Source organism: Kitasatospora sp. NPDC015120 (assembly GCF_043080305.1).
GTDB lineage: Bacteria > Actinomycetota > Actinomycetes > Streptomycetales > Streptomycetaceae > Kitasatospora.
In genome coordinates this window covers 1-56,878 of record NZ_JBIBVJ010000028.1, presented here as the reverse complement: position 1 = coordinate 56,878, position 56,878 = coordinate 1, and the positions used below count along the sequence as shown (strand labels likewise).

Below are 56,878 nucleotides of genomic sequence, written 5' to 3'. Positions count from 1 at the left end.
CTGGGAAAGAGGTAGCCATGCTCATTGCATCCTTCAAGACCTCCGGCCTCGTCGCTCGTTTCGATCCCACGACCGGTGCAACGGACCATGTGAGAAGTGTCAAGCCCTCAGAGACAGCACATGGTCACTACGGCAAGCTGGCCGCCACCGACATCGTGTTCTACCGCGAGGCGGACGGGCTCCGACTCAGGGTGGGCGAGGAAGTGGTCCGGCTCGACGGTTCCATCGACGTCCAGCACCATGTCGTCGGAGCCGATTGTTGCCTGACCGTCGGACAGAGCATCGAACTGCGCTATCTGGCCCCGCCTGAGTGGTCCGGCCTGCAGGACGACTTGACGCCGTTCGTCGAAGCCGAGGACTTCGATCTGGGGCTCTTCGTGGCGAACGTGGCTGGAGATCCAGAACGGTCAGCACGGATCTACCATTGAGCCATGCGGTAAAACACCAGGCTGCTGGCTCGGGTCGTCCTCCCCGCAAGCACCGGGGCAGCCGAGGTGCAGCACTGGTGCGCTGCCGCGACGCTGTCCTCCTCGCGCAGGCGAGGGTCAGCCGAACGACGAGGAGGCCGCCCGCCGGTAATCACGTCCTTCCCGCGCAGGCGGGGGTCAGCCGGTGTCGGCGGTGGCGACGGCCTGTGCGTCGAGGCCCCCCGCAGGCGGAGGTTAGGCGGCCAAGGGTGGTCATGACTCGGACGCTACCGGGTCTCCCCGCACCCGCGGGGTCAGCCGACTTCGCCGTCGAGCTGGTCGAGGTGCACAACGTCCTCCCCGCACCCGCGGGGGTCAGCCGCGTTCTTCTGAGTGATGATGGCTCCGCGTGTCGTCCTCCCCGCACCCGCGGGGGTCAGCCGGCGTACGTCACACGGCAGCGGCAGGACCCCGCGTCCTCCCCGCACCCGCGGGGGTCAGCCGAAGCAGGCGATCGGGTACCCGCTCGCGGTGCTGTCCTCCCCGCACCCGCGGGGGTCAGCCGCCCCCGGCCGGGACGGCACGGGGGCGGTGTGGGTCCTCCCCGCACCCGCGGGGGTCAGCCACGGTGCACCATGAGCCCCCTTTTCCACAGGACGTCCTCCCCGCGCAGGCGGGGGTCAGCTGGGCATGGTGCGTGACGCCGTCGCCGAGCGGTAGTCTCCCCGCGCTGGCGGGGGGTCAGCCGGCCGTGGTGGTGCTCGTCGGCGCCCTGCTGGTCTCCTCCCCGCAGGCGCGGGGGTCAGCCGGACCGGACAGCCCGGCCCGACCCCCGAAAGGAGTCCTCCCCGCAGGCGCGAGGGTCAGCCGTTGCGGGGGCGAACAACTCCGGTGTCCATGCTGTCCTCCCGCAGGCGCGGGGGTCAGCCGGAGTCAGCTGCCGCATCGGGCGTAGGCGGAGGGTTCTCCCCGCAGGCGCGAGGGTCAGCCGATCGGCTCCTCGGGGGTCGGTACCGCGATCAAGTTCTCCCCGCAGGCGCGGGGGTCAGCCGCGTATCCGCCGCCGTGCTCGGGTCGTAGTTCAGTCCTCCCCGCAGGCGCGGGGGTCAGCTGGCGTGCTGGAGCTCGGTGAGCTCGCCGTGCGCGTCTTCCTCGCGCAAGCGGGGGCATTCGGACCCGCTCGAACACCAGCGGGCCTTCACGCTGTTCTCCCCGCGAGCGCGGGGGCCAGCCCGCCCGGCACCACGTCGTGGGGTCCTCCAGGCGTCCTCCCCGCGCCGACAGAGGTCCGCGACGGGTGGCACGGCGCCTTGTGTATGGGACCTCGCAACCACCGGCCATGATCACTGGTTACGGAAGGGAACCAGTCGACGCAGTCGCGCTTGGGTTTCCGGGTCGGTGGAATACAGGAGGGTTCCGGACATGCCACGAGTGAGGAGGACCTTGTAGGTGTTGCGAACCAGGCGGAAGAAGGTGTCGGGCGTGGTCCTGCTGAGCGCGGGGTCCCTGCTGGCCCGAGGGTTGGGGACCCAGCGGTCCTGACGCCAGACGAGGTCGTCTCCGAGGATGACACCGTTCCAGTCGTACTCGAAGCCCTGGGCGGTGTAGATACAGCCGACCTGGCCGAAGCCATCGGGATCGGTGGCCCATAACCAGGACGGCGGGACACCGTCCAGACGGGACTCACCACGCAGGTTCCACGGCTTGCGCCAGGAGCCGATCGCAATGTCGTCGACCAGACGGCCCCGGCGCGGGTCACTCCAACGCCAGCAGAAGCCGGCCGTGATGCGAGCGGTGAGGTGCTGCGCCTCCTTGGCTTGCAGGAGGTCTTCCATCTGCTGGGGAGAGTCGACCACTCGGACCTGGAAGGTCCGCTCGTCGGTCCACTCGGTCACGGGCTCGTTGGTGAACTGCAGCAGGCGCAGGACCCACTGTTCGTAGGCGCGGCTGCCGCCGTTGCGGAACTGGCCGTTGAGGTCGATGTGGCGTGGGCGCAGGCCTCGCGCAGCAGCGGCCTGGTCGATCGCGCTGCGGCTGCCCATCTCGCCGGGGCGTACGACTTGGTGGTCGTCCAGGAGGAAGACGGGGACGCGGGCGGCGTCGAGGAGTTCGTCGATCTGGCGTACGCCGCGGTGGCGGACGGAATGGGCGCGGATGCGGTGGGCCTCGTCGCAGATCAGCGCGTCCAGACCGTTCTTGGGGGCGTCGGCGAAGTTCATGAAGTAGCTGAACAGCTTGCGGACGCGCGGGTTGTCCGTGCCGACGGCGTGGTGGAGGGTGCGGGTGAAGGACTTGGATCCAGTGGCGTGGACCACGGTGTGGCGGTCGTGGGCGAGGTGGCGCATCAGATGGAGGGCGATGACGCTTTTGCCGGAGCCTGGACCGCCGGTGACAATGAGAACTTCTTTGCTGTCCGCTTCGCGGGCCTTCTTCACCGCGCGGCGGACCAAGGAGACAGCGACCTGCTGTTCGTCGAGCAGGACGAACCGTTCGGCGTGCAGGATCTCTTCCGCAGTCGCACGCAGTAGAGGACGGCTGGGTGCCAGGGGGCTGTCGACGAGTTCGTCGGCGGCTCTGGTGCCGTGAGCGGGTGAGAGACGCGACTGCAGATAGGTGATCAACTGATCGCGGGTGCTGTGCGTGAACAGGCGCCCGTAGTGGTCGGCTTCAAGGGCGAGCAGGTCGGCCACCCCGGTGGTAGCGGCGTTGTGGAGGTAGGCCACGCCGGCCACAGCGTCGGGTTCCGCGTCCAGCACGGTGGTGAAGTCCTGCAGGTACTGGCAGTAGCGCCGCACCTGGGCGACCGGATGCAAGAAGGCCCGGTTGTTGTTGCCGATCCCCGGCAGGCAGAGGTCCTCGGTGTCGGGCAGAGACCGGGCGTGGGTCCACTGCTTGAGCTCGACGATGACGTAGGACGGCTGGGATGTGTGCGGGTGCCAGCCGGCCAGTACCACGTCGGCCCGCAGACTGGACAGGGCCAGCTGGTATTCGATCAATACCTCAACATGCTGCAAGCCGGCTTCGTCCAGCACGCGGGCCAGAGCGGGCAGGCTATTACGCCAGGACCGAATCTCCCCGTCCTCCAGCCGGCCCAGTCGCGCTTCCCGGTGGCACTCGGCCAGATCATCGGCGAGCGTTTCCTGTTGACAGCGGGCGACGAACTCGTGCCCGGGCATCCGCAGTAGCGGCATCGTCGTCTCCTCGGTCAAAGGCGTTACATGAGGCACCCCGGCAGTCCCCCGCGCTGGGCAAGTACGGCCCGACGGTCGGCCGGCGTTGCCTGGGCACGCGGATCCGGCCCGCAGGGGGCCGTTCGCACTCACGCATGCCGCGTGTGAATGCCGAACGCCGCGTTCCCTGGGTGCAGGAGGCCAGATCGGACGAGCCAGGGCTGCGGCTATGGTTGGGCGGCGGCGGGCGGCTGGGGAACGAGGTACTGGTAGCGCGTGGGGCGCAGGTCTTCCTCGGCCGGCTGCCAGTCCTCCAGCAGAAGGACGTCGCCGCCGCTGCAGTGGTACACGCCGTCCGTCTTGGTGACCTTGATGTCGCTGACGATGAACAGGTCAACAGTGTGGCGAGTATCGCGGGCGTGGAAGACCTCGTTCACGGTCAGCTCCACGCTGGTGGGGGCGCCGGTGGTTCCCTTGACCTCCACTCGCCGCTCCAGCCCTTCCCGCTCAAGGCGCAGGTCGTAGGGCTTGCCGACCCTGTGGGCTGTCCAACCTCGCTCGGGATCCTGGTAGTGGGTGACGGCCTTCTCCTCGGCATACAACTCGACTGCCCTGCGCTTCTCCGGATCCATCTGCCGGCCCGCGCCCCGCCGCCCACGTCGGGGGCTGTTGGGCCCCTCCAACTGTTCGAGTGTCACCCCCGGCGTCGCGGCGAGCGGGACGTCATGATCCGCAGCCCAATCGGCCTCGATGCCGGCCGCGTCGAACAACGGCTGCGGGTCCATCGCCACCAGGTACCCCACTCCCTGCTGGGTCCCCGACCGACGCGCCGCCTGCGACGCCTCCGCGCTGAGCGGACCGTCCGGGCCCAGCGGCACATCATCGAGCACGGCAAGCGGCTCCAGGCCCAGCCGGAAAGGGTAGATGACCCGCTCCTCGGCCACCTCGTCCGGCCAGTGCGGTGCCATGCCCTCGTACAGGCCGACCTGCACCTTGCACAGCACCATCCGCACAGACCTTGCTTCCCACGACTCCGGCTGTACCCGCGGAGCCGCCCCGGTCACCAGCACCGCGAACTCCGGTTCCAGCTGGCCGTACCAGTATGGCTTTTTCGGAAAGCCCCAGGAGCGCGTCACCATCCCGTGCTCCAGGTTCCGCTGGTGCCCGACCTTCTGGCCCACATGAATCATCACGAACAACGCCTCAGAAGCCACCAGGGCACGCTAGGGGCAGCGCTAAGGACAGGTCAACAGGGTGCGCCCTGCTGATCCCCGACAGCTCGACGAAGCCCCACTGCCGCAGTTCCACACAGTCGCTCCCCCGCGCAGGCCAAGATCAGCCAAACCCCGAGCTCACCGAGACGAGACCAGGTCCTCCCTGCGGATCACCTTCCTTCGCGGCAAGAGAGATGAAGCCAGCCGCCGCAGCAGCCGGTCCGTCGTCGACGTCGGCCTTCCTCGGCCTCGGCCATCCCTCCACCGGAGGAGTCACCTCTATGAACCCGCGATACGCATCAGCTCGCGCGAGCCCGCCCCCCGCCGATGGACGCCTTCCGCCCGCGGCGGGGAGCGGCAGGTGCCCTCGCGCATTCGCCTACGGTTTGGTCAATCGCAGGTGCCACCACGGCCGGCTCAGAGGGTCGAACCACACACTGCACAGCAGCTCAGACGCGAAGGGGTCCGGCAACGTGCGCCGCTCGAACTCCGCATCGAGCCGGGTCACGATCTGACTGAGTTCACGGCGCGCGGCCGGCGGCAGCGCATCGAGCATGGCCTGCAGATTGTCCCGGCCTCCGACCACGTCGTGGCACGGGCAGTCCGCCAAGGGCACATAGAGCCACCGACCAGGCTGGCGCAAGAACCGCTCGTACTGGCTCAGCGCCTCACTCAAATACCCAGGCCAGAACCTGCGAGCTTCAAGACGCCAGACCGCAGCTTGGGCATTTCGTCGCAAGCCTCGGACCTGACTGAACTGTCGGGACTGACCCCGAATCAACCGCGTCTGGGCGCGCATGGCGCCGGGCGACTTACGCGGCATCGCCCCTTCGGATCAACGTCATGGCGCCATCCTGCCACGCCACGGGCAGATCGCCCGCCGAATTTCCTCCAGAACGGACGCCCTACCAGATGACCACACCACCCCTGACGCTCTGCGCACGCTCGGCAGCGTCCTCGATGTTCACCAGTCGCTCAGAGATCTGCCGAACGTACTCAGCATGCGACTTCGCCGGGTCGGCGCTGGGCGCGACAACTTCGAGGTTGCTACGGAGCAGGGCGCATTCACCCAGGAAGTCCGCCACCTGGTCCGGGGCCACCTTGAGCCAGTCACCGCTGGCCAAGATTGGGAAGAACCTCGCCCCCAACGAGCGCACAGCGTCGGACCCCCACACGGTGGTACGCCAGCGCTCGAAGCCCGCGAGGTCGGAACTGCCCTCCGGGACGTCCAGCAGGTCCATCTTGTCGTCTTCGCCGACGACGAACACATCCACGGACAAGCTCATGGCCTCAGTGGATCACGGCGGTGGAGGGCGGATCCACAGGGTTACATGCTCGGCCGTGCACCAGGCCCCGGCGGCTCCGATCGCCCAATCGGGCGAAGTGCAGAGAAGTCCCGGGGGCTACAACACGGCCGCTGGACCTTCTGCCCGGCGATCTCGAACACGTCATCGGCGAGGACAGCACCCTCGACGACACCGTCACGCGGATCCTGACCGACACTTCGCTCACCCCGTTGGGCTGGACACCGCACCCCTGAACCGGGCGGTCAGCAGCGTCCAGCCGCTGGCCTGTGGGCATCGGTGCCGTGGGAAGGGACCGGTGCCTGCACGCCGGGCCGAACCGGCAACCGCGACCGGGCTGGTGACCTGATCGTGGCCGCCTTCTGCGCGCCCAGGCCGGACCGGTAGCCGATCGTGCTGCCTCGATGCCTTCGCCGTGCGAACACGGCTACTCGCGGATGATGCCGTCCACGGGGTCCAGGCGGATCGTCCGGCCATCCGGAGCTCGCCATCCTCCGGTCGTCCTGTCGTGGGGGATCAGGGCGATGTCGCGTAGGGCGGGGATGTCCTGCCACGGGCTGGGCGGGAGGGTTTCGGGTCCGGCGCCGGCGAGCCAGGTCGAGCGGACCTGGACGGTGGAGAGGATGATCGTGCGGATGTCGTCCTTGCTCGGCTTGTCAGGCAGTTCGGCGGGGCCGTCGGCGGTAACGAAGGTCCAGCCGGTGTCGGCGGGCCACACGGGCAGGATGCGCCGGGATTCTCCGCCCAGGCGGGTGACGGCGAGGTCCGGGTCCAGGGCCGACGTCAGCGGGTACAGGTCCTTCACCCGGGCCGGTGCCGGGATCATCGCCATGTCGGCGGCCGCGGCCTGAGCCTGCTCCCTCGCCAGGCGCTGAGCGTCGTCGCCGTTCATCCGGGCCGGATCCCAGGCCGCGTCGTACACGTCGGCGATCAGGCCGGGCACGGCGCCCGGAATCGCGATCGGCCCCTCCAGCCGACGGAGCGCCTCGCAGGTCCGGCGGAGCAGGGAGGTGTCGTAGACGTCGCCCCAGGTGGGTGCGGGCAGACCGCCCGGCGGGGACAGCACGACGAGCCGCGGCAGCGGCGCCCAGGCGGGCCTGGGGTGGTCGTGGCGGTGGCAGCGGCCGGCGCGCTGGAGGAGCAGGCTCATGGGGGCGAGGTCGGAGATCACCAGGTCGAAGTCCCAGTCGAGGGACTGCTCGACGACCTGGGTGGCGACGACCACCAGCGGCCTGGCGGGGCGGGTGCCCTTCGATCCGACCATCCCCTCGATCAGGGCGGTGCGCTCGATCCGCTGCCACAACGGGAGCCGGGCGTGCAGGAGCACGACCTGGGGGCCGTCCTCGCCCCACCGCTGGGCGAGCATTCGGCGGGTGGCCTGCGCGTCCGCGACCACGTTGCACACGACCAGCGCGCAGCCCGTTCCGCCGGCAGCGGGCTCGAGCTCGGCCAGGACGCGGGCGGCGCGGCCGCCGGGCACGGCCGGGTCGTGGGTGTGGCGGGTGGTGTGGTGGTCGACGGTCACTTCGCGTTCGCGGGTGGTGGGCAGCGGCCCGTGTGGGGTGACCCTCCCGGTCCTGGCGGAGACATGGACCCAGCCCGGGTAGGGGGCGGTGATCGGCTCCGGGTCGGTGTGGCCGGCGCCGGTCCGCCGGGTGCCAGTCCGGTAGGCGCCGACGAGGTCGGTGGCGGTGCGGCCGGTCAGGGTCGCCGACAGCAGGACCACCGGGATGCCCAGGTGTCCGCACCATTCCAGCAGCCGCTGGGTCAGCCGGTGCCCATAGGCGTCGTAGCTGTGGGCCTCGTCGATGACCAGCGTCTTGCCCGACAGCCCGAGCCACCGCAGCACGTTGAACCGCACCGGCAGCGCCGCGAGCGCCGCCTGGTCCCAGGTGCCGACCGCGACCCCGGCGAGCAGCCCCCGGTGCGGGCCGTGCAGCCACTGCGCGGCCTGCGTCGACACACAGCCGTCCGCCACCACCTCGTCCCGCCGCGGATCGTAGTCCTCGTTCAGCCACGCCATCGAGTGCAGCAGCGTCACCGGTGTCCCGACCCCGGCGGCCCGGGCCGTGAACTTCTTCACCCGGCGCCACATCGCGTCGGTCGTCGCCATCGTCGGCAACAGCACCGCCAAGCCCCCGGCCCCGGCCGCCGCGCCGAGGACCCGGGCGGCGAACAGGGCCGTCTCGGTCTTCCCGTCGCCGGTAGGCGCGGTGACAAGGACCAGCCCCGGACCGTCCACCAGGTCCGCGAGCCGCTTCGCGACGTCGGCCTGCAGCGGGTACGGGTCCTTGATGTCGGGGAACAGGTCAGTGAAGGTCGTGACCGGCTTCCACGCCGGCGCCGCCACCTGGGCGTGCGCGATCACCCATGGTGCCCGTTGCCGGATTCTCGCGGTGTGCGCGGCGAGATCGCCGTTCCACCTGTCCAGGCGGCCCTGCACCTGCTGGGTGTTGGAGGCCAGCCAGTCCGCCAGCACCACCAGCCCGCTCACCACCACCGCCGCCCCGGCGGGCAGCAGGTGCTGCGGCGCCTGCGGGGACCCGCAGACCCCGAGCACCGCCCGCACGTGCTCCTCGCGCTGCTCGGCCCAGCCGTCCACTCCCAGCCCGCGCAGCGCCCTCAGTGGATCGGCCGTGGCCGCGGGCGACAGCGCCTCGCCGAACACGCCGTGGTGGCCGCCAAGGATCTGGGCGAACTGGTGCGCCACGGACCTCCACGGCCGTTCGACCGGCGGCCATCCCAGACCCGTAAGGATCTGCGGCAGCGTCCAGTGGCTCGCCACCTGGTGCGGGATCCACTCGTCGTTCACCCAGCCCGCCGGCGCCGGGAACCGCGGATCGGCCAGCAGGCCGCCGGTCTCCTTGATTCCCCGCAGGAAACAGAAGGTGATCTTCCCGATGTCATGCAGGCCCGCTGCCAGCATCACCAGCCTCCGTGCCCGCACGAGGTCCACCTTCCATCCGCCGGCGATCAGCTCTCGCTGGGAGGACGTCAGATAGGAGTCCCACAGCGCACCCGCGATCACCGCGGTGTCGACCAGGTGGCACACCAGGGGGTACGGGCCGGTCAGGCCGCGGCGCTTACCGGCAACTCTGGTATCGATCACGGAACACCTCCAAGGAGCCGCCACACGGGCGGAAGGTACGACGGGACACCGCCCTCGGACCCGGCGGGTGGCTCCGTCGCGGCGGAGCGGTGCGACGTACAGTCGCTGTGGGCACTACCAGCAGCAGGTCACCTCCGCGCGGGCAGAGGGGATCGCTCGTGGCGGTCGACGGACGCCAGGAACTTCCAGGTCGCCTCCGCGCGGGCGGAGCCGACCCGCACAGCCTCGACCAGAAGTACGCCGTCGCGGGGCCATCCCCGCACGTGCGGGGCCGACCGGTCGAGGATGACGATGTCCCCCGGCGCCCACGGGTCTCCCCCCGCGCAGGCGGAGCGGGCAGCGAGCGGAAGGCCGCCGATCTCGTTCGCGCCGGGTCACCTCCGCCCTGGCGGAGCGGGCCCGTTGCGACCTGCGGTGGGCTGGGGGCTCTGCGAGTTCCCTACTCGCGGTGGGGGGCGAGGCTGAGAAGGCCTGCGCCGTAGGCGAGGCCGCGGCCGATGCCGTCGGTGACGGCGGTGCGGAGCGCCTGGTGGTCGGTGATGGTGGCGAGGCCTTCGAAGCGGGTGAGGGTGTGGCGGATCGGCCCGGTGGCGCGGTGGCCGGTGGCGGGTTCCTGCGGGATATCGAGGATGTCGTGGAGGTCGAGGCCGGCGGTGTGGGCCTTGCGTTCCCACCAGGCGATCGCGTCCTTGCCGTGAAGGGGCACGGGCTTGCCCCGGTTGAGGCGGCCGCCCGCGTCACGGGTGCCGTCGCGGGCGGAGCGGGTGGGTGAGCCGTCGATGCGGTACCGGACTTTGCGGCCGTCGGCGAGCCAGTCCAGCAGCGGCGTCAGGTCACGCTGCTGGCAGGTGGCGTAGTGCTCGGGGAGAGTGGTGGGCTCGGCGGCCAGGGTCGACTGGACGAGGACCGTGGTCGCCTGGGGGGCTCGTTCGATGCGGTAGAGGACGCCGAGACTGCGGCGGGCCGCGTCCCCGCTGGTGAGCGCGTCGGGGTACATGCCCATGATCCGCTGGTGCATGTGGCTGGTGTTGCGCAGGTCGGCTGCGGCGTCCCTGGAACGGGGGTTCAGCCGCAGGAGGGTGAGGCGGGTCACGTGGTTCTCCGGGTCGGTGGTCGGTTCCCCCGCGAGGGGCGGGGCCGGTGGCGTCTGGGCGGTCAGGCCCGGGTGTAGGCGGTGAGGGCGGTGATCCAGGCGGTGCCGGTGCCGGCGTGCTGGTCGTGGGTGAAGGTGTGGCGGGTCTCCCACAGGGGGCGGTCGGCGAAGCGGCGCCCACCGGCGGCGGGGAGCTGGTCGCGGACCTGGGTGACGGGCGGGTGGCCGGTGCCCGGGTCGGTGTCGTGGACGAAGACCACCTCCACCGCCCGCCCCTCGTCGCCCGACCGCGAGCCGGCGAAACCCCCGGCTGGGTCGGACCTGTCGGGTTCCCGGTGCAGCGGCAGCCGGCGCAGCTCCGCCCCGGGATCGTCGACGACGGCCACGAGAATCGGACTGCTGGGAGGGCAGGAGCGGCGCCCCAGGTAGGGATGCCACACCGGTCGGCGCAGACCCTCCGCCACCCGTTCGGTGACGGCGGGCGGGCCGGTGACGGCGACAGTGAACGCCGCGTCGGCCAGATACCAGCGCTCCGACTGCAGGGTCGCCTCATCGACGGGACGCCGGCCGCCGGCCGCCGTGATCACGGTCTTCTCCCGCGGAAACCCACCCCCGACGGTCTGGTAGTCCCGCAGGAGCCGGCCCGGCCGGTCGATACGCACCGTGTACCGCAGCGCGGCCAACTCCCCCACGTCGCAGCCGCGCGGCAGACCGAGCACGCACGCGAACAGCCCCGTCAGACCGGACCTCGTCGGATACGGGTAGGTCAACCGGGTCCCGAACTGCGAAGGGCTGCCCCAGGACTGCATCGGCGCGGCCAGGTGCAGCAGCAGACCGCCGCTCACAGACGCTCACCGATCGCCGTACCGATGCCGGACAGGAGCTTCTCGAGAGACCCGGCGTTGTCGCCGAGGTCGTCGACCGCGTCGCCGGTCAGCACCGTGTGCGCGGAGGCGAGGACGCCGGCCTTCCCGAGGAAGGCGTTCACCGCGCCGGCGTGCGCGGCCAGCCGCTCGATCGACGGCTCCACGAACCCGCTCCCGCGCTCCGCGGTGACCGGCTTCTCGAACGCCCCGCCCAGGTTCACCGGCTGGTCCCCGCGCAGCACCGCGTGCACCAGCGACGGCGGCGTGAACGGCGCCGTCGAGCCCTTGCGCGCGGACGGCACCACGACCGCGAACGCCCGCGCGAACTCCACCGCCAGCTCACGCGCCGCCACCGGATCATCACCCAGATTCCCGGCCAACTCCGGCAGGTTCACCGAGCTGTACCGGTAGTACGTCCCCGACGTGTGATACGCCGTCCCCAGGTGCGCCGACCCCGACTCGTCCTCCTGACCATGCGTGACGTCGTCCACCGCCGTGAAGTAGTCCGGCTGGACCGCCAGCGCGTGGGTCGTCAGCTGGTGCGCGACCTGCACCGCACCGGCCACCGCCGACCCCGGCTCGTTCGCCAGCATCCGCCCGAACGCCGCAATGCTCGACGTCCGCCCCCGCAGGACCTCCAACACCCGCTTCCCCGCGGCCTTCACCAGCTTCGCCTGCGCCGCAGCCTCCGCCTTCTTGTCGACACCGGCCTCGACCAGCTCCCGATACTCGACCGCGACCCCGGCCAGCTCCACGATCCCGCCCTTCGGCAGCAACAGCATGCTGTTCGTGTCGTTGTCCCCGTCCACAGCCACGCCCTTCACGTCCGCCGCCAGGACCACCATCCGCCCGGCCCGCTGCGCCAGCTCCTCCTCCCAGCCCCCGGCCCGCACCAGCTCGCCGGCGATGCACTCCGGCAACCGCTTGGTGCGCACCGCCCACTCCCCCAGCCGGTCCTCCACCTCCACCCGCACGTGCCGCTTCCCGGACTGGGAGGAGATCCGGCCGCGCTGCTCACCGCCGTAGAAGGCGGTCTTGGGGATGTTGAGGTCGTCGCGGTTGAGGCAGGACAGCGGGTAGGAGTGGATGACATGCAGGTCGAGGTACAGGCGGCGCTTCATCAGGAGGTCTCCTCGGTGGTCGCGGTGGCGGTTTTGGTGGTGTGGTCGTACTGGTAGTAGGCCCGGGTCCAGGCGCGGGCGGTGTCGGTCGGGTGGTCGACCCAGCGGGTCAGGTCGCGCAGCAGCAGCGGCCACACGACGGGGACGTCGCCGGCCCGCAGGCGGGCGACGAGGGGCGGCAGGTCGCGGGTGAGGGCGTCGGCGTCCTGGCGGGACATCAGCAGCAGCCTGTCCTTCACCGTGTCCTCGCTCAGAACCTTCCCGTGGACGGCGCGGGCGAGCGACCAGCCGACGTTGCGCCAGCGGTCACCCTCGACGGGGGCGGTCAGGCCGGCGGGGGGCTTCGGCTTCCGGTCGAGGCGCGGGTTGGGGGCCTGCTCGGCGTACATGCCCGCGGTCAGGACGTAGGCGCGCTCGGTGGCGCGGTTCGTCCACCGCGGGATCCGGTTCAGCAGGTACTCGTAGGCGCGGAACGGCTGGTGGGGGTCGATCAGCGCGGAGCGGACCGCGGCGCGGCCGCCGGGCGTGGAGCACTGCTGGTGGACGTGCAGCATGAACGCGCGCTGGTGCTCGAGCGGATCCTGCTCCGCGGCGTTCGGCGATTCGACGGACATGGGCTCCTCGATGAGGGTTGAGAGGTAGGACTCCCGCCGGCGGCGGGACAGAGATCACGAACGAGGGCCGTCTCGCACCACCCGGCCGACTGGCTGGGCCGGCGGGCGGGCGGGGCCAGGGCGAGGGCACGGAAGCGGACCCGCGCCGCACGGACGGAACACCGGCCCGGCCCCCTAACCGCAGGGCACCGGGCGGGTCCGACAGGCACCGGACTCGCGGCCCGGTCAGCCGGGCCGCTGACCACCGTCCGACGGGGCCGCCGACTTCTTCTTTCGCGGCCCCCTCGGCGGCCTGAGCATCGCCGCACGGGCCTCCTCTACCGCCTGCATCCCGCGCGGCGTGAGCGCGGCCGCCTCCGTCACGGCGTCGAACACCCGCGTCGAGACCTTCTGGAACCCGGGCTGCGGCCGCTCCCCCGACCCGTCCGGAACGACCGCCTTCCAGAACTCGGCCTCGGCCTGCGACCAGTACACCGGCAGCGCCGAATCCACCCACGGACACACCTTCGTGTCACCGGTGAACCCCTGCCACGCCGCCCGCAGCGCCTTCGCGAGGCCCCCGGCGACGCCCTCGGCCCGTGACCGGGCCGCCGAGACCGCGGCCGCACCGTCCTCGTCCAGCTCCTCCAGGAAGCCCAGGACCGGCGGCGTGACAGCCGTGAACCAGGCGGTCTCCGGGTCCCGGCGCTCCTGGTGCAGACCGTACGCGCGCAGCCGCAGCCCGGCCGCGGTCTCCCGCGGCAGACGCGAGACCGACGCCAGGACGGCCGGCCGGTGGCGAGGCGTCTTGCCCGGCACCGTCTTCAGCAGCAGCGCGTCCAGGTCCCGCCACGCCACCCGCGCCGAGTTCGCCCGCACCCGACCGCCCTCGTCCCGCCGGATCACGTACGGGTCGTCGGCCTCCGGAAGCTCGTTCTCCCACGCCCACGTGATCCACGTGTCCGTCACGTGCCCGCCGTCGGCGTCGGGCTTCAGCAGCAGCGCATGGGAGGCGCGCGCCGTCAGCAGCGACACCGGCCCGGCCGGGGCCGCGGGCAGTCGCGGGTCCGGCAGCCGCTTGGCCTCCCACGGGGCCTCGTCCCGGCCGGGGTTCGTCGGCCAGGTGTCCGGCGACGGCACCCCCAGGACCAGCGTCTCCGCGAGGCTGCGGCCCGCCGGGAACCACGACACCAGCGCCCGGATCGGGCCGGCCACCGTGTAGTGGCTGTTCTTCCCGTCCGACCGGCGCCGGTTCGCCGCCGTCCCCGATGGCCCCGAGAACAGCCACGTCAACAGCCCGAGCGCGGCCTCCTCGGTGGGCACCGGGCCGCCGAGCCCGCCTTTCTCCAGCGGCCACCACACATGGTTCCTGCCCGACGGACGCGTCATCATCAGCCGCCCGGTCCCGCTGCTGCCCGTGCACTCCTCGGCCAGCCGCGGCTCCTGCAACCACGGCCGCCGCTCGTCGAACAGGTCGAACCGGTCGGCGTGCTGGTCGAGGTAAGCGGCGACGCGGCCCGGGTCCAGACGGCCGGCCTCCAGGACGTCCCACCGGGTGTCGTCCCAATCCTCCGCCACGTCCAGGCCCGTCACCCGGGCCGTGATCGCGACCAGGACCCGCAGCAGCGCGGACTCCGACGCCGGATCCGGGCAGTCGACGTGCTCCAGCAGATGAGCCCATGTCAAGACCTCCGCCAGACCCAGGGCCACGCCCTCCCCCGGCCGGCACCGGACCGGCAGCTCAGCGACCTCCTCAGGGGTCAGGTCGGTACGAACGCGGGCCGTGATCCACGGCCTCACCACCACATCGAACGACGGTCGCGTCACAGAGCGGTCCCCACTACTCGGGCACGGATAGTAGCCACTCGGTGACGCTAGACCCAGGGTCTGACAATCGGGACCTGAACCCTCATCAGAACCCGCGCCCAGCACCCCGGCGGTAGGATCAGCTCCCCGCTCCTTGACACCAAAACAGCCCAACCCCGCCCATGCGAAGGTGCCCCCCACGAGGCTGCGGGGGTGACGGCCCCTTGAGCGCCTGCTGCGGTCGGCCCCTCCTGCGCGGGGGTGGCCCCCGTCACCATCCGCCGCAGACCCCGCGACACCGGTCGGCCCCGCCTGCGCGGGGGTGACCCCTGGGCCGTCGCGAGCCGCGGATGACCCTCTCCGTCGGCCCCGCCTGCGCGGGGGTGACCCCTCGCCGCCCATCACGCTGCCTGGGTGCGGACCGTCGGCCCTGCCTGCGCGGGGGTGACCCCTTCACACCCCCGGAGTTCTACTGGTGCTACCAGTCGGCCCCGCCCGTGCGGGGGTGACCCCTCGTCGAGGGTGATGTCGGGGCGGTGCTGACGATCGGCCCCGCCCATGCGGGGGTGGCCCCTCCAGTTGCAGGCCCGTGAGGCCGGTCTCCTGGTCGGCCCCGCCCGTGCGGGGGCGGCCCCGGGGCGTGATCGGGGGCGCCGGCGATGCGCTGGTCGGCCCCGCCTGCGCGGGGGCCCCCTGACCGCCCGTTCGGCGGGGAGGGGGTCCTCGTCGGCCCCGCCTGCGCGGGGGTGGCCCCCCCTCCGCGCGGGCGACCACGACCCCGACGACGTCGGCCCCGCCCGTGCGGGGGTGGCCCACCAAGGCCCGCACGCGAGCCTTCCAGATCCTGGTCGCCCCGCCCGTGCGGGGGTGGCCCCGCCAAGATCGACTCCTGGCCCGCGGCCAACCTGTCGGCCCCGCCCGTGCGGGGGTGGCCCGCGCTGGGAAGCGGGTGAGGTGTCCCCTACCAAGTCGGCCCCGCCCGTGCGGGGGTGGCCCCGGGCTCGGGACGGTAGGGGCGACATCGAGGACGTCGGCCCCGCCCGCGCGGGGGTGGCCCCGACGCGGAGCTGGAGGCCAAGCGCCGGGCCGCGTCGGCCCCGCCCGTGCGGGGGTGGCCCTCCGGGACCCCCACGTGCGCGCACGGTGCGCGCGTCGGCCCCGCCCGTGCGGGGGTGGCCCCTCACGGCCGCCTCCGCCTCCGCCTTCTCCAGCATCGGCCTCGCCTGCGCGGGGGTGGCCCTCGTCCTCCGGCTCCCGATTACTTTTCTCGGGAATCGGCCCCGCCTGCGCGGGGGTGGCCCGGCGCTGTGGTGGCTGCACTCCCTCTGGGAGCGATCGGCCCCGCCTGCGCGGGGGTGGCCCCCACACGGGGAGGCCGGAGCCGGTCTTCACCTCATCGGCCCCGCCTGCGCGGGGGTGGCCCATGGAAAGGCGAATAAGTGGTGAATGCGGTGCTATCGGCTCCGCCTGCGCGGGGGTGGCCCCGTGGTCTGGGACGTGTCCGACCCGGACGGCGAATCGGCCCCGCCTGCGGTGGCCCGGCGGGCGTCGGGGTTCCGGCGGCACCGCGCGTAATCGGCCCCGCCTGCGCGGGGGTGGCCCCAGTTGCACCCGGGCCTCGAAACCCCAGGGCGTATCGGCCCCGCCTGCGCGGGGGTGGCCCGCTCATGTCGGCCGAGCGCGAGCGCCTGGAGAAATCGGCCCCGCCTGCGCGGGGGTGGCCCCGTACGGCGACAAATGGCCACGCTCACGCCCGGATCGGCCCCGCCTGCGCGGGGGTGGCCCCTCTTCGAGATCGGCTACTCGATCGGTCGGCGCGTCGGCCCCGCCCGTGCGGGGGTGGCCCCGCGATCGGATCAGCCATTGCTACTTCCCTTCGGTCGGCCCCGCCCGTGCGGGGGTGGCCCCGTCCGACTCGACACCCTGGGCCCCTACCCCTGGTCGGCCCCGCCCGTGCGGGGGTGGCCCTCCCGCGCCGATCACGGCGGCGAGGTAGGGCGTGTCGGCCCCGCCCGTGCGGGGGTGGCCCCACTCGGCTGACGGACGGGGCTCTCGACCAGCGGGTCGGCCCCGCCCGTGCGGGGGTGGCCCCGGAGCAGACCGGAGAAGGACGTTCGCCGGTCGGTCGGCCCCGCCCGTGCGGGGGTGGCCCCTCGGGGATGAACTCCTCGAACTCCATCCCCGGGTCGGCCCCGCCCGTGCGGGGGTGGCCCGTACCGGAAGCAGTGCGTCACGCAGCCCACCTGGTCGGCCCCGCCCGTGCGGGGGTGGCCCCCACACCATCGTCGAGGCCTCGGGCTACCTCACGTCGGCCCCGCCCGTGCGGGGGTGGCCCCCGCCACACCCCGCGCGACGCCACCGCGCCCAGGTCGGCCCGCCCGTGCGGGGGTGACCCCGTTTGTCCGGGCTGGCTCGGGTATTCCCACCCATCGGCCCCGCCTGCGCGGGGGTGGCCCCAACGGTTTCCGCCGCACGGGATGGGTCGAGTCATTGGCCCCGCCCGTGCAGGGGTGGCCCGGGACAGCGGTCCATGATCACCCGCGGCAACAAGTCGACCCCGCCCGTGCGGGGGTGGCCCCGCCGCGCACTACGCGATCGTCGGCTCGTCGGATCGGCCCCGCCTGCGCGGGGGTGGCCCCGTGAAGCCGCTCCCGTAGGCCAAGCACGTCACGTCGGCCCCGTCTGCGCGGGGGTGACCGCCGTGCCTGGGCGTTCGGGTCGGGGCTCGGCGCGTCGGCCCCGCCTGCGCGGGGGTGACCCCCAGCCGAACAGGCTGCCGTCACCCTGCTGGACATCGGCCCCGTCTGCGCGGGGGTGGCCCCTGACGGTCGGCCCCGCCTGCGCGGGGGTGGCCCCGGCGGCCTACAAGCAGGCCGTCCGGACAGCGCATCGGCCCCGCCTGCGCGGGGGTGGCCCCAGCTTCGTCACGTGAGGCAGGGGCATCGGTCAATCGGCCCCGCCTGCGCGGGGGTGGCCCCCTGGCGGTGTCGAGGCGCTAGGTCGGGGCTTGATCGGCCCCGCCTGCGCGGGGGTGGCCCTGCGGCCGCGGCACCCATCCCGGCCGGTGCCCCATCGGCCCCGCCTGCGCGGGGGTGGCCCGCCGGGGTCGGCCGCGCTGCGGCAGGCCCGGATATCGGCCCCGCCTGCGCGGGGGTGGCCCGTTCGACGAGGACTTCGAACGGATCGAGGGCCGATCGGCCCCGCCTGCGCGGGGGTGGCCCCGAGATGGTGGCCCCGTTGACGTTGGTGGACGCATCGGCCCCGCCTGCGCGGGGGTGATCCCGCGAGGACGGACATGCCCTCGCGGTCCAGCAGATCGGCCCCGCCTGCGCGGGGGTGACCCAGTGGAGCAGGGCGTGAAGCCCGCGACCCCGGCATCGGCCCAGCCCGTGCGGGGGTGACCCCAAAATCCAGTCCTCGGCCGGGGCACGCTCGGATCGGCCCCGCCAGTGCAGGGCGTGACCTGGGGCTTGGGACAGTGCATCACGGCGGTGATCGGTCGACCCCGCCCGGTGCGGGGGTGGCCCCCTGGTGTACGGGCCCGACCGGCGCCCGTGCGGTCGATCCCGCTCGTGCGGGGGTGGCCCAGACCCGGTCACCGGCCTGATGAACGGTGTATCGTCGGCCCCGCCTGCGCGGGGGTGGCCCCGCGGACGGCCTCTACCTGAAGTGCGCGCAGGTGTCGGCCCCGCCTGCGCGGGGGTGGCCCGGACGGGCGGTGGCTGGCCCCGAGTTCCAGCCCGTCGGCCCCGCCTGCGCGGGGGTGGCCCCAGGGGCTTGCCGTAGGTGTTCTTGCCGTAGGGATCGGCCCCGCCTGCGCGGGGGTGGCCCCGGGCGGACGGCGGCGGTGGGGTTCGCCAGGGTGATCGGCCCCGCCTGCGCGGGGGTTACCCCCTGAGGTCCATGCTCCGGGACCAGGTCCACCTCGTCGGCCCCGCCTGCGCGGGGGTGGCCCCCGCCAGATGTCCTCGGTGCGCCAGTCGTAGATGTCGGCCCCGCCTGCGCGGGGGTGGCCCCCGCCGGCGGACCGACACCCCGATCCCGATGTGGTCGGCCCCGCCCGTGCGGGGGTGCCCCCACGAGGTCCCCGGGCTGGACGCCGGCGATGCCGTCGGCCCCGCCCGTGTGGGGGTGGCCCCGGCTACTTCCAGCGCGTCGACGGCTGGGAGGAGTCGGCCCCGCCCGTGCGGGGGTGACCCGGCAGAGACCGCCGACACGATCGCCTGTGCCCGATCGACCCCGCCCGTGCGGGGGTGACCCCGCGTCGAGGGTCGGCCCGTGCCGGACAGCGCGGTCGGCCCCGCCTGTGCGGGGGTGACCCCGCCGCGGCGCTGGGTGTGTTGCCGCCCGGACCGTCGGTTCCGCCTGCGCGGGGGTGACCCCCGGCCGTAGCCGTGCTTGACCAGGGCCTGGCCATCGGCCCCGCCTGCGCGGGGTGGCCCCGAGTTGCTGTTCGCCCAGCAGGATGCCCAGGCATCGGCCCCGCCTGCGCGGGGGTGGCCCTCCGGTCTCCATCGTGCCGCGGATCTGCTCCAGATCGGCCCCGCCCGTGCGGGGGTGGCCCGGGCGACACGTGCCCTCTGGTCGGCGAGGACGCGTCGGCCCCGCCTGCGCGGGGGTGGCCCCGTGCTCGGACATCGTCTGGTAGCCGTCGCGGGGTCGGCCCCGCCTGCGCGGGGGTGGGTGGCCCCCTTTTTGCTGGAGTTCGGGGTGGCCGTTCTCCGCGTCGGCCCCGCCTGCGCGGGGGTAGCCCCCGCGCTGATCGACGGCCAGCGCTCGGCCCGCAATCGGCCCCGCCTGCGCAGGGGTGGCCCCCGGCGGATGGCTTCCTCGCGGAGCTGGATCGCGTCGACCCCGCCGGTTCGGGGGTGGCCCCCGGGTGGTGGTGCGGATCGGGAACATCGGGATGTTGACCCCGCCCGTGTGGGGGCGGCCGGCCCCTCCTCGCCCGCGCCGACCAGATCACCGGCCAGAGTCGACCCCGCTTGCGCGGGGGTGACCCCCCGTCGGTGTCCAGCTCGTACGTGTCGAGCCGATCGGCCCCGCCCATGCGGGTGATCGGGGGGCGCCGGCGATGCGCTGGTCGGCCCCGCCCGTGCGGGGGTGGCCCCGTGCAGGTCGAGAGCCTGCCGAACGACAAGCTGTCAGCCCCGCCCGCGTGGGGGTGGCCCCGCGACGGCGTACTTCTGGTCGAGGCTGTGCGGCTCGGCCCTGCCCGCGGGGGCCCTTCCTGGCCTTGTCCGCGCCCGAGGTGAAGCCAGTCGGTCCTGCCCCGTGCGGGGTCGACCCCGGTGGCGTGCATTTCGGCGTGAGCGGTGTACAGTCGGCCCCGCCTGTGCGGGGGGTGACCCTACGGCATCAGGGCCTGACGGCTCAGTTTGTCAGCGGGCTTCGAGCTCTTCGGCCTCCTGCGTGAGTTCCGCCGCGATGTTGTCCCAGTCCGGGCCATGCAGCCACAGGTTCTGCGCGGCCTCCCGCAGAAGAGCGGGCTGGCCCGGCCATTGCAGCAGCACGAGCCGATAGGCAAGATTGCGAATCCGCACCGGGAGTTGACCGTCAACCACATGCGGGCAGAGCTCTCGCAGCATCGCGAGGATTGCATCCGCATCGGCGAAGGTCAGCTCTTCAATGAAGTAGTGCTCGTCGTGCTCTCGATCGCACGCCGGTGTCGGATGGTACTCATCTCCCCATAGACACCGGGCGTGCTCGGTCAGCGTACTGTGCATACGCCGAAGCCTACGACGTCATGATCCGCTGGACGGGGCCCTAGCTAGTCGGCCCCCGCCTGTGGCTCACGGCCGGCGAGGGTGAACCGGAGTAGCGTCCGCCCCGCCTGCGCAGGAGTGGCCCCGGGGCGGCCACCACTACCGCGCCAGCGAAGACGTCGGTCCCGCCCTCGCGGGGTACCCCCTCGTGTAGGGCGGGGCTGTCAGCGAGGATCGGCCCCGGCCGCGCAGAGACGTTTCCAGCGAGTGTGAATCGGACCGAATGAATCGGCGTACTCTGCCGTGAAGGACTGCAGGTCAGGAAGTGTCGGCCCCGCCCGTGCGGGGGTGGCCCCCCGTTCTCCAGGTGGAGGCGGCGGGTGAGGAGGTCGGCCCCGCCCGTGCGGGGGTGGCCCCCCGTCCTGCACGCCCAGGCCGCCACGCTTCCAGTCGGCCCCGCCCGTGCGGGGGTGGCCCCGTCGGTGTCCACCAGGTGGCCGTGCTCGCCGAGGTCGGCCCCGCCCGTGCGGGGGTGGCCCGCCGAACGCGACGCCTGCGAGGCCGGCTGGGCCGTCGGCCCCGCCCGTGCGGGGGTGGCCCCCCGAGGAGACCCCATGGACCCCGACCTCGACCGTCGGCCCCGCCCGTGCGGGGGTGGCCCCCGGGCGCTGGCTCCCGCGAGGGCGGCCAGCAGGTCGGCCCCGCCCGTGCGGGGGTGGCCCCAGCAGCATGGCCCCGCCCCTGGAGGCCCTCACGTCGGCCCCGCCCGTGCGGGGGTGGCCCCGCGCCGAAGGCCCGGTGCCCCTCCGGCCGTGGGTCGGCCCCGCCCGTGCGGGTGTGGCCCCTGAGAGCACCTGCCCCACCAAGAACTCCGCCCGTCGGCCCCGCCCGTGCGGGGGTGGCCCCGGCTCGACGTGCGTGAGCGTGCCGGCCCAGCAGTCGGCCCCGCCCGTGCGGGGGTGGCCCCACGGGGGTCCTCCCTGAGGAACGGGTGGGCGTGTCGGCCCCGCCCGTGCGGGGGTGGCCCCGCCGCGCACTACGCGATCGTCGGCCTCGTCGGATCGGCCCCGCCTGCGCGGGGGTGGCCCCTCAGCCTTGCGGATCACCACGACCCCGGTCTCATCGGCCCCGCCTGCGCGGGGATGGCCGCGGGGATGTACAGCACCGTCGATTTGCCGCGACGTCGGCCCCGCCTGCGCGGGGGTGGCCCCGTCCACACGGTCCCGACCCGGGCCCGCCGACGGTCGGCCCCGCCTGCGCGGGGGTGGCCCCCCGGACGTCGGTAGATCATGACCCGGTCACCTGTCGGTCCCGCCTGCGCGGGGGTGGCCCCGTGAAGCCGCTCCCGTAGGCCAAGCACGTCACGTCGGCCCCGTCTGCGCGGGGGTGACCGCCGTGCCTGGGCGTTCGGGTCGGGGCTCGGCGCGTCGGCCCCGCCTGCGCGGGGGTGGCCCCGCGAAGTACTTGGACTGGTCGACGACGAGCGTATCGGCCCCGCCTGCGCGGGGGTGGCCCCTGCGGGGTCCTGCACACCACCGAGGGCGCGTCATCGGCCCCGCCTGCGCGGGGGTGGCCCCTCGGCCGCCTGGGAGGGCGTCCGGCTGACCCCATCGGCCCCGCTCCGCCGGGCACCGGGATACCGAGCCGCGGCAACACCGCCAGGCGCTTGAGGAGCTTCTCGACCGTGTCCAGCTCGCTGGGCCACAGCCCGGCAAGGGCCTGGCTGGCGGCATCGGAGAGGAAGACGTGCAGCGGGGCCGGCCGCTCGGTCTGGTCGGTCACCGGTCGGCGCCGGCCGCGCGCAGCTGGGCGAAGACGTCGCCGGCCGCCGTCCAGCGCTGGCCGCCGATCGGCGCGGCCAGGGAGTTCATGGCCTGCTCGTCGGTGCGCAGGACGAGGCGGTGACGGTAGGTGGCGATCACCTCGGCGACGGCGGCGAGGTCACCCGATCGAGGAGGCGTCGAGGGCGGCGGCCAGGTCCTGCTCGAACTGGTCGCGGTCGCCGGGCAGGCCGTAGCGGGAGAGCGCGGTGCGCAGCTCGTGCAGTGTGCCCGGCCGGGCCGGGGTGGGGCTGTCGTGGTCGGACTGGGTGGTCACCTGGTCCTCCTCCTGGGTGGCGGCCGCCGGGTGGGCGTGCCGCAGATTCGACGTAGCGGTCGGGTGGTGGCCGCGGGCCGGGCGGCGAGGGGCGTCGCGGCCGGGTCAGAGTTCGGGGACACAGACCCGGCAGAGCTTGTAGCTCTTTCCGCCCTTCGGGCCGGTCCGTTCCTTCATCCAGGACAGGGCTTCTTCCCTGGTCATCGCCAGAAGGGCCGGATAGGGATAGTGGGTCGCAAAGTGATCGTCCCGGTCCAGCTCGGGCAGGTGGCTGTAGGTCTGGAGGCAGGACTCGTAGCGACTGCCCACCGGCCGGTGGTGCCCTGCGTCGGTCCCAGCACCGTACATCTCGTGGGCGTCGCTGGAGCACGGCGTGCGGTGGAGCGTGTGCCTGCCAGCAGCGAAGGGATACAGCCCCGGTTGCCCGTACCGGCGGTGGCACTCGTCAACGTCGTCGAAGAACCGGTCGAGCCCTTTGCGGCCCTGCATGCAGACGGGACAGCCCTCGCCAAGGCACTCCCGGCCCTCAATCGTTTCAACCACCGTTGATCCCCTCACAGCCAGGAGCAGAGCAGCCACTGATTGTTCCGTACCAGGCCAACTGGTCATGCGGTATCCAGGAGAGCCGCGGATGCCTCGTTCCTGGGTGTCATCGTCGGCGCGGTGCGCAGCGGGATTGCCCCGGCCCGGGTGGCGCGGGCGATGGTGAGTGCGGCACGGTGGGATTCGCGCAGGCGGCGGGCGTGGGTGTCGTGGGCGGTGGCTTCCTGGGCGGCCTGCTGGTCGACGGCCATCCGGTGGGCGGACTCGGGTTCGCGCAGCCAGCCGTAGTGCTCGCGCAGTAGCTGCTCGCGGCGGGCGAGCTCTTCTTCGCGGGCGGCTTCGCGGGCCTGGAGCTGCTGGCGCATCTGCTGGCGGAGTTCCTGGTAGGAGGTGCTGTCGGGGAGCAGGTTGGGCCGGGGCTCGGACGGTTCCTGGGCGGCGGGGCGGCGGGGGAGGTCCGGGGCGTCGAGTTCGGGCCAGCCGACGCGGACGTCGATGGCGCGGACGCTGCCGGGCGGCAGGTGCTGGTCAAGCTGCTGGAGGAGCCGGCGGGTGTCCAGGCGCAGCTTGGTGGCCCAGGCCGGGGAGTCGGCGACGACGCGCAGGGTGCGGGTGTCGGGGTCGAACCCGGCCGGGGCCCAGTGGAGGGCGTTCTCGGTGCCGACGATGGTCTTCCAGCGGTCGCGCAGGGTGCCGCGTCCGGTGCCGAGCTCCCATCCGCGAGCGCCGGCCATGGCCGGGATGATCGCGGCGAGGCCCGCGGGTTCGCGGGCGATGCGGCCCTGCCGGGAGATCTCCCCGGCAGTGGGCTGCTTGCCCTTGATGGTGGCGTTCCCGGCCGCGCGGGCGGCGCGGCGGGCGGCCCGCAGTGCGATCCGGGCCAGGTCGGCGCCGCTCGGCTGCGGCGCCTGGCCGTCCTGATCCTCGAGGTCGGGGGCCGGCTGGTCGATGGTGAGCATCTGGTCGGTCACCGGCCCCGACCTCCGAGCTGGACGGTCGGGCTGGCCGCCAGGTAGGCGAACCGGCCGACCAGGTCGGCACCGTAGCGGTCGATCGCGGCGTCGGGGTTCGCCTCCATCAGCGCGGCCGCGGCCTGCGGGTAGAAGCACGCCTCGCCGATGCTGGTCCCGGCGGTCTCCACCCGGGGCTCGGCCTCATGGTCCGGCATCAGGTCGAACAGGGCCGTGAGCTCCCGGAACTCGCGCAGCTCGGTGTTGGCCATCGGCTCGACCCGCGCGGCACTCTCCTGCCGGAGCTGCTCGTCCAGGACGCGCTGCTCGGCCTCCTGGCGCAGGGCGTGCGCGATCAGCGCGTGCGGCCGCTCCGGCCGCCAGACCAGACCGCCGATGCTCGGGTACTGAGCCGCGATCTCGCCAAGCCACGCCAGGGCCCGCGCCTCGGACCAGCCCCGTGCCGCGACGTCGTTCAGCACCCACCGCAGCTGGTCGTGCGAGGCCTTGCGGACCCACGGCAGCCGCCGGTAGGCGGCCTTCGCCAGCTTGTCCCCGGCAACCATCATCGCCGCGGTGACGACCTGGCCCAGCACCGTGCGGCGCCCCTGCCCGGCCGCCGGACGGGGCTTCGCCGCCCGCTTCTTCCTGGTGATCGAGTTCTCGACACGGGCCTCGCCCGTAGCTTTTGAATCACCCATCGAGGAAGAGCTGACCTCAGTGGTGATACCACCCCCCATTGGGGTGCAACGCGAGGTTCCCGACGACTGCTGGGCACGGGTCTGACGGACGGTGCGGCGGATGCGGCGGAGCTTCTTCGCGGCCTTGCGGCCGAGCTCCGCGATGACCGACCGCCCCTCCAGCGAGATCCCGGTCATCCGCCGCTCCACACCCTCGCCCGCAGTCCGGATGCCGAGCGCCTGGTCGTAGGAGAGCGGGATCAACCGCTCGTACTCCGACGCCAGGCTCTCCACCCGCTTCTGCCCCTCGGCCATCGGCAGCCGGGTGCCGATCGAGCGCCAGGCCAGCAGGCCGGTCACCCGCAGGATCCCCAGGTGGTACTGCACGGTCCGCTTGCTGGACTTGAGCGCGCGCATCAGGTAGCCGATGGTCGGCCGGCACGGCGTCAGCTGCGCCAGCACCTCGGCCAACTTGATGGTGGTCTCGCCGAACTTCGGGCCGTGGGTCGGCACGTAGAGGCCGGTGCCGTGCAGCCAGTGCACGGCCTGCATCCAGCTGTAGCCGTCCAGCGCGATCCGCCCAGCCGCCCCGGACAGCAGCTGGTGGTCCTGCGGCACCCACGCGACCTTCTTCGCCGCGACCGGCACGGCGACGTCGGCCGGTTCCTGGCGCTGTCCGGGAACCAGCCGGGCGGCCGGAACTACACCCGAAAGTCCGTCCATGGCACCCCCGACACCATCACCCGAACGTGTGATGTCAGTCACAGACATAGGTCTGGCGGCGGCGGCTTCCGACAACCGGTCCGTCAACCGGTCTGCCGCAAATGCCAAGGCAGGGGCGGGGGAGGCGAGATCTCCCCCCTCCCGGATCCCATCGTCCGAGCTCAAACCGGGGACACCACCCGCCGCGACGGGGACACGGCGGGACTGGAAAGGCCTGCTGACCTGCGCCAAAATGACAAAGCTCCCTACAGCTACATGGGGACGCAACGGCGCCCCCTCGGGGGTGTTGGTAGGAAGCACCCCCTGCGGGTGTGAAAGAAGCCCCCTCCGGGGGGTGCCGAACTGCCTCCTCTCCTACGAGTCGCGGTGGTGCGGTGCAGCCGAGGCCCTTGCCGGGGCCCCGACTGCGAGCGGCTCCTGGTGAGGGAGCCGGTTGGTGCGTCCCCTTTCGGGGGGTCGTGCTACGTGCGTCCCTTTCGGGGGTCGTGCTTGGTTCGTGCAGAACCGGTAGTGCCGCTGGTGGTCGGTCGGAAGCCGATCTCCAGCAAGCCCCGCTCAACGGTCGGAAGCCCGAGAGCGAGGTGGAGCAGAAGGCCGCTGGTCCGGGTGGAAAGTTCGGAGAGCGGCGGCGGAGCTTAGACCCTTGCCGGGGTCAGGCGCCGCAGACGAGGGCTAGGTCACGGGACACCCCCGCCTTGGGGGCCGCCGTGGCCGGCCATACACACGACGACGGCACCCCGCCGGAGTGAGACCCGGGAACTCCCGGTCGACTCCACGGCGGGGTGCCGCGCGTATGAGGGGGTGCCACTGCGGGTACCCTTCAACACGTCACCACCCGTTGCGTGGTCGACCGGGACGGACCGCCCCCGGCCAGGGGCGCCGACCCACTTGAACGCCGTCCGGACCTTCGGGTCCGGGCGGCGAAGTTCGTTTTGGATCACTGACGATGACAGCCTACTCCCGTGGACAACGCGCGAGTAGCGGTAGCGAACTCGTCGTGTCGATCAACGATCGGACAAGCTTGCCTCGACGTTCGCTGCCGATCCGTCATGCTGACACCGTTTCACCATAGGGCTGGAGGGCGTCCAGAACGGTCTGCGCCGTCCAATACCCGGCGGCGCCGGGGCGCGTGGCAAGGTACTTCGAAGAGCGCTCCAAGGTCCATCCGTGGGCCTCGGCGAGCCCGGTGGAGAAGTTGGCGAGATAGGCGACGGAAGGTGCGTTGAGTTCCGCGTCGGCCAGGCACCAAGGCGCCGTGAAGGTGAGCAAGGGGATACCGTCGACCTCTCCCGGACAGACCAGGGTCTCGTATCGGCCCGGGCCAAGCTGATCACGTCCGGAGGTAAGAGCCCGGGTCAGGTCGAGATCACCGTTGGGCTCTCGGTGCATCTCCTGAGCGGCGATGTCGGAGAACTGTTGCACGGTGACGAGGTAGGCCCGCACGGGCATCTCGTCAGTCTGGGCAGGGTCGTAGAAGCCCATGCCGCCAGTCCATACGCGTGACTCCCCCGCAAAGTAGAGCAGACCGGGTAGCAACGCGGGGATCTGCTGCTTCGGCAGCCGGCGATCACGGCAACCTGGGTAGGTCCGGGCTCCACCAGGCGGTCGGCCGCCAGCGATGTAGTACGACAGTCGGTTGGCATGCATGTTGGACCCGTACGCCGCGTACCAGACCAGGCCGTGGGAGTTCAGGCCGTTGGTCAAGGGCTCCGCCCGGCGAGCGTGGGGGACCTGTGGCTGGCGAACGCCACTTGCCTGGGTCGACCTCAGCTGTCGGCTTTCGTCTTTGGTGGTCATTAGACCTCCATCTCGTACACGATCAGGTGACGGTCACCAGGCGCGATAGTGACCATGACGCGAACCGGGGCCTCGACCCCGAACCCGATTCGGACATGTTGGAACACTGGGGTTCCCGTCGGGAGCTGGAGTAGATCGGTCTCCTCGGGGGTGGGCATCCGCGTGCTGATCTCGTCGCGGATGCGCACCTGGGGGTGGCCGATATGGCGCAGCACACCGCCAGGAACCGATACCTCTCTGTCCTCGTCCAGCAGGGTCCCTCGGGCGATTGTGCCCGGGAAGTAGCTGGTGGAGAGCTGGAACGGCTCGTCGTCAACCCATCGGACACGGGATCGCTTCACGACCTCGTCGCCGGTCGTGATCCGAAGCCGCTCTGCGATCTGCGGTTCAGCCGGCTCGACCGTCTTGGCTATCGTCTCGCGGGGCTCGCGGCCGGCGTCCTTGATGGCAGTTGCCCAGTCGTCCAACGAGTGGGAGTCACGGCGGCGGCCTCGCTCGAACTCGCTGAGGTTCCACGTGATGCGACGAACGGAACGCACGCGGCGCCGACCGCCCTGCTCACCGATGACGAGACCTTCCCCTTTAAGGATGTCGACGCCGGCAACTGCGGTTTTGGCCGAGACGTTGAACCGTCCCGCGAGTTCGCGACCAGTGGGAAGTGCCTGGCCGGGACGCAGCACGCCGGACCGGATCTGCTCGCGCAGGGCGTCGGCGACACCCCGGGCGGTTCCCCGTCTCGTCTGATCTGTCGCAGTCATGGGGCAAAAGGTACCTGATGCTGCGTGACTTTGGTACCTAACTCTCTCGACTTGGATGCGTGTCGGCCTGCTTGAGGGCCCTCTTTCCCGCCTAGCTGTTCTGTCTTTGGTGCCTATGCAACAGACTTGAGTACCAAAGAGCTTGACGGAGGGTCATGAACTGCGTACGGTCATGGATGTCGCCAAGACTTGGGTACCAAACTCCAGGTCTTTGGTGGTGAATGAGCAAGTCCGGCCTGACGAAGGCCGGAGAAAGACATGCGGTTGTCACCCGTCTTCGGGCGGTGGCGAGGTCCAGGGGTTGATGCTCTAGCTCCCCCAGCGCCGGGCGGCCGTACCTGATATCGAGCAACACCAGTTTGAGCAGCGTGCTGCGCTGCCTGTCCGCCAGGGCTCCCGCTATAGGGCCGGCCCTGGCGGGCGGAGAGAGCAGCAGCCTCTCCCCCTTTCCCCCTCGACCGTTCCGGGAGGATCCCGATGTCGACCCGTACCCGCTCCCGCCGCACCTACGGCCGCGAGCCCCTCCAGCTCAGCCAGCTCAACCCTGCCGACATCGACATGCTGCCCGGAGTGCAGATCTCCATCGTCTGCCGCGAGTGCCACAGCTGGCACCGCGTTGCCGGCAGGACCGACCTCAGGGTGGTCCAGCACGGACGCGGTGGCGGAGAACGGTGCCCCGGCAGCAACCGGCAGGTGCAGGCGGACCTCACCCCCGAGGGGTGGCTGGTCCGGCGTCGACGCCAGCAGCAGGACGCGCTGCGGGCCGAGACCCGCCGCCCGACCACCGTGCTGAAGAAGGTCCCGACCCCGAAGCCGCCGGCCATCCTCCACATCGCGCAGCCCCGCCCGGCCGTACCGGCGCCGACCGTCGCGGAGCGCACCCAGCAGTGGTCCAACGTCATTGAGGCCGTCGAGGAGACCGACGCCCGACGGGCCGAGCCGCTGGAGGGCGCGCGCGGCCCCATCGTCCCGCTGGCCTTGCCGGCCGGGGCCCGGCCGATCGGGCAGAGGACCACCGCAGACGAGGTTCTCGCAGCGAGTCCGTTGCGCAAGCGCGACGTTGCCTGACCTGCCGAAACCTGAACGAACGACCACGGCCCGGCGCCCCCCCCCCCCCCCGGGGCGGGGGCGGGGCCGGGGGGGGGCGGGCAGCCCCCCCCCCCACCTTTAGGGCCCCCGGCGCGCCCCCCCGGGGGCGGCGCCGGTCGCGCGCCAACCCACCAGAGCAGACGAGAGGAACACGACCGTGACGACCATTCTGGCATTCCCCGTCGACACCACCCCGGTCACCGCCAGCACCCTCGACGACCTGTACACCCGCTACTCCTGCCGCCTCCTCGCCGCCGCGACCGAACGGCTCGCCGCGCTCGGCCCGGCCGGCGCCGACCTGGACGAGGACGCCACCCAGGACGTGTGGCTCCACGTCGCCGAGCACGGCCTGCCCGACCACCTCCGCGGCCTGGACGCGCTCCTCGCGATCCTCGACCGGATGGTCGCCCGGATCCGCGACCGCCGCAGCGACCTCCCCGCCGGCATCGCCCACCCCGCCCGCCGGGTCGCCGCCCCGGTCGACCTCGACGCCCTGGCCGACACCATCGACGTGACCCGGGCCCCGGCCCGCCCCCTGAACCCCGCCACGAGCAGCTGCGCGTTCGACGGGCTCCTGCGCACGCTCCCCCTGGCGGGCTGACCCATGGCTGACACGCTCCTCGAGCTCCTCATCGCCAAGGCCGCCGCGAAGGCGGCCGCCCAGGCCGCGAAGGCCGCGGCAGCCGCGCTCAAGAAGGCCACCCCGGGAGGCGGCAAGTGATCATCGACCCCGCGCTATGCCGGTCTTTCATCGGCGGCGGCACCCCCGTCCCCACCCCGACCCCCACCCCCGCCCCGCCCGCCCCCGCCTCCGGAGGTGCCCGATGAGCAGCCCCGAGGACCAGGCCTGGAGCCAGCGGCAGATGGACGAGCTGCTGCGGCGGGCCCGCGAGATGCACCAGCGGGCCGAGGCGGAGAAGGCGAGGGCCGGGAAGTGAACGGTGCCCCGATCCGCGACGTCCACTCGGTGTTGGCCGGCGACCTCGAGTTCGCCGCCGTCAACGCCGACGCCGGAGCAGCCGCCAGCCGGACCGTCGCCGCCGACCCGGCCGCCCCGCGCGCAGCGCGGTCGGCGGCGCGGGCCGCCGCCGTGCTCCTCGCTGACGAGGCCGCCGGCCTGCGCGCCGACGCCACCGCGATCCGGGAGGGCGCGGAGCCCGCGTCGCTCGGCTACGCGGTGGCCGAGGCCCCGGCCGCCGGGCAGTAGCCCCTCCCCCTGATCGACCCACCCCCGTTTGCGCCGCCGGCTTGTCCGGCGGCGCCCCACCCGGAAGGGCAGTTCGTGATGACGACCGAGGAGTACGCCGCCTGGCAGGCCGGGCTGGAGCAGATGAACCGCGACTACGAGGAGGCCGACCAGGCCGAGTACGTGGCCTGGATGGACGAGCTGGACGCCCGCGACGTCGCGCGCTGGGCCGACCCGCTCCTGGAGCAGCCGGCCACCGACGGCGCGCTCCTGGAGCAGCGGCACGTCCTGGACGAGGCCGCCCACCCGGACCAGGTCGCGGCGCTGCGGCGCCTGGCCGTCCAGGCCTGACCGCCGCGCCGGTTGCTGTCGTTCGCCGCCGCGCCCCGCCCCCGCACCAGGGGCGGGTCGCGGCGGTGTTCGTCGGTGCCCGACGACCGAGCGCCGGATCACGGCCGGGACCGTCCCGGCCCCCACCGAGGAGGCATAGACCCATGGCGCAGCAGGAGACCAGCAACACTGTGAGCGGTTCGAGGACGAGCGGGCCGGTCGTGCAGATCGGGACCGCGTCCGGTCCGATCAACATCGGGCCGGGCCCGCAGTACAACGACCTGCGGGTCGGCGGCGTGCACGTCCACGGCGACGGCGGCGGCTACGTCGAGTACGGCACCAGCACCGTCATCGACGGCCGGCCGGTCAGCAGCATCCCGCTCGACCTGCTCTGACCACCACCCGCCTGCCCTGCAGACCGCCGCGCCCCGCCCCCGGACACCGGGCGGCGGGGCGTGGCGTCGCTGTCCGACGCCCACTCCGCCCCTCAGGGAGGACTCCGTGTTCCGTTTGATCCGCACCAGCACCTGGACCGCGACCCGGCGCCGCCTGGACGCCACCGAGTACGAGCTGGCCGCGGCGAACCTGCTCCTCGCCGTGCAGGACGCCGGCTGGACGCCGCCGGAGCCGCCGGCCGACGGCGACCTGGCCGCCGTCCTGCGCCATGTCGATGGCGGTGTTCGTGAGGAGGCCGAGGTCCGCGCGGCCGACCATGCCGAGCAGCACCTCGACCCGACTAACTCGCTGGGCCTGGCCATGGCCGAGCGGTGGACCAGCTACCCGGACGGCACGGCCGTCCACTACCTCGGTGGCGGCTGGTGGCTGCACCACCACCCCGGCCACGCCGCGTTCTACACCCGCCGCTCCGCCCGCGATGGTGGTGAGGCGCGGACCGTCCTGGTGCACAGCGGCACCCGCCACCCCGAGGAGGTCCGCAGCCTGGCCGGCCTGCTGCAGATGCTCGGCGCCTTCTACATCGACTACCTCGGCCGCCCGTCCTGACCCGCGCTTCCCCGCACACCCCTATATAGAGGAGGAGCCCGCTGTGGCTGCCCGCACCCGCACTCCCGCCCGCCGCCCGGCGCCGACCAAGCCCACCACGACCAAGCCGGCCCCGACGGACACCGTCCCGGCCCCCCGTGAACCGGCCGCCGACCAGGCCGCCGTCGACGCGCTGCTGGAAAGCGCCCGCACCGAGGCTGACCAGCTGCGCACCGCCGCGCGGGCCGACGCGGACCAGTTGCTCGCCGACGCCCGCCAGCGGTTGGCCGATGCCGAGGAGCACGCCGAGCAGGTCCGGGCCGAGGCTGGCACCGTGCTGGCCCGGGCCGAGGAGCAGGCGAGGTCGGCGGCCGCCGACCTCGACGGCCGGTTGGCGGCCGCCCGCGAGGAGCTGGCCGAGGCGATTGAGCAGCGCACCGCCGCCGAGCAGCGCGTCGCCCGGCTCAAGGTGCTGACCGAGCAGCAGATCGCGGCCGCCGAGGATACCGTCGCCCGCGCCCGCGCCATCGCCGACGGCGACCTCGCCGCCGCCGAGCAGACGGTGGCCCGGCGCCGGGCGGCCGCCGAGAAGCTCGGCGCCGAGGCCGAAGCCGAGTACGACCGGATCCTGGCAGCCGGCCGCGACCGGGCGCAGCAGATCCTCGCCGAGGCCGAGCAGGTGCGGGCGCAGGCGGAGGAGGAGGCGCGGGTCACGGCGGAGCAGGCCGAGCACCTGGTCGCCGAGGCCAAGCAGCGCGCCGAGCACCTGGTCGCCGTCGCCGAGGCTGATGCGACCGAGCGCCGGGAGAGCGCTGCCCGGATGCGCGAGGAGGCGGAGACGGAGGCCGCCGAGCTGCGCGAGCAGGCCCGGGGCGAGGTCGACGATGCGAAGGAGATGGCGGCGCGGCTGCTCGAGGACGCCCGCGGTCGCGCCGACGAACTGACCTCCGAGGCCGAGGCGCAGGCGCAGGAGCGGCGGGCGCAGGCGGACCAGGTGGTGGACGCCGCCCGGGCGCAGGCCGAGGAGGACGTGGCCGAGGTGATGGCCCGGGCGCAGGCCCGGGCCTCCGGTGTGGTCGCGAAGGCCGAAGCGGAGGCCGGCGAGCGCAGGGCGCAGGCCGAGTTCGAGGCTGGCTCCGTGGTGGCGCGGGCCGAGGATCGGGTGCGCGAGGTGCTGGCCGACGGGGCCCGCCGGCACGCCGAGGCGCAGCGGCGGCTGAAGGACTGCGAGGCGGAGGCCGCCGAGGCCGAGTCGCTGATCGCCAAACAGCGCAAGCGCGAGGACCTCACCGACCGGTGGGGTCCGAAGGTCGCGCTGGCGGCGGCGGTCGTGCTGACCGCGTCGGGGGAGTTCGCGCTCGCCAAGCTGGCCGGCTGGCCGGCGGGGGTGGCGTGGGCGCTGCCGCTGGCGATCGACGTGTACGTCGTCCAGGCGTTCCGCCGTCACAAGGACGTGCCCGGCGCGATCGTGCTGATGATCCTCGCGAACGCGGTCTATCACGTCGCGAACGCCGGCCTGTTCGGGGTGGTCAAGTCCGGCCCGCACAAGGGTGACGCTCTGTGGTGGCTGATCGTCGGCGTCGCCGCCATCGCGCCGTGGGTGATGTGGCGCCTGCACCGGATCACGGACACCTCGGACGGAGAACACGGCGGGAGCGGAGGCGGTGAAACCGCCCCGCCCGCTCCGGCCGGTGAGAACGCATCCGGCGCCGGGGCCGGTTTCACCGGCCCCGGCGTGGCGGTTTCACCGCTCTCACCGGCCGATCCGTTCGGCGCGCGAGAGCCGGGTGTCTACGAAACCGACCCCCGTGAAAGCGCGGGCGGTGAGAACGGCCGTTCGGTGAGGCTCGTTGAAAGCGGCCCGGCCTTCGGTGATAACGCCAGGCCGGAGCGTGAAAGTGACCGTGAAAGCGGCGGCGGCGCAGCGCTGGTCAAGCGCGGCGGTGAAAGCAGGAAGCGCCCCTCCACCGGGGACGCGGAGATCGAGGCTCAGGTCACCTCGCTGCTTGCTCTCATGATCCGCCGTGAGGGCGCCGACCGGGTTTCGCTCGACGAGGCGATGAGGGTCACCGGCAAGAGCCAGGCCACCGCCTGGCGGCGTCTTGAAACCGCCCGCGAGCGCTTCGGGCAGACCGGCTGAGAACCGGGACCGCTCCCCCGGCCGCCAGCGGTGCCGAGCACGCTTCCGGCCCGCAAGGCCGGTGACGGAGAGCAACACATCGTCGGTCTCTCCGGTGGCCACCAGGGCGAAGTCAGCGCCCTGGTGACCGCCGAAGGCGCCGACAGCGCCGAGCACCACCGTAGCGACCCGGACATCCGGCCGGAGCCCGGGTCGGCCAACTCCCCTGGAGGACCCCCATGAACCAGCACCACAAGAACGGATGGACGTCGGAGCACCTGCTCAGGCCGCAGGGGACCAACCTCTACGCCGCCCAGCAGCGCGAGCGGCTGCGGCAGATGGCCAACGAGGTCCAGGCGCTGCTGAGCGAGTACCGCTCGGCCCTGGAGAACATCCGCATCGACGGCGACAAGCCGCTGGAGGCGAAGGTCCGCGCATTCCGTGCGACCCGGCCGATGGCCGCGCTGGAAAAGCACCTGCGGGCCGCGGTGAACGAGGCCGGGAAGATCGACAGCGCCTACAACAGGCTTTATGTCGAACTCCCGGTCAAGCGCGAGAAGCGCGCGACCGCGAAGGCGCTCCAGAAGGCCCACAAGGCCGGGCTGAAGAACGCGCAGGGAATGCACGCGGTGAACACCGCGGCGAGCCTTCACGGAATCTCGTCCGGAATCTCCGCCGACCAGAACGGAAACGGCGGAGAGGACGGCCAGGAAAAGCCCGTGCCGACGTTCCTGGATTTCCTGAAGGAGGCGTGAACCCGTGCCGCTCACACCGGGCCAGGCCGCCCACTGGAATCGGCGTATCGCGGCGACGGCGACGAATGCCGACCGCGCGCAGGCGATGTGGGACCTGGCGCGTGCGATGGCCGGCCGGGACGAGGCGGCGTGGGCCGACCTGGTGCGGATGCTCACCGCGTGGACGCAGGCCCGCGCCGGCTCCTGACGGGCCGCGTGGCGGGGTGACTCTTCGCGCTCACCGAATCCGCCGCGATGCCGCCGGCCGGGGTCTCCACGTGCGCGCACAGTGCGCGCACGCGAGGGGCCCCGTTCCGGTGACTGACAGTGACGACCGATTGGAGGCGGCCGGATGGCCGACGACACCACGGGGACCGTGCTCGGCTTCCCCGGCCTGACCCTGCCCGGGGTCGTGGGCGAGGACGGCCCCGGCGACGGTCTGCCGACCCTGGCCCCGCTGACCACCGAGTTCGCCCCGCCCGCGTCCCTCTCGGTTCCCGAGGCGCCCGCGCTCGGCGGGAGCGGGGAAATTGCCGCCCACGGAATGGGGGCCGTTCCCGACGCCGGGTCCGGCTCGCTCTCCCAGCTGGCCCCGATGTCCGCCGTGCTGGCGGCCGGAATCACGGTCGCCGCCCTGCGCGGCGCCTACCACGCCGTCGGCTACCTGAAAGCCCGCGCGGAACACTTCAAGGCCGTGCGGGACCAGCAGAAAACGCCTGCCGGAAAAGCCGGGAGCGAACTCGAAAGGGCCCGCTCGGCCGCCCTGGCCGGCCAGCAGAGGGGCCGTATCCAGTCCGGCCCGGAATTCGGAAGAAACTCGCTCGGGTCGGGCCGGACTTCGTTCCCCAATTCGGGGCGGCCGAGTGGTCAGGTGCCCTCGACTTTCCGTTCCGCCGCGCAGGGCGGACCCGGCGGCACGCCGCCGAAGAAGCCCGGCACGGGACGTGGAGGCGGCCAGGACGGCCGCCCGGCCCCGGCCGGGACCACCAGGCCCCGGCAGGTTCAGGAGGCCCGTAGGAGGGCCCTGGAGGACTCCGGCCGCAGGGGCCGCCCGGCCGGCAATTCCGGGGACCGGAAAGGCCGTCAGAACAACGGCGGAAACGGCCCGGAGGACAGGAGGCCGGGGCCGGAGGGGAAGGATGCGGCCGATCGGCGCGGCACGCCGCGGCGGCAGCCGACCTCCCCGGACACGATCCGCGGCGCGGCCCGCCAGCGCGCCGCCGACCGGATCCTGAACGGCCGCAACAAAGACCAGCAGTCCGGCCCCAGCCGCAAGGCACCGGAGGGTGGGCCGGGCAAGCCCGGACGGACCCCGGCCGGGCCGGACACCGTCCGCGGCGCGGCCAGGCGCCGGGTCGCCGACCGGATCAGCACCGGCTCGTGGAAGCCGACCGGCGCCCACGGCAGTGGGGCCGCCCCGGACACCGTCCGAGGCGCGGTCCGCAAGCGGGCGGTCGACCGGATCCTGAACGGCAGGAAGCCCAAGGACGCAGCGACGGCGGACGGAGGCACGACGGACACGCCGAAGCCGCCACCGCCGGACACCGCCCTCGCCCTGCGGCCCGCGGCGGCGGGCGGCGGGAGCGGGACGGGCACGGCGGACACCGCCGCGGCCGGGGCCGGCACCCGCGCCAAGCGCAGGGCCCGGCGGGTGTTCACCCCGGGCGGGGCGACCGGCTCCAGGCCCTGGCGGCTGCGCAGGCCCGGCACCACCGCCCCGGGCAGCCCGGACAACGCCCGGATCCGAAAGGGCCGGCAGAAGGAACGGCGGGCCCGGCTGGCCCGCGAGCGTGCGCAACGCAAGGCCCACGCGCGCCGGGAACGGCAGGAACACCGGGCGCGACAGGCACGCGAGCGGGCACAACGCGCGAACGCACGCCGCTCGCAGCGGGCCAGCTGCAGCGACAACTACGGCACCGGCCATACCGCCGGGGCAAGCGCGGACGGGTCCGGCCCGCCGCCCGGCTGGGTCCACAGCGAGAGCATCAAGGTCCGCCGCGCGGACCAACCCGACCCCGACGCGCCCGCCCCGGCCATCGGCCGCGGCCAGGCCTCACTGCCGCGCGCCCCGTACAGCACCCCTCACACCCGGCCCGGCACCACCCGCCCGCTCCCGACGCCCCCGGTCCGATCCGCTCCTGGAGGACAACCCGTGACCACCCCCGCGCCCAGACCGGCGCACGGAACCCAGTACGCCGACTCCGAGCTGACGATCTACGACGTCATCGAGGCGGACGCCGACATGGCGGAGGAGATCCTCCAAGGGGCCGACGAGGCGCGCGCGTCGGCCGACGCCTGCGACCGGCTGCTCGCCCGCCTCTCGGACATCCACGCCCACGTCATCCGCCTCAAGGTGCCCGGCGTCCTGGAAGGCCTGATCGCCGCACTGATCGAGCTCGCCGAGAACGTCAAGGCGAGGGCGGACGCCGTCGCCCAGACGATCCCCGCCGCCGCCGAGGCCATCGCCCAGGCCGGCGAGAACGCAGCCCGCCGCGACCAGCCCTACGCCGACACCGTGCGCGACATGGGCCACGCCGCCCCCGCCGAACGCGAATACCACGGAAAGTAGAAAGTAAGGAGAGGGCCGATGTCCGACACCGACCTCGAGCCGGTCACGCGCACCACCCCGGCCGCCACCCACGAAACCCCTGCCGACCCGCCGGAGAACGCCGCGGTGGAACCCGCCGCCGACGCGGAGGCCCCGTCCACCCACGAGACCCCCGCCGACGTCGGCGAGGTCCTGTACGACGCCGTCCAGTACGCCGTGATCGTCACCCAGCTCGCCATCGCGGCGGTCCGCCTGGGCTGGCTGTCCGAGCAGGTCACCGGCACCTACCAGTACGTCGAGAACTGCGCGAGGTCCGTGCAGCGCCTCGCCGACCAGGCCGCCGGGATGAACGTCGACCGCGACACCATCGCCGAGCACCGCGACGCCGCCACGGTCATGCTCTCCGTCCTCGACGAAGCCGAGGCCCTGGCCGCCGCCACCAAAGACTTGGCCACCGCCTTCCAGGCCACCGCCGACGCGCACGAGGCCGACTACGGCCCGGTCGACGAAGCGGCCGCCAACAAGGAAGGCGAGATGGCCGCCCGCGAGTTCTACGCCAACCGCTGACCCACCCCCGAAGGGGCGGCGGTCGTCGCCCCCTCGGGGCCGACGACCGGCCGCCCCTTCGCACCCCCGCCCCGCATCCCCGCCGCCCGGCGGCACCCGCGAAGGAGCACCTCCCGATGATGTCCCTCGGCCCGCTGCGCGGGCGCATCGCCGTCGCCCGCGGCTACGCCGGCCGCACCGCTACCCTCGCCACCACGGCGGGACTCGCGGCCGGCGCCCTCACCACCAGCCCCCTCCCCTATGCCGTCACCCTCGTCGGCACCGGCGCTGCCACCGCATGGGGGCTGATGTGGTCCGCGACCCTCCCGAGCGGCCGCATCCGCGACGCCGCCACCGCCCTCTACCTCGTGGCGCCCGCCAGCGCCGCCGCACTGCTCGTCACCGAGCGCCTGGTCCACGGCCTGCACTGGTGGGAACTCGCGCTGGACGGCGCCTGGACCCTGACCGTCTGGAAGCTGCGCCCGGCCCGCACGGCCCGAGTCCTGACCGGCCGCGAGCGCTCCCTCACCCCCCAGGCCGTCCAGCAGGCCCAGGAACAGCAGGCCGCCTCCCTGCTCCCGGCCGGCTCCACCCACCCGATGTCGACCTGGTGGGCGCAGCGGGTCTCCGTCGAGGGCGGTGTCGCCCCCGGCACCGTGCTGACCGACGTCGAGCGCACCGGCGGGAAGGCGATGACGGCACTGATCCGTGCCGCGGTCCCGGGCACACCGGTCCCGACCATCTCCATCACCGCGCTGTCGGCGCTCCTGGACTGGGACGAGGAGGAGATCAGCGTCGAGAAGGTGCCTGGCCGCGGCGCTGGAGTGCGGCGCCTGAGGGTGGGCACCGCCGAGCAGGCCGTCCTCGACCCGTACGCGCACTGGGTGAAGAACATCGCGCCGAAGGGCATGCCCGGCACGGTCATCACCGGCATCCGGGTCATCGACACCGACACGAAGGAACTGCACTGATGGGGCTCGTCTACGAGCTGACCGTCCAGGCCCCGCCCGGCGACGTCATCGGCTACGACATGGCCCGCCTCGCCGACGCCATGGACATCAAGGACCCCGCCCGCCTTGCCGTCGAGACGAGGGGCAGCAAGGGCCTGGTCACCATCTACCCTGAAGACCCCCTCGCCGACGTCATGCTGCCCGACCCCGAGTACCTGGCCATGGACTCCACCGGCCGGATCTGGGTCGGCCTGCACCACAACGGACGCCGCACCAAGGTGCGCCTGTACGACCCGAGGGCCGGCTCGGCGCAGCGCATGCTGCTGTTCGGGACCACCGGCGCCGGCAAGTCCACCGGCGGACAGATCATCCTCGCCGGGATGAAGCGCTCCGGGGTCGGCGTGTTCTACGCCGACCTCAAGGGCGGCCAGTCCGCCCCGGAGGCGCGCGGCAACTGCGACTGGTGCGTCTACACGCAGGAAGGCTCCATCGCGCAGCTGCGGACCTTCTGGAACGTCATGAAGGCCCGCGAGATCAGGTACGCAGCGGCGGGTCGATCGAAGTTTCTGATGGACCGCCCGGACCCGCTGATGTACATGGTCGTGGACGAGGCGAACCGGCTGCTGGAGAAGGGCGCCCCCTACCGGGACGAGGCCACCTTCTACATCAAGGACATCGGCCGCACCGGCCGCTCCCTCGGGATGGGCATCGCGCTGTTCGCCCAGGCAGGCCACCTCGAGGAACTCGGCGGCTCCGACACCCTGCGCTCCATGCTCAAGGAGGGCGAGGTCATCCTCCTGCGCTGGACATCGAACCTGATGCGCCAGCTGGTCTCCGACGGCCTGCTGCCCGCCGGGCAGAAGCTCGCCCAGATCCCCAAGTACGCGGGCGCCGTCGAGCTCGTCTCCCAGTTCGACGATACCGAGGCGGACGAGGACCGACCCGGCACCCAGGGCAGCGGCTACCACCTCTCCGGCCTGCACCCCACCGCCCGCATGCGCTTCTTCAGAGTCGGCTCGCCCATACCGACCGAGGGCCTGGACCCGGAGATCCTCGCCCTGTACGGCGACGGCCCGCACGCCACGCTCGAGAAGGAGTCCTGGGAGCCGGCGGGCGAGGCCTATGTCGAGAAGCTGGACGGCATGGAGGCCTACCAGGCCGCGTGCCCGGAGAAGTTCGAGGAATCGGAAGCCGGCGGCCGGGGCCGGGGCGGCGGCGGGATGGTGCGCAGCACACCGGTCCCCGCCATCCCCGTCTCCGCCCCCGGGCCGCGGACCGCCTCCCGTCTCAACCTCGGCGACCGCGTGCTGGCGGTCCTGGAGAGCACCGACGGCGAGGACCTGGACGACCTGGAGGTCCTCGCCGCTGTCAACGCCGACGGCGGCCGCAAGGTCAGCCTCGGCGGCGTCCGCAACGCTCTCACCGGCCTACGCGGCTGACCCACAGCAGTACCGGCGGGCACGACGGCGTTCAGTCCTCACAGAAGTTCTCCGCGTCGCAGTCCCAGCAGAACCACGACTCCGGCACCTCCACGACATCACAGCAGTCGCAGCCCTCGCCGTACACACGGTTGTTCGCACCGCAGTTCCAACAGTTGTAGTGCACGTGCGCCATCGCCACCACCTCGTCTCCCGGCCCCGCACCGAGCGGCGCCGGACGCAGCCCGAACCTGACGTGCCGCCAGGCCAGGACAGCAAACACCAGCTCCGGTCTGCCAACGACCCGCCAGGAGCCAACCGTGGCCGTCACCGTCTCCCTCGCCGTCCTCTTCGGCATCATCACCGTCGTCCTCTACCGGGGCCGCGCGGTCGGCTTCTGGCCCGCTCTGACCCTCGTGCTGTTCGGCTTCACCCTCGCCAGCACCGGCCTGGGCCCGACCATCAACCAGCTCCTCACCAACCTGGTCACCGCCCTCAGCAACGCCGTCTCCTGACCAGCCACGCTCCCGGAAGGACCCCGTCGTGAACACCCCACCCGGCCCGGTCGACCTGCTTCTCGCCGAGGCGGCCCGCGACCCGCGAGTACGGCTCCGCCCGCCCACCACCATCGAAGAGGCGCTCACCGCCCTGCGCGCGGCGATGGAACTGCGCCACCGCAGGGCGCTGCCCGCCAAGCCCCGGCGCCCAGGGCTGCCGCCCGGCCCGCCCCGTCGGGTCGTCTTCGTCGCCGACGAGGCCGCGTACCTGGCCGGGCAGACCCGCACCGGCAAGCAGTCCCCCGAAGCGGCCCGCCTGCTCCGCGAGATCCTCGCCGCCGGCCGCACCACCCGCCTCCCCGACTGACCACCCGCCACCCCGACCGTGCCCGCCGCCCCGCACCGAAGCGGCGGGCACGCCCGTCTCCCGAAGGGAACAGCCATGACCTCCGCCACCGCCGCCCAGCGCTACGCCGACCTGACCCGCGACCACCAGGAGCGGGCCCGGCTCGCCGACCCGGCGCCCCGCCCGCCGGCCGACCAACTCCTCGACCCCGCGACCGGCACCATCGCCATCGGCCGCTACGCCGACGGCACCGTGGCCCTCGCGCGGCTGTGGAACACCGACGGCGCCGCACACTGCCAGATCGCCGCCGAGACCGGCGCCGGCTCCAGCACGCTGATCGACCACCTCCTGGCCGCCGAGCACGCCAGCGACCTCACCCGCTCCTGGGCCGCCCGCGGCTACGGCATCCGCGACGGTCTGACCGAGCGCACCGCCACCACCCGCGGCGAGACCCTCGACCTGCTGCGCGACGCGGCCTCCCTGATGCACGAGCGCCTCGCCGACCCCCACGACGCCTCCGGCCCATACGTGCCGACCCCCGAGCGCCCGCTGATCTCCATCACCCTCGGCCACGGGTCCTACTCGGCCGCCGGCTCCTCGCAGGCCGCGCGCCTCGTGATCGAGATCGCCACGGCCGGCCGCCCGGCCGGGCTCGCCCTGCGCGTCGAGGGCAAGGGCTCGCTGCCGTGCTCGATCCCCCTGCCGCAGACCGTCGACCACGCCCAGGTGATCGTCCTCGGCTCCCGGTCCATGCCGGGCCGGGGCCTGACCGTCGAGAACCGCACCGTCTCCGGGGGCCCGACCTTCCGCACCTGGGCCCCCACCGAGCAGTAGCCCGCCCGCTCCCGGCCTCTCCGGGGGCCGCCGGACCCGCCCGCCACCCGGCGGCGCGGGGGCCGGAGGCCCCAGAAGGCGCCCGGCGCCCCCCGATCCGAACAGACCCTCTCCCCGCCATCCCTTGGAGCACTCTGTGGACAGCATCTACACCGGCCCCGCCACTGCCGCCGACACGGCGGTCGACCTCAACGCCTACCTCCTCCAGGACGGCTTCGTCCCGGCCTCCCTCGACGGCCAGGTCGTCGCCGTCCCGCTCCAGCTCTCCCCCGCCACCCCGGCCCTGATCCCGGCCCTGGTCGACGGCAAGGTCATCGCCGTCCCCGTGCACAACCCGCTTGCCACCGCAGCCGCGGCCACCGCCCGGCAGCAGCCCGACCCGGCCCCGGCGCGGCCGGCCGCCGACCCGGGCCTGCCGCTCGCCCTGCGCCAAGGCCTCCGGTACGGGGCGGGCGGCCTGCTCGCCGCCGGCGCCGTCACGTGGATGGTCGGCGCCGGGATCGGCGAGGTCGCCCCGCACGCCGACCAGATCGGAAAGATCCTCATGTGGGCGACGATCACCATCGCCACCGTGGCGATCGGCGTCGCCGCCCTCCTCGGCAAGCTCCGCGCCATCACCTCCGGTTCGGCGTCCGGGACGCCGACGACCGCCGACGACGGCTCCACCGCGGCCGGCACCGTGCTCGCGATGTTCCACCGGCACACCGAGGTCACCATCGGCAAGCAGTCCGCCGGGTGGAAGGGCACGGTCAACAACGACGTCCGCTGACCGGCCGCCCGGTCTCGCTCCCGGCCGCACACCGCCCGCCCCGCCGAACCCCGGCCGGGCGGGCGCGGCGCGTCCGGGGGCGTTGCCGGCCGACCTCACCTCCTCCACCAAGCCCGTCCTGGTCCTCGGCCACTCCGGCTCGGACACCGGCGGCGACTACCAGCACCTGCTGATGCCCATCCGCCTCCAGGGCTGACCCCCTCGCACCACCCCGGCCCGCCCCCGGAAGCCCATCCCGGGGGCGGGCTGGCCCCCGCACACCCCTCGACCACTCAGGAGCAGCACCCGTGACCCAGCACACCGAGCCCACCACCCACCAGGAGCAGCCGGAGCAGCAGGGCGTCAGCGTCCGCGCGTCGGTCCGGCGGCGCGTCCTCGCGCTGACCGCGCCCGGCGGCTGGCTCGACCGGCGCCGCCTCGAGCTGGCCGCCGGTCTGGACGACTTCGCCGGCGCCGAGCCGTGGGTGCGCGCCGGGGCCTACCTCGTCGCGGCCGCCCTCGCCGTCCTGCTCCTGGGCACCGCCGGCGGCATCCTGCTCAACGCGGCCGGCGCCCTGATCGGCGCCGTCCACTTGCCGCAGGACCTGCCCGCCGGCGGCGACAACCTGCGCACCGCCGTCACCGGCCCCGTCCACACCTACCTGATCGCCCACCAGGCCTACCCGCTCACCGCGGCCGCCGCCTACGGCGCGTGGAAGACCGTCGGCCTGGTGGCCGCGCTGCTCGCCTTCCTCACCCGGGGCGCCGTCGCCCGGCTCGGCTGGACGGCCTGGTCCTGCGCCACGCTCGCCATGGTCTGGTCCGCCGCCCCGCCGAGTGGGCGCCCGGTCGCCGTCGGCCTGACCGCCACCGCCCTCACCGTGATCAGCCTGTTCGCGCTGCGCGGCCTGTCCTTCAGCCTGCGCCCGGTGGTGGTCACCCGCGCCGACGTGCAGCCGCAGATCACCATCCAGACCCCCGAGCCCAAGACCGCGAGGCCCCGGGCGTCCGTCCCGGCCCCGGGCTCGCCCTTCGACCAGCGCTGACCCACCCGAGCGGGCCGGTGCCCCGGCGCACCGGCCCGCTCCCTTCTCCTGTTCTGCACCGCCGACCGAGAGGCACCCTGCCGTGGCCCTGGCCGTATCCCGCGACGCACAGATCGCGGCCCTGTACGAGAAGCTCCAGCACCGCTCGGCGATCTTGGCCGGCCTCACCCCCGGAACCCCCTCCCATACCGGGATCCAGGCCGAGTGTGACGCCATCCATGCCGAGATACGGCGTCTGCAGACCACCACCAGCGTCTCCCCGAAGGCCGTCCTCATCGGGATCGCCGTGATCCTGCTGATCGTCTGGAGCGCCGTCCACTGACGACCGGGCCCTGACGCTGCCCACCACCGCGTCCACCTTCCCCGTGCCGGCCAGGCCGGGGCGGTGGACGCGGTGGTGCGCGGCGCCGGGCCGCCCGGCCGGACCCACCGCCTGATCGGAGAACCTGAGATGACCGAGACCTTCGAGCCGATCCGCCACACCGCCGACGTCGTCGCCATCACGCCGGACGGGCGCGTGCTGCTGATCGAGCGGGGCTGGCCGCCCTTCGAGGGGGCGTGGGCGCTGCCCGGCGGCCACGTCGACCCCGGCGAGACCAGCCGCGTCGCGGCCGCCCGGGAACTGGAGGAGGAGACCGGGGTGCGGGTGGACGCCGCCGACCTGCTCCAGCTCGGCGCCTGGGACACCCCCGGCCGTGACCCGCGCGGCCGCTACGTCACCGCCGCCTACCTCGCCGTCGTCCCCGCCGACACCCCGGCCACCGCCGGCGACGACGCCCGCACCGCCCGCTGGTGGCCGTGGAACCAGCTCCCGGAGCTGGCGTTCGACCACGCCGCCATCCTCGCCACCGCTCTGCGAGGCCGGCCCACGCACACCGACCCCGCCAGCACCACGGCCTGACCGGGCGCTGACGCTGCCCACCACCGCGCCTGCCGCCTCCGTGCCACCCAGGCCGGGGCAGCGGGCGCCGTGGTGCGCGGCGCCGGCCGCCCGGCCGAACCGAAAATCGGAGGACACCTTGACCACCGACACCACCACCAAGTCCGACCGGACCGTCTTCATCACCTACGCCGCCAGCTCGATCGACTACGTGCGCTGGTCCCGCCGCCCCGAAGCGCTCACCGGACGCCGCCCCTGCCGCACCACCTCGGCGACGTCCTGATGGCCGCCGAACTCGCCCTCGCCCTGGTCGGCGTCGGCGGCACCATCGCCGCCACCCTCACCACCACCCTCCTCCAGCACCGCACCGCACGCGTCGGCCGCGCCGACGCCACCGCCCAGGAACAGCGGCGGGAGCTGATCGGCGCGGTCACCGCGCTGATGGCCGCACTCGCCGCACACCGCCGCACCATGTACGCGCGGGAGCGGCTGCGTCTGGCCGGCGCGCCCGAGGACGTCGTCGCGGAGGCCCGTTCGGAGAGCCACCGCACCCGGGGTGAGATCACCGCGCCGGTGGTCACTCTGGCGATCCTCGCCCCCGCGCTCGCCGACCTGGCCGCCGCCGCCGAGCACGCGACCTACGCGATGCGCGGCGCCGCCGACCAGGCCTCGCTCGACAAGGCCCGCACCGCCGCCACCGCCGCAGCCTCTGCTCTGGTCACCGCCGCCGCCGGGCACCTGGCCTGAGCGAGCAGGGCCTCGAACACCCCCGCCCGGGTGCTGACCCTGCCCACCAGCACGCCTCGCTTCCCCGGTCGACCAGGCCACAGGGGGCGGGACGTGCTGGTGAGCGGTGCCGGCCGCCCGGCCGACCACGACCGCGAGAGGACCACCGCCGTGAAGAAGTCCGCCGTTCCGATCTACTACCTGGCTGCCCGCCCGGACGGCACCGTGCTCACCGGCAACACCGGCCCGACGCCGGTCGACCTGCTCACCCCCGACGCCGACGGCATCGTCCACCACCCCGCCCGCGCCACGGACGGCACCTGGTACCCCGGCACGCGCTTCACCCTCACCACCCAGCCCGGCGAGGCCGTGGCAGGCCTGTGGAGCTGGCCCGCGCGGCCTCCAGGTCCTGGAACACCTGGAGGACCTGCCCGGTCTCGCCCGCCGGTGGTCCGCCGCCTGGGCGGCCGACCCTGCCAGCGCCGCAGAGGCGTACGAGAACTGGCGGCTGTGCACCCACCACGAGCAACCAGCGGCCGCCGTGCCGTCGCCCTGGTCGGCGCCGCCGCCCGTCGCGCCCACCGCGAAGCCGCCGACACCACGCTGGACCGCATCGTCATCGACCGGGCCACCGACGCGGCGCGGGCCGCCGACGCCGACCGGTCCGCCGCAATGGAGGACCGGCTCACCGACTACGTGCTCACCGCCCTGCGCGGCGGCGCCCTCGACCGCACCCCGACCGCCGCGGCCTGAACGGCCCGGCGAACGTCCCTACGAGACGTCAGGAGAGAAGTGGACAGCAGCACCCTGACCATGGAGGAGCAGCTCGCGCTCGCCACCGAGTTCCGCGTGCCGATCCCCCAGGGACCGGCCGGCGGGTACGGCGCGATCGTCGTGCGCCGCGACGAGACCGGCGCCGGCTGGGCAGTGACCGACGGAGCCCTGGTCGGCCTGCGCACCTGGGCGGAGGAGGAGGGCTGGCGGCCCGTCCGGGACACCGGCCGCGCCTCCGCCTACCGGCACACCCGCGAGAACGCGCTCGTGCTCGCCCACCGGGTCGCCGAGATCGAGGCCGCCAACTACCAGGCGCTGCTCGCGGTCGCCGCCGACCCCCTCGGCCACGCCGTGCGCACTAGGCGGATCACCTGCCCGCGCTGCCACACGCCGGGCGCCGAGGAGTACGGCGAGCCGATCACCGGCACCGACGACTTCGCCGACTGCGTCCGCTGCACCGCCTGCGGCCTGGAGTGGGCCCTCGACCCCGGCGCCGACGCCTCCTGCACCGCCTGCGGTGGCAGCGGCATCCCCGGCGCCGGCCCCATCGGCCGGCGCACCCCGGACGGCTGGGAGCCCGCCCCGAACTGCGAGTGCCACGAGTCCGGGCACTGACGCTGCCCACCACGGCGCCCGCCGCCCCCGTGCAGGCCAGGCCTGGGCGGCGGGCGCCGTGGTGCGCGGCGCCGGCCGCCCGGCCGCCCCGACACCGGAGGAACCCCGTGCACACCGTCCGCACCGCCCGCTTCGCCGCCGCCTACGCCCTGCTCCACGCCGGAGCGGACATCGGCGACCACCTCGTCCAGTCCGACCACTGCGCCCGCATCAAGGGCGCCACCGACGCCGCGCCCGTCCAGGTCCTCGACGACGACGGACGGGTCATCGCGACGCACGGCACCGCCGCTGGCCGCCGTGCCTGCGCCTTGCACTGCCTGACCTACACCGGCACCCAGGCCGCGGCCCTTCTGCTCGGCGCCCGCGCGCTCGGCCTGCGGCTGCGCCCCGGCCCGGTCGCCGCCGCCCTCGCGATCAGCGGACTGACGCACTTCGCGATCGACCGCCGCGTCCCGGGCGGCCTCCTGGAGCGGTTCGCGGACGCCACCGGCAAGGGCGCGTTCTACAGGCTCGCCGACCACGGCATCAACGGCGCGGCCCGCATGGACGCCGCCTGCCACCACGGCTTCGAGACCCTCGCCGCCGCCATCCTCGCCCGATGACCCGCCAACCCACACCACCCGGGAGACCACCAACATGACGACCACCCACCCCCGAGCCCTGGAAACCGTCCGGACCGCCGGCGACCTCGTCGCCGTGATCGGAGCCAGCGCCTCCGGCAAGACCACGCTGCTCACCGCCGCCGGCATCCCCTCCCACCGGATCGTCTCCCTCGACCGGCTGCGCGCCGCCGTCTCCGAACCGGGCGACCAGAGCGCCACCCCCGACGCCGTCCTCCTCCAGCACCACATCCTCACCATGCGGCTGCGCCGGGGCCTGACGACCTACGTCGACAACACCTCCGTCGAAGCCGCTCACCGGCTGCAGCTGGTGGGGCTGGCGCACCAGCACGGCTGCCGGGCCGTCGCGATCCACCTCGATCTCCCCCTCCCGGACTGCCTTGCGCGCAACGCGCGGTGCGCCGCCGAGGCGCGGGTGCCCGAGGACGTCCTGCGCTACCAGCACCGGATGGCCCGCGACGCCCGCGACCTCCTCCCTCGCGAGGGCTGGGACGAGATCCGCCACCACCGCACCGGGCACTGACGCTGCCCACCACCGCGCCCCGCTCGCCCGGCCATCCACGCCGCGGGGCGGGGCGCTGTGGTGCGCGGCGCGGCCGCCCGGCCGGCACCCACCCCGCTCCCCCATCGGAGGCACCCGTGAGCGACACCCTGCGCACCCGCCTGGCCCGCACCCCCCTCGACACCGCCGACAGCATCGCCACCGTCACCGCCGGCGCCGCCGCCGGCCTCACCACCTACCGCACCCTCACCACCCGCACGCCCGAGACCCGCATCACCCTCGCCCTCGCCGCCGGCACCCTCGCCGCCGTTCTCACCGACCACCACGCCTACAAGGCCCTCACCCCGCTGCGCCGCCGCCTCGGCGCCGAGCACCGTGCCCCGGCCCGCCAGCCGGCCTTGGCGCCGACCCGCGAGCAGCTGGCCGCCGATGCCTGCGCCGACGCCGCGCACCGCGCCGCCTCCGACGCGGCCCGCCTCGACTACAGCCACGGCGCCCTCACCAAGGCCGAGAACTGGGAGGGGCAGCCGGACGGCATCGCGACGTGCGAGATCACGCCGACCACGCGCCTGCTGGCCGTCCCCCGCCCGACCGACCGCGACGGCTACAACAGCCGCATCTATCTGCTCGTCCAGGACGGCCGGCAGCCGGTCCCGGTGCACACCCTCGGCGAGCTGACCGCGCTCCTGGAGTGCCCCACCGCAGACACGGCGCAGCCCGTCGACAGCGAGGAGCGGGACAGCACCTCGTGGGCCGCCTTCGGCGAGGACCTCGCCATCGCCGAACTCCGCGGCCCGGCCGACGACGGCGACGACCAGGCCGACGAGGACGACTACGTCGACCAGGAGGTCGAGGACCACGCCGCCGGCCAGCTGTAGCCGACCGCTCCCAGCGGGGGGCCACCTTCGCCCGATGACCAGCCCGCCGCACGAGCCTGACCACCCGCGACCAACCCGGCCCCGGCCCGCACCACCAACGGACCGGGGCCCACCCGCCGGACACACCGCAGATGACCCGCACCCACCCCCCGGCCAGCCGCCGAGGCCTCTTCACCACCGACCCCGCCGACAGGCTGCACCCCGGCACCCCGGACCAGGCCTGGGAGCTCTGGCTCACCGGCCTCGACACCCTCCTGCCGATGCCCGACCTCGACGACGGTTCCCCGCTCCAGCCCGTCACCCACGCCCTGGTCCTCCACCACCGCTACGGCTGGCGCCCCGAGGGAGCGGCCTGCTCGGAGGCCGGGATCGCGGCGCCGTCGCTGTGCTGGACCGCCAAGTGCAGCGTCTGCGGCGACGTCGTCGAGGACGAGTTCATCCCCCACTCCGACTCCCCCGAGGCCGCTGCCGACGACGCCGTCGGCAGCCACGAATGGGAAGAGCTCCCCGACGGCCGCCTGGTCTGCGACCGCACCGACGACGCCCACGACGAAGCGCGCGCCCAAGCCCGCACCGGGAACGCCCCCGAGCCGGACGAGAACCAGCTCACCTTCCTGTAACCCGCTGACCTGACGGAGGACCACATGCACCGACCCGTCATCGCACCCACCCCCGACAGCCCCGCCAGCCAGGCCGTCGGCGTAGACCTGGACGGCACGCTCGCTGACGCCTCGGCCGGCTGGATGGGCGGCCGCATCGGCCTGCCCCTGCCCGGCGCGATCGAAGCGCTGCGGCTGCTCGCCCGGCACCGCGCGGTCTTCGTCTACACGGCCCGCCCGCAGCACTGGCTACCCGAAATCGCCGACTGGGTCACCTGGTTCTCGGGCCTGCCGGCCTTCGTCGACCCCGATCCCGCGAGGGCGTACTGGACCGTGGTGGGCGGCCCCATCCTGGTCACCAACACCAAGCTCGGCGCGGCCGCGTACGTGGACGACCGCGCTGTTCACCACGCCGGTGACTGGGACGTCACCCTCGCCGTCGTCAGCCGCGCGATCGGCCTCGACCGTAAGGGCATTCCCGCCTCGGTCTGATCGCCGGCGCAGCGAAGGGCCCGCTTCCTCCCAAGAGCCGGAAGAAGCGGGCCCTTTTGCATTTCCGGCGAGCCCGACCAAGAGGGGCTCGCATGCGGCCAGGTGCTGTGCCGGGCATTGCGGACGCCGGCGGCGATGCCGGGATGGAGGGCACCGTCGCGTCGCAGCGCAGGGGCCGGTTGCCGATGGTCGCTGGCCCCGCTTGGTGTCTTGCTGGTCAGTACAGTGCCGTGCCCATGGGGGAGTCCTCGCCGGTGACGTAGGCGCGGATCGCGGCCAGGTACTCGTGGCGGTGGATGCGTCCGTCGACGTCGCTGTCGAGGGCCTCGAAGGCGGCGTCGGCGTTGCCGGTCGGGTTGCCCAGGGCGTGGCGCAGGGCGGTGAACTGCGCTCGGTCCAGGGTGCCGTCCTGGTCGGTGTCGGCGAGGTCGAACAGGGCGCCGAGAGCGTACTGGCAGACGGTGTCGAACTTCTCGGCGTCCACCCAGGCAGCGTATTCCTGGTAGGTCATCAGGCCGTCGCCGTTGGCGTCCATCGCGGCCCATGCCCGTTCGCCGAGGGTGCGTGCGGTGATGACGAGGGGGTCGTCGTCGGTGCGGCCGGTGGCCTGCCGGGCGCGCTCGATGCGGACGAAGTAGTCGTGGCGGGAGGCGATGCCGTCGCCGTCGGTGTCGAGCATGGCGTAGATGCGAGCCTTGGGAGTGCCGGGGGCGGCCGTAGCTGGGCGTGCAGTGATCTGGGGGAGCGGCATGTCGGGCGTGTCCTTCGCGGGGTACGGGATGGGGGTGGGGGTGGTCAGTGTGTGAGGCGCAGGACGAGGGTGGAGTCGAGGGCGGTCTCGCCTGCCGGGGTGCCGCAGCCAACCCCGGTGCTGGTGCCCACGGCGTTGACGGTGTCGCCCGCGAAGCGCGTGCTGTCGGGGGTGACGGCTCCGGTGACGACGAGGGAGGCGGTGCCGTTGACCTTCACCACGTCGGTGTGGTCGAACCGGAAGGTGGAGGTGGTCTTGTCGGCCCAGTGGACCGTGGTAACGGAGGTGTCGCCGTGTTCGTCGCCGGTGCACTCGGCGGCCGGCATGGTGACGGTGCGCTCGAAGACGCCGGTGGCTGTGGCGGCACCAGCGGAGTCCACGCACTCCACGGTCCCGGTCATGGCCAGGGTGTTGCCCGCAGGGAGGCCGATGCCGCCGGGGTCGACGGCGGTGGCGAAGATGCCATGGCCGTTCATCACACAGGTGGCGTCGGTCGTGGGTGCGGCCGGGTCGGCGGGGGACGCGGCGCCGATCAGGAGCGGCGCTGCGACGAGCAGCGGCGCGGCGGCCAGCACGGCGCCGCGGCACGTGGTCTTCATGGGTGTTCTCCCTCTGTCACTGAGCTGAAACGGGTGTCCACGCTCGCGCCCGGACCGAGGTGCGGTCTCGTTCCCTCCGGCGCACCCGATCATGATCGGGTGCGCCGGGCCGTTCGTGTTCTGACGACACGCCAGCTCGGCCGTTGTGGCGCCAGCTCCGATTCTCTGGACGTGGGCGACGTCGTCATGATCGGCGCCAGCGGCTCGGACAACTCCACGGCAAGTGCTCGGCCCCGCCTAGCCACTGACCTCAGCGGCGACGAGATGGAACACCTGCATGCCACCCATGGGGGTGCCATCGGGATTCCGCCCGAAGGCGGCCGCCAGAACCGCGGGGAGATCGGCCTCGGGGACCGTGACGCGCAGCTCCGCGAGGACGCCGGGAAAGTCGTCGTCCTGGATGAAGCCCACATACTCCTGGCGCAAGCGGTGGATGACCTCCACCAGCTCGGGCCTCAGCCGCATCCAGGCGCGGGACGTCCGGATCTCATCCGCGACCCGGTCCATGAACCAGCGCATGACCTCGTACGGGATGTCCAGGTGCCGTCCTCGGGGATCGAAGCACACCGTCGGCTCGCACGCTGGGTCCTCGTCGGGGACGACCGCGGTCACCACGGCCCGTTGCTCCCGGACGAGATCCAGCTCCACATACCAGGCGTCGTCAGCCACGGAGTACATCGCGGTGATCGCGTAGTCGCGGCTGGGGTGCGTGACCCTCGTTCTCAGACCCTCGGGTCGATCGGCGGTGTGGTGTGGACCTCGGCGTCCGGGGCCAGCCTCAAGCCGGCCATACCGAGGAAATCGGTGAGTTCGATCTGGCCGCTGTTGGTTCCGTCGTCCCAGCTGGTCCAGAGCCTCGACTCCTCGCCGTCCCAGGTGGCGACGTCCTCGCTCGGATGCTGCTCGACAGTCCCTTCGCCGTGCCGGTACCGCAGGTACAGGTACTGGCCCCTGGTCGTCCACGCGTCCCATTGCGACGGGCAGCCCCCGGAGGTCTGCACCACCCGTGCGAGGGTCACGTCCTGGTGCAGGTGGGCCTCGCCAGCGCCCAAGTCCTGGTCGTGGGTGATGAGGAGATCGTCCACGAGACCGAACAGGCGGATGCTGCCGCTGGGGAAGTGGAGCGTGAGGCCGGCCACGAAGGCGACACGGCCGTTTGAGTGCGCTGCCAGGGAGGGTCGTCGAGACACCCTTTGCGGGGGACTCGGCACCGCGGGAGAAAGGACCACCTGGGCTTGATTCTGGTGACGAGCACCAAGCTCGGCGTGGCCTGCTACGTAGAGGACCGCGCCGTTCATCACGCCGGCGAGTGGGCCGACACCCTCACGACCGTCAGCCGAGCGATCGGCTTCGGCCACATGGGCCCCCTCCCGGCCTGACCCCCGGCACAGTGAAGGGCTCGCCTTCCCGGCTTCACGGCTGAGGAGGCGGGCCCTTTTTCGTTTGTCAGGACACCTTCGCCGCAGGGCGGCATCGCCCTCAGGGGGTAAACGCCGTTTACTCCTCAGATGAGCAGAACGAGGGGACACACCGGGCCCGGATGTGCCGAAATGACCTCGACGCCACTATGGTGACGCCATGGCATCTCAAAACTCCGGAGGCGATCGGGAAAAGGTGGCGTCTAAGCTTCCTGTGTCCCTCCGTCAGGAACTCAAGACCCGGGCGGCCCAGCTCGGCATCGACATGCAGGACGCCGTGGCCCAAGCGGTCGAGCAGTGGCGTGCCCGCCCCGCCGGCGACAACCCCGTGATCGACACCTCCGGCGCCGAGAGCTGGAACACCTGGCTGCCCACCGGCCTGTACGACGCGTTCAAGGCCGACTGCGCCGCCCGGGACATCTCCTTCGTCCAGGGCCTCGCCCAGGCCCTGCGCGTATGGATCGACTCCCACGTCGTCGCGCTGTCCGAGCTGACGATCCCGCGCTACACGCGCCGGATCGTCGTCTGCAACCAGAAGGGCGGCGTCGGCAAGACCACCGTCGCGGCAGGTGTGGGCCAGGCCATAGCGCTGGGCCTTCCCGCCACCACCGGGGCCTCCAAGCTTCCCGCCCTGCCGGGGCTGCGCACGCTCCTTGTCGACTACGACCCTCAGGGGCACCTCACGTCGCAGCTCGGGGTCAAGCAGGTCCCGCCGGGCGAGGAGAGCCTCGTGACCCACATGGTCGACCGCGACCGTGTGGCCGGCTCGCTGCTCGACCAGGTCGTCGCGATCGAGCCGGACCACTTCGACGGGCGCCTGAGCCTGCTTCCCTCCAGCTTCGACGCATTCCTGCTCGACTCCCGCCTCGGCTCCGTCCGAGGCCCCCGGGAGACCAGCCTGCAGCGAGCCCTTGCACCGCTCGAGGAGCACTTCGACGTCATCGTCATCGATGCTCCCCCGAACCTCGGCCTGGCCATGGACGCCGGTCTCTACTACGGCCACCGCCGCAAGAACGAACCGGCCGGGGCCTCCGGCGTCCTCGTCCCCGTGGAAGCCGAGGACTCCTCCGCAGACGCCTACGCCATGCTCGACAGCCAGATCCGCACCGTCAGCCTCGACTACGAGGTGGACATCGACCGCCTCGGCCTCGTCGTCAACAAGTACGACAAGCGCAAGGGCTACGTCGCCACCCACTCGCTCAAAAAGTGGGACTCACTCGGAACGCCCCCCCTGCTCTCGGTCGTCCCCGATCTGAAGGAGCAGCGCGAGGCCGTCCACGTCAAGCAGCCCCTGCTCATGTACGCACCCACTGCGACCCAGGCCCAGCGCATGCGCGAGATCCGACGGAGGCTCGCATGAGCATCGCCAAGAAGCTCCAGGGCGGAGGCGGATCCTTCGGGGCGCTGGCCCAGGGTGGCGCACGCGGGGGAGAGGTGCTGGCGCGCAGCGAGGCACTCGACGCGACCGGCCGCGTGCGGCGCGCCTCCTCCGCTCCCGTCTCGGCGATCGTCTTCAACCCGCTCAACCCGCGGCGGACCATCGACGACGAGTCGATCGCCGAACTCGCCGACAGTCTGCAGCGGCAGCAGATCGTCCCCGTCACGGTGGTCAGCCGGGGGGCCTTTCTCGACGCGCACCCGGATCAGGCGGAGGCAATCGGCGACGCGGACTTCGTCGCGCTCGACGGGAACCGGCGCCTCCTCGCCGCACAGCGGGCCGGCCTCGAATCTCTGCGGGTGGACCTCAACGACGACCTGGTCTCCACCGCGTCGGACATGGTCGAGGCCGCGCTGATCGCGAACGCCCACCGCGAGGACGTGTCGCCACTGGAGGAGGCCCAGGCGATCGAGCAGCTCCTGAAGACCGTGTATGACGGGAACCAGGCCGCAGTGGCGCGGAAGCTCGGCAAGTCGAAGGTCTGGGTGGGACAGCGGCTGGCTCTGCTGCACCTGACCACGGAACTCCAGGAGCAGGCGAGCAGCGGTGAGCTGGCCATCGCGGACGCCCGCCGGATCGGAGCCGAGGCACGGGCCGGGAAGCTGACCGCTGCCGAGCAGTCCGCGAGGGCGGAGGCGGCAAAGAATGCGGCGGCCAGCAGGCAGGCGGCGAGGACCGCGGCGAAGGCCGATCGGGCGGCGGTCAGTCCAGTCGTCGACCAGGCCGGACCCCCCGACGTGACCTTGCCGCGCAGTGGAGTGAGCGAGAGCGAAAACGCTCGTGAGGTAAACGCCGTTTACCCCTCCAGCGTTCCGGACCAACGGGAGAGCGGCGTCGACGAGACGCAGGCGGTTACAGTCCGCCTCCTGCCGTCCGACCCCCGGACAAGCGCGCAGATCATCCTCGAAGCGATGGATCACCGCCAGGCAGTGAAGGTCGCCTCTGAACTGCTCGAGCTCCTGAGGCTCCGCACTGAGCCTCAGCCAGCCTGATCCGCGATCATCTCGATGCGTTTCGCGTGCGGCGCCCGGCACACCTGCCGGGCGCCGCAGCCGTTCGGCCTTGGCCTGCTGCTGCCGCCCGGTCCACTCGGCCGCTGATCCATCACAACTCGTCCGGCGCGGCGCGAAGTTGCCGGAGCCGGTCAGGCGGCGAGGCACTCAGAGCAATCTCTAGTAGGCGTTTATCAATGTCTTTTGTCTTAAACGGTTGCCGTGTGGGACAGTGCGGTTCGTGAGTACGGACATGACGATCACGATCTCGGTCACGAACCCGACCCCCGAGGTGCTGGAGCACCTGCTCGCCATCGCCTCCGCTCCCGGTGCGACAGTGTCGACCGTTCCGGACGACCGCTGGACCCCGGAGCGAGCACGCGCCTACTACGACCGGCTGCCACCTCGCGCCCGCGACATCCTGCATGCTGCGGTCCGAAAGGGCGGCCGGGTGCAGGTAGACGAAGTCCGGGTCGAAGGCAAGAGCCTGCGGGGCACCACCGGGCCATTCCGCCAAGTCCTTCGCGAGGGAGCAAGGACCGATCCGCCCCTGTGGCCGGCTGCCCTCCCGGTTCCGGTGCGCTCGGTCCGGGTCGGCGCAGCAGTCGTCGCCTTCGACATGATCGGGGGCACCGACGAGGAAGACCCAGTGATGGTCTTCGGTAAGGTCTTGGGTTTTCGGGTGGAGGGGTTCCGTGCCGATGGGACACCGGTGTTCTCCCCCGCAAAATGAAACACCCCGTCAGGGAGGTTCACAGCAGGCGACGGCCCGCCGACCGTCGACGCCACCTACGGTCCGGCCGGCTGGGCGGGGGGGGCGAGGACGACGGCTGGTACGGGCTGGCTGCCTCCGCACACCTGGAGCGGGCGAGCTTCCTGCGGCTCGCCGACGGTTCGTGGGCGATCACCGCCACAGCGGCCGGCGACTGGACCGCCTCCGGCGTCACCATGTCGCGGGCGCAGCACCAAGTGCAGCTCATCACCGGCCCTGGCGGGCAGATCAGCGGCGAAGCGCTGCACGCGGCCTTCGGCGGGACCGGCGTCCTCACCTCGCCGCGCGGGCGCCAGGTTACGGCGGACGACGTCGACGCCGTGCTGGAGAACACCGGGGCGCGCACCGCGGCGGTCGGCGACCCCGACACCGACGAGGGTTTAGTCATCACTCCGAGAAGTCGGGCGACTTCCTGATCCGGGTGACCCGTGCCCGGCCGCGCGGCGCCACCCTTTTGGCGATGCCGGCCTACAACCGGGCCCGGATCGTCCTGGACCCGGTCGAGGAGGCGGCGGCGTCCGCCGCTGTCGACCCCGCCTCGTCCACCGCGATGGCCGATGTTGAACTCGTGCGGTAGACCGAGCCCTCCGTCCCGGGCCGACTCGGCCCGGGCGTGCCCTCGCGTGTACTCCATACCGCCCGGCACGAACACCACCCACGGCCCGTGCACAGCCCGGCTGCCGAAATCCCCACACGCCGACCGCCGGCTCGCGCCAGAATCGCTGCACAGTCAGAGAGGCGAGGACGGGTACGGCATGGACGAGTTGAGGTTCGGCGGCGGCATCGGGACATTCACGGTGGATGTCCCGGAGAACAGCCTGATGATCGACCGGGCGCTGGGTACCCACAGCCTGCAAATGCAGCTGGTGGTCGGCGTCGCGACGGGCGGAGGCGCGGGCCGGGTGCTGCAGCTGGAAACGGACCTGTTCGCTCCCCGTGATGCTGCCCCGAGGGCCTGGCTCGGCTCGGCATCTCGCGTGCTGGCCTTCGCGCCCGACACCGGGCTGGAGCGTCCGACCTTGCGCTTCCTGCTGACCGGTGCTCAGGTCCTGGCACTGGAGCAGCACCGCAGTGCTGACCTCCGCCTCGAGCTGGAGATCCGTGCCGTCCTGCCCCAGGCCACCGGGTACCCGGGCGCCAGCCCGGCCACCGTGCACATCAGCGTCGCGGAGAGCCGTTGGCGCCAGCAACTGGCCGCGCTCGGCCGCAACCTCGGCGTGGAGATGACCATCCCCTTCCCCGAGGACGACGGGCCGGGCCGCGGCGCCGCCGACTTCCTACGGGACGCCCAGCGCCTGCTCGGCGCCAGCGAGATCGACCCCGCGATGCTCATGGTGCGCAAGGCCCTGGAGACCATCGAGAAGATCACCGGCTGGAACCGGCCGGGCAGCAAGAAGGACAAGGGCCAGATCACCGCGCACGAGCGGTGGGCGCTGATCCGCTGCGCGCTGGAGGACCAGGCCAGCGGCGCCATGCACGTCGACCCCGGCACCAGGGACTACCGCTACAGCCGC

General features: G+C 73.0%; 59 protein-coding genes and 4 CRISPR repeat arrays. Of the genes, 36 read left to right on the top strand and 23 right to left on the bottom strand.

All coding sequences use genetic code 11. The annotated features are described in order from the left end of the window. The first annotated feature begins 17 nt into the window (after positions 1–17). Positions 18–428: a hypothetical protein gene (locus ACF1AK_RS33800; protein WP_391502654.1), complete on the top strand. Its 411-nt coding sequence runs from the start codon at positions 18–20 to the stop codon at positions 426–428. A 278-nt stretch (positions 429–706) separates the two neighbouring features. Continuing rightward, positions 707–1,518: a CRISPR direct-repeat array (repeat unit 29 nt; unit sequence GTCCTCCCCGCACCCGCGGGGGTCAGCCG). Positions 1,519–1,750: 232 nt separating this feature from the next. Here ACF1AK_RS33800 and ACF1AK_RS33795 read toward each other — a convergent pair. From ACF1AK_RS33795 to ACF1AK_RS33710, 18 genes are all read right to left on the bottom strand, one after another. Further along, complete coding sequence (locus tag ACF1AK_RS33795) at positions 1,751–3,616, bottom strand: DNA/RNA helicase domain-containing protein (protein ID WP_391502653.1); 1,866 nt, start codon at positions 3,614–3,616, stop codon at positions 1,751–1,753. A gap of 188 nt (positions 3,617–3,804) precedes the next feature. After that, positions 3,805–4,791: a DUF3883 domain-containing protein gene (locus ACF1AK_RS33790; RefSeq protein WP_391502652.1), complete on the bottom strand. Its 987-nt coding sequence runs from the start codon at positions 4,789–4,791 to the stop codon at positions 3,805–3,807. Between the two features lie 379 nt (positions 4,792–5,170). Beyond that, positions 5,171–5,467, bottom strand: coding sequence for a hypothetical protein (locus ACF1AK_RS33785; RefSeq protein ID WP_391502651.1), 297 nt, complete (start codon positions 5,465–5,467; stop codon positions 5,171–5,173). Positions 5,468–5,696: 229 nt separating this feature from the next. After that, on the bottom strand, positions 5,697–6,077 hold the full coding sequence (locus ACF1AK_RS33780) for a hypothetical protein (RefSeq protein WP_391502650.1): 381 nt from the start codon (positions 6,075–6,077) through the stop codon (positions 5,697–5,699). A gap of 445 nt (positions 6,078–6,522) precedes the next feature. Continuing rightward, a complete protein-coding gene (cas3, locus tag ACF1AK_RS33775; RefSeq protein WP_391502649.1) occupies positions 6,523–9,204 on the bottom strand; it encodes a CRISPR-associated helicase Cas3' in 2,682 nt (893 codons plus the stop codon). 439 nt (positions 9,205–9,643) lie between these two features. Continuing rightward, positions 9,644–10,297: a type I-E CRISPR-associated protein Cas6/Cse3/CasE gene (gene cas6e, locus ACF1AK_RS33770; protein WP_391502648.1), complete on the bottom strand. Its 654-nt coding sequence runs from the start codon at positions 10,295–10,297 to the stop codon at positions 9,644–9,646. Between the two features lie 62 nt (positions 10,298–10,359). Further along, positions 10,360–11,142, bottom strand: a complete 783-nt coding sequence (gene cas5e, locus ACF1AK_RS33765) for a type I-E CRISPR-associated protein Cas5/CasD (protein WP_391502647.1) — start codon at positions 11,140–11,142, stop codon at positions 10,360–10,362. Then, a complete protein-coding gene (cas7e, locus tag ACF1AK_RS33760; RefSeq protein WP_391502646.1) occupies positions 11,139–12,284 on the bottom strand; it encodes a type I-E CRISPR-associated protein Cas7/Cse4/CasC in 1,146 nt (381 codons plus the stop codon). Before cas7e ends, cas5e begins: the two co-directional genes overlap by 4 nt. Further along, positions 12,284–12,898, bottom strand: a complete 615-nt coding sequence (casB, locus tag ACF1AK_RS33755; protein WP_391502645.1) for a type I-E CRISPR-associated protein Cse2/CasB — start codon at positions 12,896–12,898, stop codon at positions 12,284–12,286. The genes cas7e and casB overlap by 1 nt, the downstream gene beginning before the upstream one ends. Positions 12,899–13,123: 225 nt before the next feature. Then, entirely contained in the window at positions 13,124–14,677 is a 1,554-nt protein-coding gene (casA, locus tag ACF1AK_RS33750; protein ID WP_391502644.1) for a type I-E CRISPR-associated protein Cse1/CasA, read from the bottom strand. Between the two features lie 247 nt (positions 14,678–14,924). Next, a CRISPR array of direct repeats spans positions 14,925–17,500; the repeat unit is 28 nt; unit sequence GTCGGCCCCGCCCGTGCGGGGGTGGCCC. An 11-nt stretch (positions 17,501–17,511) separates the two neighbouring features. Then, positions 17,512–19,685: direct repeats of the CRISPR family, unit length 28 nt; unit sequence ATCGGCCCCGCCTGCGCGGGGGTGGCCC. 379 nt (positions 19,686–20,064) lie between these two features. After that, the gene (locus tag ACF1AK_RS33745) at positions 20,065–20,409 is read right to left on the bottom strand and encodes a hypothetical protein (RefSeq protein ID WP_391502643.1); all 345 of its coding nucleotides are present in this window, start codon (positions 20,407–20,409) and stop codon (positions 20,065–20,067) included. Positions 20,410–20,715: 306 nt separating this feature from the next. Next, positions 20,716–22,024: a CRISPR direct-repeat array (repeat unit 29 nt; unit sequence GTCGGCCCCGCCCGTGCGGGGGTGGCCCC). A 142-nt stretch (positions 22,025–22,166) separates the two neighbouring features. Continuing rightward, on the bottom strand, positions 22,167–22,310 hold the full coding sequence (locus ACF1AK_RS33740; protein ID WP_391502642.1) for a hypothetical protein: 144 nt from the start codon (positions 22,308–22,310) through the stop codon (positions 22,167–22,169). 19 nt (positions 22,311–22,329) lie between these two features. After that, positions 22,330–22,485 carry a hypothetical protein gene (locus ACF1AK_RS33735; protein ID WP_391502641.1) on the bottom strand — a complete coding sequence of 52 codons (156 nt, stop codon included), beginning with the start codon at positions 22,483–22,485 and terminating at the stop codon, positions 22,330–22,332. A 105-nt stretch (positions 22,486–22,590) separates the two neighbouring features. After that, entirely contained in the window at positions 22,591–23,064 is a 474-nt protein-coding gene (locus ACF1AK_RS33730) for a hypothetical protein (protein WP_391502640.1), read from the bottom strand. Positions 23,065–23,090: 26 nt separating this feature from the next. After that, entirely contained in the window at positions 23,091–23,999 is a 909-nt protein-coding gene (locus ACF1AK_RS33725; protein WP_391502639.1) for a DciA family protein, read from the bottom strand. Then, positions 23,996–25,381, bottom strand: a complete 1,386-nt coding sequence (locus tag ACF1AK_RS33720) for a hypothetical protein (RefSeq protein WP_391502638.1) — start codon at positions 25,379–25,381, stop codon at positions 23,996–23,998. Before ACF1AK_RS33720 ends, ACF1AK_RS33725 begins: the two co-directional genes overlap by 4 nt. Positions 25,382–26,428: 1,047 nt before the next feature. Beyond that, the gene (locus tag ACF1AK_RS33715; RefSeq protein ID WP_391502637.1) at positions 26,429–26,863 is read right to left on the bottom strand and encodes a hypothetical protein; all 435 of its coding nucleotides are present in this window, start codon (positions 26,861–26,863) and stop codon (positions 26,429–26,431) included. A gap of 314 nt (positions 26,864–27,177) precedes the next feature. After that, positions 27,178–27,936, bottom strand: coding sequence for a GntR family transcriptional regulator (locus tag ACF1AK_RS33710; RefSeq protein ID WP_391502636.1), 759 nt, complete (start codon positions 27,934–27,936; stop codon positions 27,178–27,180). Between the two features lie 477 nt (positions 27,937–28,413). Between ACF1AK_RS33710 and ACF1AK_RS33705 the strand changes: the two genes are divergently transcribed. From ACF1AK_RS33705 to ACF1AK_RS33645, 13 genes are all read left to right on the top strand, one after another. Then, complete coding sequence (locus ACF1AK_RS33705) at positions 28,414–29,004, top strand: hypothetical protein (protein WP_391502635.1); 591 nt, start codon at positions 28,414–28,416, stop codon at positions 29,002–29,004. Between the two features lie 178 nt (positions 29,005–29,182). Then, the gene (locus ACF1AK_RS33700) at positions 29,183–29,626 is read left to right on the top strand and encodes a hypothetical protein (protein ID WP_391502634.1); all 444 of its coding nucleotides are present in this window, start codon (positions 29,183–29,185) and stop codon (positions 29,624–29,626) included. Positions 29,627–29,959: 333 nt separating this feature from the next. Beyond that, on the top strand, positions 29,960–30,232 hold the full coding sequence (locus tag ACF1AK_RS33695; RefSeq protein WP_391502633.1) for a hypothetical protein: 273 nt from the start codon (positions 29,960–29,962) through the stop codon (positions 30,230–30,232). Between the two features lie 78 nt (positions 30,233–30,310). Beyond that, on the top strand, positions 30,311–30,562 hold the full coding sequence (locus ACF1AK_RS33690) for a hypothetical protein (RefSeq protein WP_391502632.1): 252 nt from the start codon (positions 30,311–30,313) through the stop codon (positions 30,560–30,562). A gap of 143 nt (positions 30,563–30,705) precedes the next feature. Beyond that, positions 30,706–30,936: a hypothetical protein gene (locus ACF1AK_RS33685; protein ID WP_391502631.1), complete on the top strand. Its 231-nt coding sequence runs from the start codon at positions 30,706–30,708 to the stop codon at positions 30,934–30,936. A gap of 106 nt (positions 30,937–31,042) precedes the next feature. Further along, a complete protein-coding gene (locus ACF1AK_RS33680; RefSeq protein ID WP_391502630.1) occupies positions 31,043–31,543 on the top strand; it encodes a hypothetical protein in 501 nt (166 codons plus the stop codon). Between the two features lie 43 nt (positions 31,544–31,586). Then, complete coding sequence (locus tag ACF1AK_RS33675) at positions 31,587–33,662, top strand: hypothetical protein (protein WP_391502629.1); 2,076 nt, start codon at positions 31,587–31,589, stop codon at positions 33,660–33,662. Positions 33,663–33,880: 218 nt separating this feature from the next. Further along, the gene (locus ACF1AK_RS33670) at positions 33,881–34,396 is read left to right on the top strand and encodes a hypothetical protein (protein ID WP_391502628.1); all 516 of its coding nucleotides are present in this window, start codon (positions 33,881–33,883) and stop codon (positions 34,394–34,396) included. A gap of 4 nt (positions 34,397–34,400) precedes the next feature. After that, complete coding sequence (locus ACF1AK_RS33665; RefSeq protein ID WP_391502627.1) at positions 34,401–34,583, top strand: hypothetical protein; 183 nt, start codon at positions 34,401–34,403, stop codon at positions 34,581–34,583. A gap of 144 nt (positions 34,584–34,727) precedes the next feature. Then, positions 34,728–36,944, top strand: a complete 2,217-nt coding sequence (locus tag ACF1AK_RS33660) for a hypothetical protein (RefSeq protein WP_391502626.1) — start codon at positions 34,728–34,730, stop codon at positions 36,942–36,944. Positions 36,945–36,962: 18 nt separating this feature from the next. After that, entirely contained in the window at positions 36,963–37,490 is a 528-nt protein-coding gene (locus ACF1AK_RS33655) for a hypothetical protein (protein WP_391502625.1), read from the top strand. Positions 37,491–37,606: 116 nt separating this feature from the next. Then, entirely contained in the window at positions 37,607–38,440 is an 834-nt protein-coding gene (locus ACF1AK_RS33650; RefSeq protein WP_391502624.1) for a hypothetical protein, read from the top strand. Continuing rightward, entirely contained in the window at positions 38,440–39,858 is a 1,419-nt protein-coding gene (locus ACF1AK_RS33645) for a transfer protein (RefSeq protein WP_391502623.1), read from the top strand. The genes ACF1AK_RS33650 and ACF1AK_RS33645 overlap by 1 nt, the downstream gene beginning before the upstream one ends. Before the next feature lie 31 nt (positions 39,859–39,889). On the opposite strand, the gene ACF1AK_RS33640 is transcribed toward ACF1AK_RS33645, so the two are convergent. Further along, positions 39,890–40,120 (bottom strand): hypothetical protein, encoded by a 231-nt coding sequence (locus tag ACF1AK_RS33640; RefSeq protein ID WP_391502622.1) that lies wholly within the window; start codon positions 40,118–40,120, stop codon positions 39,890–39,892. A 37-nt stretch (positions 40,121–40,157) separates the two neighbouring features. Here ACF1AK_RS33640 and ACF1AK_RS33635 point away from each other — a divergent pair, with 37 nt between their 5' ends. The 16 genes from ACF1AK_RS33635 (at position 40,158) to ACF1AK_RS33560 (ending at position 49,394) form a co-directional block, all read left to right on the top strand. Further along, the gene (locus ACF1AK_RS33635; RefSeq protein WP_391502621.1) at positions 40,158–40,352 is read left to right on the top strand and encodes a hypothetical protein; all 195 of its coding nucleotides are present in this window, start codon (positions 40,158–40,160) and stop codon (positions 40,350–40,352) included. A 28-nt stretch (positions 40,353–40,380) separates the two neighbouring features. Further along, positions 40,381–40,701 (top strand): hypothetical protein, encoded by a 321-nt coding sequence (locus tag ACF1AK_RS33630; protein ID WP_391502620.1) that lies wholly within the window; start codon positions 40,381–40,383, stop codon positions 40,699–40,701. Positions 40,702–40,776: 75 nt separating this feature from the next. Further along, complete coding sequence (locus ACF1AK_RS33625; protein WP_391502619.1) at positions 40,777–41,514, top strand: hypothetical protein; 738 nt, start codon at positions 40,777–40,779, stop codon at positions 41,512–41,514. A 136-nt stretch (positions 41,515–41,650) separates the two neighbouring features. Further along, complete coding sequence (locus ACF1AK_RS33620) at positions 41,651–42,283, top strand: hypothetical protein (protein WP_391502618.1); 633 nt, start codon at positions 41,651–41,653, stop codon at positions 42,281–42,283. A 287-nt stretch (positions 42,284–42,570) separates the two neighbouring features. Further along, positions 42,571–43,308 carry a hypothetical protein gene (locus tag ACF1AK_RS33615; protein WP_391502617.1) on the top strand — a complete coding sequence of 246 codons (738 nt, stop codon included), beginning with the start codon at positions 42,571–42,573 and terminating at the stop codon, positions 43,306–43,308. 82 nt (positions 43,309–43,390) lie between these two features. Next, positions 43,391–43,630: a hypothetical protein gene (locus ACF1AK_RS33610; RefSeq protein WP_391502616.1), complete on the top strand. Its 240-nt coding sequence runs from the start codon at positions 43,391–43,393 to the stop codon at positions 43,628–43,630. Positions 43,631–43,759: 129 nt separating this feature from the next. After that, the gene (locus ACF1AK_RS33605) at positions 43,760–44,209 is read left to right on the top strand and encodes an NUDIX domain-containing protein (protein WP_391502615.1); all 450 of its coding nucleotides are present in this window, start codon (positions 43,760–43,762) and stop codon (positions 44,207–44,209) included. Positions 44,210–44,327: 118 nt separating this feature from the next. Further along, the gene (locus ACF1AK_RS33600) at positions 44,328–44,471 is read left to right on the top strand and encodes a hypothetical protein (protein ID WP_391502614.1); all 144 of its coding nucleotides are present in this window, start codon (positions 44,328–44,330) and stop codon (positions 44,469–44,471) included. Beyond that, positions 44,471–44,935, top strand: coding sequence for a protein kilB (locus ACF1AK_RS33595; protein ID WP_391502613.1), 465 nt, complete (start codon positions 44,471–44,473; stop codon positions 44,933–44,935). Before ACF1AK_RS33600 ends, ACF1AK_RS33595 begins: the two co-directional genes overlap by 1 nt. A 93-nt stretch (positions 44,936–45,028) precedes the next feature. Beyond that, positions 45,029–45,667, top strand: a complete 639-nt coding sequence (locus tag ACF1AK_RS33590; protein ID WP_391502612.1) for a hypothetical protein — start codon at positions 45,029–45,031, stop codon at positions 45,665–45,667. Positions 45,668–45,706: 39 nt separating this feature from the next. After that, positions 45,707–46,303, top strand: a complete 597-nt coding sequence (locus ACF1AK_RS33585) for a hypothetical protein (protein WP_391502611.1) — start codon at positions 45,707–45,709, stop codon at positions 46,301–46,303. A 107-nt stretch (positions 46,304–46,410) separates the two neighbouring features. Further along, positions 46,411–46,905: a hypothetical protein gene (locus tag ACF1AK_RS33580; protein WP_391502610.1), complete on the top strand. Its 495-nt coding sequence runs from the start codon at positions 46,411–46,413 to the stop codon at positions 46,903–46,905. Between the two features lie 34 nt (positions 46,906–46,939). Then, entirely contained in the window at positions 46,940–47,446 is a 507-nt protein-coding gene (locus ACF1AK_RS33575) for an AAA family ATPase (protein WP_391502609.1), read from the top strand. 116 nt (positions 47,447–47,562) lie between these two features. After that, the gene (locus tag ACF1AK_RS33570) at positions 47,563–48,303 is read left to right on the top strand and encodes a hypothetical protein (RefSeq protein ID WP_391502608.1); all 741 of its coding nucleotides are present in this window, start codon (positions 47,563–47,565) and stop codon (positions 48,301–48,303) included. Between the two features lie 131 nt (positions 48,304–48,434). Beyond that, positions 48,435–48,923 carry a hypothetical protein gene (locus ACF1AK_RS33565; protein WP_391502607.1) on the top strand — a complete coding sequence of 163 codons (489 nt, stop codon included), beginning with the start codon at positions 48,435–48,437 and terminating at the stop codon, positions 48,921–48,923. Between the two features lie 24 nt (positions 48,924–48,947). Further along, positions 48,948–49,394: a hypothetical protein gene (locus ACF1AK_RS33560; protein ID WP_391502606.1), complete on the top strand. Its 447-nt coding sequence runs from the start codon at positions 48,948–48,950 to the stop codon at positions 49,392–49,394. A gap of 217 nt (positions 49,395–49,611) precedes the next feature. Here ACF1AK_RS33560 and ACF1AK_RS33555 read toward each other — a convergent pair whose 3' ends face one another. The 4 genes from ACF1AK_RS33555 to ACF1AK_RS33540 form a co-directional block, all read right to left on the bottom strand. Next, positions 49,612–50,145 carry an EF-hand domain-containing protein gene (locus tag ACF1AK_RS33555; RefSeq protein ID WP_391502605.1) on the bottom strand — a complete coding sequence of 178 codons (534 nt, stop codon included), beginning with the start codon at positions 50,143–50,145 and terminating at the stop codon, positions 49,612–49,614. Between the two features lie 44 nt (positions 50,146–50,189). Next, a complete protein-coding gene (locus ACF1AK_RS33550) occupies positions 50,190–50,744 on the bottom strand; it encodes a hypothetical protein (protein WP_391502604.1) in 555 nt (184 codons plus the stop codon). Positions 50,745–50,981: 237 nt separating this feature from the next. Next, positions 50,982–51,422: a hypothetical protein gene (locus tag ACF1AK_RS33545; RefSeq protein WP_391502603.1), complete on the bottom strand. Its 441-nt coding sequence runs from the start codon at positions 51,420–51,422 to the stop codon at positions 50,982–50,984. A gap of 44 nt (positions 51,423–51,466) precedes the next feature. Then, a complete protein-coding gene (locus tag ACF1AK_RS33540; protein ID WP_391502602.1) occupies positions 51,467–51,829 on the bottom strand; it encodes a hypothetical protein in 363 nt (120 codons plus the stop codon). Between the two features lie 150 nt (positions 51,830–51,979). Between ACF1AK_RS33540 and ACF1AK_RS33535 the strand changes: the two genes are divergently transcribed. From ACF1AK_RS33535 to ACF1AK_RS33510, 6 genes are all read left to right on the top strand, one after another. Then, on the top strand, positions 51,980–52,123 hold the full coding sequence (locus ACF1AK_RS33535) for a hypothetical protein (protein ID WP_391502601.1): 144 nt from the start codon (positions 51,980–51,982) through the stop codon (positions 52,121–52,123). A gap of 253 nt (positions 52,124–52,376) precedes the next feature. Beyond that, positions 52,377–53,522: a ParA family protein gene (locus ACF1AK_RS33530; RefSeq protein WP_391502600.1), complete on the top strand. Its 1,146-nt coding sequence runs from the start codon at positions 52,377–52,379 to the stop codon at positions 53,520–53,522. Next, positions 53,519–54,592 (top strand): ParB/RepB/Spo0J family partition protein, encoded by a 1,074-nt coding sequence (locus ACF1AK_RS33525; protein WP_391502599.1) that lies wholly within the window; start codon positions 53,519–53,521, stop codon positions 54,590–54,592. Before ACF1AK_RS33530 ends, ACF1AK_RS33525 begins: the two co-directional genes overlap by 4 nt. A gap of 253 nt (positions 54,593–54,845) precedes the next feature. Next, entirely contained in the window at positions 54,846–55,325 is a 480-nt protein-coding gene (locus tag ACF1AK_RS33520; protein ID WP_391502598.1) for a hypothetical protein, read from the top strand. Beyond that, positions 55,322–55,780, top strand: a complete 459-nt coding sequence (locus ACF1AK_RS33515; RefSeq protein WP_391502597.1) for a hypothetical protein — start codon at positions 55,322–55,324, stop codon at positions 55,778–55,780. The genes ACF1AK_RS33520 and ACF1AK_RS33515 overlap by 4 nt, the downstream gene beginning before the upstream one ends. Positions 55,781–56,119: 339 nt before the next feature. After that, positions 56,120–56,878, top strand: a 759-nt coding sequence (locus ACF1AK_RS33510) for a hypothetical protein (RefSeq protein ID WP_391502596.1), incomplete at its 3' end; no start/stop codon positions are given.

Excerpts from the sequence above, each read along its gene's own strand:
- ACF1AK_RS33565 (WP_391502607.1), top strand. The coding sequence starts at position 48,435 with ATGACCCGCACCCACCCCCCGGCCAGCCGCCGAGGCCTCTTCACCACC.
- ACF1AK_RS33655 (WP_391502625.1), top strand. The coding sequence starts at position 36,963 with ATGTCCGACACCGACCTCGAGCCGGTCACGCGCACCACCCCGGCCGCC.
- ACF1AK_RS33705 (WP_391502635.1), top strand. The coding sequence starts at position 28,414 with ATGTCGACCCGTACCCGCTCCCGCCGCACCTACGGCCGCGAGCCCCTC.
- ACF1AK_RS33625 (WP_391502619.1), top strand. The coding sequence starts at position 40,777 with ATGACCTCCGCCACCGCCGCCCAGCGCTACGCCGACCTGACCCGCGAC.
- ACF1AK_RS33720 (WP_391502638.1), bottom strand. The coding sequence starts at position 25,381 with ATGGACGGACTTTCGGGTGTAGTTCCGGCCGCCCGGCTGGTTCCCGGA.
- ACF1AK_RS33555 (WP_391502605.1), bottom strand. The coding sequence starts at position 50,145 with ATGCCGCTCCCCCAGATCACTGCACGCCCAGCTACGGCCGCCCCCGGC.
- ACF1AK_RS33710 (WP_391502636.1), bottom strand. The coding sequence starts at position 27,936 with ATGACTGCGACAGATCAGACGAGACGGGGAACCGCCCGGGGTGTCGCC.
- ACF1AK_RS33745 (WP_391502643.1), bottom strand. The coding sequence starts at position 20,409 with ATGCACAGTACGCTGACCGAGCACGCCCGGTGTCTATGGGGAGATGAG.
- cas7e (WP_391502646.1), bottom strand. The coding sequence starts at position 12,284 with ATGAAGCGCCGCCTGTACCTCGACCTGCATGTCATCCACTCCTACCCG.
- ACF1AK_RS33515 (WP_391502597.1), top strand. The coding sequence starts at position 55,322 with ATGAAACACCCCGTCAGGGAGGTTCACAGCAGGCGACGGCCCGCCGAC.
- ACF1AK_RS33650 (WP_391502624.1), top strand. The coding sequence starts at position 37,607 with ATGATGTCCCTCGGCCCGCTGCGCGGGCGCATCGCCGTCGCCCGCGGC.
- ACF1AK_RS33800 (WP_391502654.1), top strand. The coding sequence starts at position 18 with ATGCTCATTGCATCCTTCAAGACCTCCGGCCTCGTCGCTCGTTTCGAT.
- ACF1AK_RS33780 (WP_391502650.1), bottom strand. The coding sequence starts at position 6,077 with ATGAGCTTGTCCGTGGATGTGTTCGTCGTCGGCGAAGACGACAAGATG.
- ACF1AK_RS33550 (WP_391502604.1), bottom strand. The coding sequence starts at position 50,744 with ATGAAGACCACGTGCCGCGGCGCCGTGCTGGCCGCCGCGCCGCTGCTC.
- ACF1AK_RS33670 (WP_391502628.1), top strand. The coding sequence starts at position 33,881 with ATGAACCAGCACCACAAGAACGGATGGACGTCGGAGCACCTGCTCAGG.
- ACF1AK_RS33525 (WP_391502599.1), top strand. The coding sequence starts at position 53,519 with ATGAGCATCGCCAAGAAGCTCCAGGGCGGAGGCGGATCCTTCGGGGCG.
- ACF1AK_RS33605 (WP_391502615.1), top strand. The coding sequence starts at position 43,760 with ATGACCGAGACCTTCGAGCCGATCCGCCACACCGCCGACGTCGTCGCC.
- ACF1AK_RS33520 (WP_391502598.1), top strand. The coding sequence starts at position 54,846 with ATGACGATCACGATCTCGGTCACGAACCCGACCCCCGAGGTGCTGGAG.
- ACF1AK_RS33715 (WP_391502637.1), bottom strand. The coding sequence starts at position 26,863 with ATGGGCTTCTACGACCCTGCCCAGACTGACGAGATGCCCGTGCGGGCC.
- ACF1AK_RS33645 (WP_391502623.1), top strand. The coding sequence starts at position 38,440 with ATGGGGCTCGTCTACGAGCTGACCGTCCAGGCCCCGCCCGGCGACGTC.
- ACF1AK_RS33685 (WP_391502631.1), top strand. The coding sequence starts at position 30,706 with ATGGCGCAGCAGGAGACCAGCAACACTGTGAGCGGTTCGAGGACGAGC.
- ACF1AK_RS33575 (WP_391502609.1), top strand. The coding sequence starts at position 46,940 with ATGACGACCACCCACCCCCGAGCCCTGGAAACCGTCCGGACCGCCGGC.
- ACF1AK_RS33595 (WP_391502613.1), top strand. The coding sequence starts at position 44,471 with ATGGCCGCCGAACTCGCCCTCGCCCTGGTCGGCGTCGGCGGCACCATC.
- casB (WP_391502645.1), bottom strand. The coding sequence starts at position 12,898 with ATGTCCGTCGAATCGCCGAACGCCGCGGAGCAGGATCCGCTCGAGCAC.
- ACF1AK_RS33545 (WP_391502603.1), bottom strand. The coding sequence starts at position 51,422 with ATGTACTCCGTGGCTGACGACGCCTGGTATGTGGAGCTGGATCTCGTC.
- ACF1AK_RS33560 (WP_391502606.1), top strand. The coding sequence starts at position 48,948 with ATGCACCGACCCGTCATCGCACCCACCCCCGACAGCCCCGCCAGCCAG.
- ACF1AK_RS33690 (WP_391502632.1), top strand. The coding sequence starts at position 30,311 with ATGACGACCGAGGAGTACGCCGCCTGGCAGGCCGGGCTGGAGCAGATG.
- ACF1AK_RS33660 (WP_391502626.1), top strand. The coding sequence starts at position 34,728 with ATGGCCGACGACACCACGGGGACCGTGCTCGGCTTCCCCGGCCTGACC.